At 64.1% G+C, this 53989-nt stretch carries 60 protein-coding genes and 1 tRNA gene (2 of these 61 only partly in view); 34 read left to right on the forward strand and 27 right to left on the reverse strand.

Annotated features, from left to right (window positions below):
* Together NSO95_RS11405 and NSO95_RS11410 are read left to right on the forward strand one after the other, a co-directional pair.
* Positions 1–220 carry the final stretch of a hypothetical protein gene (locus tag NSO95_RS11405; RefSeq protein ID WP_257596386.1) on the forward strand. It extends 338 nt beyond the left edge of the window, so only the last 220 of its 558 coding nucleotides appear in the window; its start codon lies off the left edge, out of view; it ends in the stop codon at positions 218–220.
* Positions 221–356: 136 nt separating this feature from the next.
* On the forward strand, positions 357–1802 hold the full coding sequence (locus NSO95_RS11410; protein ID WP_257596387.1) for a DEAD/DEAH box helicase: 1446 nt from the start codon (positions 357–359) through the stop codon (positions 1800–1802).
* A 442-nt stretch (positions 1803–2244) separates the two neighbouring features.
* Here NSO95_RS11410 and NSO95_RS11415 read toward each other — a convergent pair whose 3' ends face one another.
* The 3 genes from NSO95_RS11415 to NSO95_RS11425 all read right to left on the reverse strand — a co-directional run bounded on the left by NSO95_RS11415 (position 2245) and on the right by NSO95_RS11425 (position 6599).
* On the reverse strand, positions 2245–3315 hold the full coding sequence (locus NSO95_RS11415) for a hypothetical protein (RefSeq protein ID WP_257596388.1): 1071 nt from the start codon (positions 3313–3315) through the stop codon (positions 2245–2247).
* 414 nt (positions 3316–3729) lie between these two features.
* Positions 3730–4293: a hypothetical protein gene (locus NSO95_RS11420; RefSeq protein WP_257596389.1), complete on the reverse strand. Its 564-nt coding sequence runs from the start codon at positions 4291–4293 to the stop codon at positions 3730–3732.
* The gene (locus tag NSO95_RS11425) at positions 4293–6599 is read right to left on the reverse strand and encodes an ATP-dependent helicase (protein ID WP_257596390.1); all 2307 of its coding nucleotides are present in this window, start codon (positions 6597–6599) and stop codon (positions 4293–4295) included. Before NSO95_RS11425 ends, NSO95_RS11420 begins: the two co-directional genes overlap by 1 nt.
* Positions 6600–6838: 239 nt before the next feature.
* Between NSO95_RS11425 and NSO95_RS11430 the strand changes: the two genes are divergently transcribed.
* Entirely contained in the window at positions 6839–7273 is a 435-nt protein-coding gene (locus tag NSO95_RS11430) for a hypothetical protein (RefSeq protein WP_257596391.1), read from the forward strand.
* Positions 7274–7344: 71 nt separating this feature from the next.
* Positions 7345–7647, forward strand: coding sequence for a hypothetical protein (locus NSO95_RS11435; RefSeq protein ID WP_257596392.1), 303 nt, complete (start codon positions 7345–7347; stop codon positions 7645–7647).
* On the opposite strand, the gene rsmD is transcribed toward NSO95_RS11435, so the two are convergent.
* The 3 genes from rsmD to NSO95_RS11450 all read right to left on the reverse strand — a co-directional run bounded on the left by rsmD (position 7644) and on the right by NSO95_RS11450 (position 10219).
* A complete protein-coding gene (rsmD, locus tag NSO95_RS11440; protein WP_257596393.1) occupies positions 7644–8189 on the reverse strand; it encodes a 16S rRNA (guanine(966)-N(2))-methyltransferase RsmD in 546 nt (181 codons plus the stop codon). The two genes, NSO95_RS11435 and rsmD, sit on opposite strands and share 4 nt — an antisense overlap.
* Positions 8186–8956 carry a pseudouridine synthase gene (locus tag NSO95_RS11445; protein ID WP_257596394.1) on the reverse strand — a complete coding sequence of 257 codons (771 nt, stop codon included), beginning with the start codon at positions 8954–8956 and terminating at the stop codon, positions 8186–8188. The genes rsmD and NSO95_RS11445 overlap by 4 nt, the downstream gene beginning before the upstream one ends.
* A gap of 102 nt (positions 8957–9058) precedes the next feature.
* Complete coding sequence (locus NSO95_RS11450; protein WP_257596395.1) at positions 9059–10219, reverse strand: aromatic ring-hydroxylating oxygenase subunit alpha; 1161 nt, start codon at positions 10217–10219, stop codon at positions 9059–9061.
* A 72-nt stretch (positions 10220–10291) separates the two neighbouring features.
* Here NSO95_RS11450 and NSO95_RS11455 point away from each other — a divergent pair, with 72 nt between their 5' ends.
* The gene (locus NSO95_RS11455) at positions 10292–12061 is read left to right on the forward strand and encodes an AmpG family muropeptide MFS transporter (RefSeq protein WP_257596396.1); all 1770 of its coding nucleotides are present in this window, start codon (positions 10292–10294) and stop codon (positions 12059–12061) included.
* A 117-nt stretch (positions 12062–12178) separates the two neighbouring features.
* Here NSO95_RS11455 and NSO95_RS11460 read toward each other — a convergent pair whose 3' ends face one another.
* The 6 genes from NSO95_RS11460 to trpB all read right to left on the reverse strand — a co-directional run bounded on the left by NSO95_RS11460 (position 12179) and on the right by trpB (position 17495).
* Positions 12179–13462 carry a bifunctional folylpolyglutamate synthase/dihydrofolate synthase gene (locus NSO95_RS11460; RefSeq protein ID WP_257596399.1) on the reverse strand — a complete coding sequence of 428 codons (1284 nt, stop codon included), beginning with the start codon at positions 13460–13462 and terminating at the stop codon, positions 12179–12181.
* 137 nt (positions 13463–13599) lie between these two features.
* Entirely contained in the window at positions 13600–14451 is an 852-nt protein-coding gene (gene accD, locus NSO95_RS11465) for an acetyl-CoA carboxylase, carboxyltransferase subunit beta (RefSeq protein WP_257596400.1), read from the reverse strand.
* Positions 14452–14629: 178 nt separating this feature from the next.
* Entirely contained in the window at positions 14630–15412 is a 783-nt protein-coding gene (gene trpA / locus NSO95_RS11470; RefSeq protein WP_257596401.1) for a tryptophan synthase subunit alpha, read from the reverse strand.
* Complete coding sequence (locus tag NSO95_RS11475) at positions 15405–15644, reverse strand: hypothetical protein (RefSeq protein WP_257596402.1); 240 nt, start codon at positions 15642–15644, stop codon at positions 15405–15407. The genes trpA and NSO95_RS11475 overlap by 8 nt, the downstream gene beginning before the upstream one ends.
* A 157-nt stretch (positions 15645–15801) precedes the next feature.
* Complete coding sequence (locus NSO95_RS11480; protein WP_257596403.1) at positions 15802–16266, reverse strand: hypothetical protein; 465 nt, start codon at positions 16264–16266, stop codon at positions 15802–15804.
* Between the two features lie 17 nt (positions 16267–16283).
* The gene (trpB, locus tag NSO95_RS11485) at positions 16284–17495 is read right to left on the reverse strand and encodes a tryptophan synthase subunit beta (protein ID WP_257596404.1); all 1212 of its coding nucleotides are present in this window, start codon (positions 17493–17495) and stop codon (positions 16284–16286) included.
* A 331-nt stretch (positions 17496–17826) separates the two neighbouring features.
* Between trpB and NSO95_RS11490 the strand changes: the two genes are divergently transcribed.
* Positions 17827–18291: a hypothetical protein gene (locus tag NSO95_RS11490; RefSeq protein WP_257596405.1), complete on the forward strand. Its 465-nt coding sequence runs from the start codon at positions 17827–17829 to the stop codon at positions 18289–18291.
* A gap of 247 nt (positions 18292–18538) precedes the next feature.
* On the opposite strand, the gene NSO95_RS11495 is transcribed toward NSO95_RS11490, so the two are convergent.
* Positions 18539–19171: a phosphoribosylanthranilate isomerase gene (locus tag NSO95_RS11495; RefSeq protein WP_257596406.1), complete on the reverse strand. Its 633-nt coding sequence runs from the start codon at positions 19169–19171 to the stop codon at positions 18539–18541.
* A gap of 112 nt (positions 19172–19283) precedes the next feature.
* Here NSO95_RS11495 and NSO95_RS11500 point away from each other — a divergent pair, with 112 nt between their 5' ends.
* Positions 19284–19718 carry a hypothetical protein gene (locus NSO95_RS11500; RefSeq protein ID WP_257596407.1) on the forward strand — a complete coding sequence of 145 codons (435 nt, stop codon included), beginning with the start codon at positions 19284–19286 and terminating at the stop codon, positions 19716–19718.
* Here the strand turns inward: NSO95_RS11500 and NSO95_RS11505 are convergent, their stop codons facing one another.
* The 6 genes from NSO95_RS11505 to purB are packed head-to-tail and all read right to left on the reverse strand — an operon-like array spanning position 19719 to position 23695.
* Complete coding sequence (locus NSO95_RS11505) at positions 19719–20597, reverse strand: SIMPL domain-containing protein (protein ID WP_257596408.1); 879 nt, start codon at positions 20595–20597, stop codon at positions 19719–19721. It abuts the gene before it with no gap.
* 4 nt (positions 20598–20601) lie between these two features.
* A complete protein-coding gene (locus tag NSO95_RS11510) occupies positions 20602–20976 on the reverse strand; it encodes a bleomycin resistance protein (RefSeq protein WP_257596409.1) in 375 nt (124 codons plus the stop codon).
* Complete coding sequence (locus tag NSO95_RS11515) at positions 20973–21317, reverse strand: VOC family protein (RefSeq protein WP_257596410.1); 345 nt, start codon at positions 21315–21317, stop codon at positions 20973–20975. Before NSO95_RS11515 ends, NSO95_RS11510 begins: the two co-directional genes overlap by 4 nt.
* Position 21318: 1 nt before the next feature.
* Positions 21319–21993, reverse strand: coding sequence for an orotidine-5'-phosphate decarboxylase (gene pyrF, locus NSO95_RS11520; protein WP_257596411.1), 675 nt, complete (start codon positions 21991–21993; stop codon positions 21319–21321).
* Positions 21990–22325, reverse strand: coding sequence for a LapA family protein (locus NSO95_RS11525; protein WP_257596413.1), 336 nt, complete (start codon positions 22323–22325; stop codon positions 21990–21992). The genes pyrF and NSO95_RS11525 overlap by 4 nt, the downstream gene beginning before the upstream one ends.
* A gap of 50 nt (positions 22326–22375) precedes the next feature.
* On the reverse strand, positions 22376–23695 hold the full coding sequence (gene purB / locus NSO95_RS11530; protein WP_257596414.1) for an adenylosuccinate lyase: 1320 nt from the start codon (positions 23693–23695) through the stop codon (positions 22376–22378).
* 180 nt (positions 23696–23875) lie between these two features.
* On the opposite strand from purB, the gene NSO95_RS11535 reads away from it, so the two are divergent.
* A complete protein-coding gene (locus NSO95_RS11535; protein WP_257596415.1) occupies positions 23876–24688 on the forward strand; it encodes a hypothetical protein in 813 nt (270 codons plus the stop codon).
* 123 nt (positions 24689–24811) lie between these two features.
* Positions 24812–27604, forward strand: coding sequence for a DUF3857 domain-containing protein (locus NSO95_RS11540; protein WP_257596416.1), 2793 nt, complete (start codon positions 24812–24814; stop codon positions 27602–27604).
* Positions 27605–27663: 59 nt separating this feature from the next.
* On the opposite strand, the gene radC is transcribed toward NSO95_RS11540, so the two are convergent.
* The gene (gene radC, locus NSO95_RS11545) at positions 27664–28362 is read right to left on the reverse strand and encodes a RadC family protein (protein WP_257596418.1); all 699 of its coding nucleotides are present in this window, start codon (positions 28360–28362) and stop codon (positions 27664–27666) included.
* A gap of 81 nt (positions 28363–28443) precedes the next feature.
* Here radC and NSO95_RS11550 point away from each other — a divergent pair, with 81 nt between their 5' ends.
* The 8 genes from NSO95_RS11550 (at position 28444) to NSO95_RS11585 (ending at position 35090) form a co-directional block, all read left to right on the forward strand.
* Positions 28444–31689, forward strand: coding sequence for an intermembrane phospholipid transport protein YdbH family protein (locus NSO95_RS11550; protein WP_257596419.1), 3246 nt, complete (start codon positions 28444–28446; stop codon positions 31687–31689).
* Positions 31690–31694: 5 nt separating this feature from the next.
* Positions 31695–31955, forward strand: a complete 261-nt coding sequence (locus tag NSO95_RS11555) for a YnbE family lipoprotein (RefSeq protein ID WP_257596420.1) — start codon at positions 31695–31697, stop codon at positions 31953–31955.
* Positions 31956–31980: 25 nt separating this feature from the next.
* Positions 31981–32361 carry a YdbL family probable chaperone protein gene (locus NSO95_RS11560; protein WP_257596421.1) on the forward strand — a complete coding sequence of 127 codons (381 nt, stop codon included), beginning with the start codon at positions 31981–31983 and terminating at the stop codon, positions 32359–32361.
* Positions 32362–32536: 175 nt separating this feature from the next.
* Positions 32537–32872, forward strand: coding sequence for an AtpZ/AtpI family protein (locus NSO95_RS11565; RefSeq protein ID WP_257596422.1), 336 nt, complete (start codon positions 32537–32539; stop codon positions 32870–32872).
* Positions 32873–32923: 51 nt separating this feature from the next.
* Positions 32924–33712, forward strand: coding sequence for a F0F1 ATP synthase subunit A (locus NSO95_RS11570; protein WP_257596423.1), 789 nt, complete (start codon positions 32924–32926; stop codon positions 33710–33712).
* A gap of 43 nt (positions 33713–33755) precedes the next feature.
* Positions 33756–33989 (forward strand): F0F1 ATP synthase subunit C, encoded by a 234-nt coding sequence (locus tag NSO95_RS11575; protein ID WP_257596424.1) that lies wholly within the window; start codon positions 33756–33758, stop codon positions 33987–33989.
* A gap of 92 nt (positions 33990–34081) precedes the next feature.
* On the forward strand, positions 34082–34573 hold the full coding sequence (locus NSO95_RS11580; protein ID WP_257596425.1) for a F0F1 ATP synthase subunit B family protein: 492 nt from the start codon (positions 34082–34084) through the stop codon (positions 34571–34573).
* Positions 34566–35090, forward strand: coding sequence for a F0F1 ATP synthase subunit B family protein (locus tag NSO95_RS11585; RefSeq protein WP_257596426.1), 525 nt, complete (start codon positions 34566–34568; stop codon positions 35088–35090). The genes NSO95_RS11580 and NSO95_RS11585 overlap by 8 nt, the downstream gene beginning before the upstream one ends.
* Before the next feature lie 108 nt (positions 35091–35198).
* On the opposite strand, the gene NSO95_RS11590 is transcribed toward NSO95_RS11585, so the two are convergent.
* From NSO95_RS11590 to aroA, 7 genes are all read right to left on the reverse strand, one after another.
* Positions 35199–36173: an NADPH:quinone oxidoreductase family protein gene (locus NSO95_RS11590; RefSeq protein WP_257596427.1), complete on the reverse strand. Its 975-nt coding sequence runs from the start codon at positions 36171–36173 to the stop codon at positions 35199–35201.
* Positions 36174–36179: 6 nt separating this feature from the next.
* Positions 36180–36680 carry a YfbO family protein gene (locus NSO95_RS11595; protein WP_257596428.1) on the reverse strand — a complete coding sequence of 167 codons (501 nt, stop codon included), beginning with the start codon at positions 36678–36680 and terminating at the stop codon, positions 36180–36182.
* Complete coding sequence (gene gloB / locus NSO95_RS11600) at positions 36681–37436, reverse strand: hydroxyacylglutathione hydrolase (protein ID WP_257596429.1); 756 nt, start codon at positions 37434–37436, stop codon at positions 36681–36683.
* Positions 37437–37533: 97 nt separating this feature from the next.
* Positions 37534–39240 (reverse strand): 30S ribosomal protein S1, encoded by a 1707-nt coding sequence (rpsA, locus tag NSO95_RS11605; RefSeq protein WP_257596430.1) that lies wholly within the window; start codon positions 39238–39240, stop codon positions 37534–37536.
* A 205-nt stretch (positions 39241–39445) separates the two neighbouring features.
* Positions 39446–40066 (reverse strand): (d)CMP kinase, encoded by a 621-nt coding sequence (locus NSO95_RS11610; protein WP_257596431.1) that lies wholly within the window; start codon positions 40064–40066, stop codon positions 39446–39448.
* Positions 40063–40317 (reverse strand): CBU_0592 family membrane protein, encoded by a 255-nt coding sequence (locus tag NSO95_RS11615; RefSeq protein WP_257596432.1) that lies wholly within the window; start codon positions 40315–40317, stop codon positions 40063–40065. Before NSO95_RS11615 ends, NSO95_RS11610 begins: the two co-directional genes overlap by 4 nt.
* 130 nt (positions 40318–40447) lie before the next feature.
* Entirely contained in the window at positions 40448–41749 is a 1302-nt protein-coding gene (gene aroA / locus NSO95_RS11620) for a 3-phosphoshikimate 1-carboxyvinyltransferase (protein WP_257596433.1), read from the reverse strand.
* A 197-nt stretch (positions 41750–41946) separates the two neighbouring features.
* Between aroA and NSO95_RS11625 the strand changes: the two genes are divergently transcribed.
* The 17 genes from NSO95_RS11625 to NSO95_RS11705 all read left to right on the forward strand — a co-directional run.
* Positions 41947–42270: a TIGR02300 family protein gene (locus NSO95_RS11625; RefSeq protein WP_257596434.1), complete on the forward strand. Its 324-nt coding sequence runs from the start codon at positions 41947–41949 to the stop codon at positions 42268–42270.
* Positions 42271–42357: 87 nt separating this feature from the next.
* Positions 42358–42433: transfer RNA gene (locus tag NSO95_RS11630), tRNA-Ala, on the forward strand.
* Positions 42434–42502: 69 nt separating this feature from the next.
* Positions 42503–42682 carry a hypothetical protein gene (locus tag NSO95_RS11635; RefSeq protein WP_257596435.1) on the forward strand — a complete coding sequence of 60 codons (180 nt, stop codon included), beginning with the start codon at positions 42503–42505 and terminating at the stop codon, positions 42680–42682.
* Positions 42683–42694: 12 nt separating this feature from the next.
* Positions 42695–44131: a signal recognition particle protein gene (gene ffh / locus NSO95_RS11640; protein WP_257596436.1), complete on the forward strand. Its 1437-nt coding sequence runs from the start codon at positions 42695–42697 to the stop codon at positions 44129–44131.
* 38 nt (positions 44132–44169) lie between these two features.
* On the forward strand, positions 44170–44703 hold the full coding sequence (gene rpsP, locus NSO95_RS11645) for a 30S ribosomal protein S16 (protein WP_257596437.1): 534 nt from the start codon (positions 44170–44172) through the stop codon (positions 44701–44703).
* A gap of 54 nt (positions 44704–44757) precedes the next feature.
* Positions 44758–45297 (forward strand): ribosome maturation factor RimM, encoded by a 540-nt coding sequence (gene rimM, locus NSO95_RS11650; protein WP_257596438.1) that lies wholly within the window; start codon positions 44758–44760, stop codon positions 45295–45297.
* A gap of 35 nt (positions 45298–45332) precedes the next feature.
* Positions 45333–45662 carry a hypothetical protein gene (locus NSO95_RS11655; protein ID WP_257596439.1) on the forward strand — a complete coding sequence of 110 codons (330 nt, stop codon included), beginning with the start codon at positions 45333–45335 and terminating at the stop codon, positions 45660–45662.
* A gap of 10 nt (positions 45663–45672) precedes the next feature.
* Entirely contained in the window at positions 45673–46230 is a 558-nt protein-coding gene (locus NSO95_RS11660) for a glycine-rich domain-containing protein (RefSeq protein WP_257596440.1), read from the forward strand.
* On the forward strand, positions 46227–47060 hold the full coding sequence (locus tag NSO95_RS11665) for a TIGR04222 domain-containing membrane protein (RefSeq protein WP_257596441.1): 834 nt from the start codon (positions 46227–46229) through the stop codon (positions 47058–47060). The genes NSO95_RS11660 and NSO95_RS11665 overlap by 4 nt, the downstream gene beginning before the upstream one ends.
* A gap of 22 nt (positions 47061–47082) precedes the next feature.
* A complete protein-coding gene (locus NSO95_RS11670) occupies positions 47083–48033 on the forward strand; it encodes a carbon-nitrogen hydrolase family protein (RefSeq protein WP_257596442.1) in 951 nt (316 codons plus the stop codon).
* The gene (locus NSO95_RS11675) at positions 48024–48524 is read left to right on the forward strand and encodes a hypothetical protein (RefSeq protein WP_257596443.1); all 501 of its coding nucleotides are present in this window, start codon (positions 48024–48026) and stop codon (positions 48522–48524) included. Before NSO95_RS11670 ends, NSO95_RS11675 begins: the two co-directional genes overlap by 10 nt.
* A gap of 436 nt (positions 48525–48960) precedes the next feature.
* Positions 48961–49218, forward strand: a complete 258-nt coding sequence (locus NSO95_RS11680) for an AbrB/MazE/SpoVT family DNA-binding domain-containing protein (protein ID WP_257596444.1) — start codon at positions 48961–48963, stop codon at positions 49216–49218.
* Positions 49215–49595 carry a type II toxin-antitoxin system VapC family toxin gene (locus NSO95_RS11685; RefSeq protein WP_257596445.1) on the forward strand — a complete coding sequence of 127 codons (381 nt, stop codon included), beginning with the start codon at positions 49215–49217 and terminating at the stop codon, positions 49593–49595. Before NSO95_RS11680 ends, NSO95_RS11685 begins: the two co-directional genes overlap by 4 nt.
* Positions 49592–50404, forward strand: a complete 813-nt coding sequence (gene trmD / locus NSO95_RS11690; RefSeq protein ID WP_257596446.1) for a tRNA (guanosine(37)-N1)-methyltransferase TrmD — start codon at positions 49592–49594, stop codon at positions 50402–50404. Before NSO95_RS11685 ends, trmD begins: the two co-directional genes overlap by 4 nt.
* A gap of 40 nt (positions 50405–50444) precedes the next feature.
* Positions 50445–50813 (forward strand): 50S ribosomal protein L19, encoded by a 369-nt coding sequence (gene rplS, locus NSO95_RS11695; protein ID WP_301332625.1) that lies wholly within the window; start codon positions 50445–50447, stop codon positions 50811–50813.
* Between the two features lie 340 nt (positions 50814–51153).
* Positions 51154–53493, forward strand: coding sequence for a S9 family peptidase (locus NSO95_RS11700; RefSeq protein WP_436278036.1), 2340 nt, complete (start codon positions 51154–51156; stop codon positions 53491–53493).
* 130 nt (positions 53494–53623) lie between these two features.
* Positions 53624–53989 carry the 5' portion of an aspartate-semialdehyde dehydrogenase gene (locus NSO95_RS11705; protein ID WP_257596448.1) on the forward strand. The gene runs 660 nt beyond the window's last position, so the window shows 366 of its 1026 coding nt (coding positions 1–366); the start codon lies at positions 53624–53626; its stop codon lies beyond the right edge, outside the window.

Here is a 53989-nt window from a genome sequence, read left to right on the forward strand (position 1 = left end):
GCCGACCAAGGACAACCGGTTGATGCTGTTCATGCGCGACCAGCGGATTATCGCGGCGAATCTCGAGAAGGCCTGCTCCGCGCGAGACTATTACTCGGGCTTCTATGTCGAGCCGAGCAAGGATGGAAACATCTGCATCGAGCGCGACAAGCTGCAGTCGCGCACCGGCGCGAAGTGCGAGCTGCGCCGCATCCGCCAGCTGATCGCGGTCGATACCTGAGCAATCCGCGCCGCACCCACGGCGTTTTCTTGACTTTTCCCGTTTTCCCGCGCAAAGGCGCGGCGTTGGCGGCGCGGTATTGCTGCGTCGCACAATCGGCCCTCGTGGCCCCCTATCCGGACAAATCTGTATTTCTATGACCTTCGCCGATCTCGGCCTTTCCCCTGAATTGCTCAAAGCCGTGGAGGACGCGGGCTACACCGTGCCCACCGCAATTCAGGCAGAAGCAATTCCACCGGTGCTGATGATGAAGGACATCATCGGCATCGCCCAGACCGGCACCGGTAAAACCGCGAGCTTCGTGCTGCCCATGATCGACATCATGGCCGCCGGCCGCCGCCGCGCGCTGATGCCGCGTTCGCTGATCCTCGAACCGACCCGCGAGCTTGCCGCGCAGGTGGCGGAAAACTTCGAGAAATACGGCAAAAACCACGATCTCAAGATGGCGCTGCTGATCGGCGGGGTGCAGATGGGCGATCAGCTCAAGGCCCTGTCCGACGGCGTGGATGTGCTGATCGCCACCCCCGGCCGACTGATGGACCTGTTCGAGCGCGGCAAGATCCTTCTCAACGGCTGCGAACTGCTGGTGATCGACGAGGCGGACCGGATGCTCGACATGGGCTTCATCCCCGATATCGAGTTCATCTGTTCGAAGCTGCCCGAGACCCGCCAGACGATGCTGTTTTCGGCCACCATGCCGCCGCCGATCGAAAAGCTGGCGAAGAAATTTCTCAACAATCCCAAGCGGATCGAAGTCAGCCGCGCGGCCAGCACCAATGCCGATATCACCGCGTTCAAGGTGCTGGTCGAAACCCGCCAGAAGCGCGAGACACTGCGCTGGCTGCTGCGCAACGACCTGGTCGAAACCGCGATCATCTTCGCCAATCGCAAGACCACGGTGCGCGAGATCAACAAGAGCCTGCAGAGCCACGGTTTTCGTTCGAGCGAGATCCACGGCGACATGGACCAGTCGAGCCGGATCAAGGAACTCGACCGGTTCAAGGCGGGTGAGGTCACGATCCTCGTCGCCTCCGACGTTGCCGCGCGCGGGCTCGACATCAAGGGCGTCAGCCACGTGTTCAACTTCGATACCCCGTGGCACCCCGATGACTATGTCCACCGCATCGGTCGCACCGGCCGCGCCGGGGCCAAGGGGCGCGCGTTCACTTTCGTCGCGAAGGAAGATGCCGAAGCTATCGCCAATGTCGAAAAGCTGACCGGCGCGGCGATCGATGTGTTCGGCAAGAAGGACGTCCGGGTCGAACTCAAGCCTGCGCCCGAGGCTGAAGCGGAGGTGGAAGAAAAGCCGAAGCGTTCGCGTGCCAGGCGCGACGACGATGTTCGCGAGGAGCGTCCGACGAAAACGCAGCCAGATGACGATATCCGCGAGGCGCGTCCCGCAAGGCCGCGCCGCGACGATACCGCGCGCGAAGATCGTGCAGCAAAGCCCCGGCGTGAAGCGGCAGCAAAGCCCGAGCGTCAGGAGCGCCCGCGCGGCCGGCGGGACGAGGACGATGCACCGGTCCCCGCAGGCGAATGGAACGGCCCGAAGCCGGACTTCCTCGGTGTGGGTTTCAGCTGACGCGATTTGCGCTGCATCTGTAGGTGAAAGGCGACAGGTGTCGCCTTGTTGGATTTTCCAAACACCTGATTTCGCATATTTATTGGCGATTCTTCAAGGCGACACTTTGCGCGGTGGCCCCCGCCCGTGCTGCGAAAGGCGACACGAAGGCGACACCAAAGCCCTACAGCGCGCGCTGCGGGGCGCGGGCCATTCCGGGTTGGTGTGTCTCCGTCAGCAAGGTGACGGCGCAGCAGGTCTCACGAGGTCAAAGAGCGATGCGGATGGTAGCGGGGGAGGGGCGTGTAGGAAAATCGTTTCTTCGTCTACCCTGCATGCCGGTTGGCTCATCTTCCGATTCCCCGAAGGCCCTATCGTCAGCGGCCGTCGCCTTGGTGGGGCCAACCGCGGTTCGCGCCCGCGCGGGGATATTGAGCGGCGGACCGGTCTGCTCTTCCTGCAATCAGCTTGCCCCGTTTGCTCGCGTGGTCGGCGAGGGCGAGCAATCGAGCCCGCCGGCAACCGCCTTGGTCAGCGGGAGGGAGCGAAACTTCTCCGCCACTTCGGCAGCAGGGCGCCGCGTGCCGTCCAGCACGAATTCGAGATTGGCACACACTTCGGACGACACATCCGCCCCGTTCGCGTGAAAACCATAGCCGCGCAGCGCCAGATCGAGATACTGCGACGCCAGATTGTCGTCGCCCTTGAATGCAAGCAGACGGGCCAAGCGCAACTGGATGACGCGGAAATAGGAGGTTTCGTCCTGCCGCCGAATCCAGTCGAGCGATGCCCGGCGATGGCCCCATGCGCCCTCCAGGTCACCGGCGACTTCCGCAGCGCCGCCGCAGGTGTCTTCTAGGTCGGCGCGGAGAAACGCATAGTTGGATTCGTACCGACCGGTGCGGAGCGCCAGACCGGTCACGAACGCGGGCTCAAGATTGTCCGAGACGAACACGGTCGGCCGGCCGACTGCTGCGAACCCGCGCGGTGTTGCCGCTTGCGGGTTCGCCTCGAACCAAGCAATCTGGCGATTGCAAAGCGCGATCGCTTCAGGAACATGCCCGGCATCTTTCAGGGCGACCATGGCGACATTGGTCCAGTTCGCGATCAACATGGTCTGACTGAATTCGCCTTCGAACAGCTCTCCGACGAAATTGTCCTGCACCTCGCGCCAATCGGGGCGACCGGCTTTCCGCAACGCGGTGATGTAGGTGGTCATTACGGTGCCGTAATAGTCGACCGGCAGGTTCGCCGTGCCGACCGCCTGCAAATCGCCGCGCCCATAGGCCTCGTCGAGGAGGGCAATCCCGGCAGCGGTATCGCCCTTGCGCATCAGGATCACGGCGCGATCGTAAGCGACCATACCCTTGACGCCGGGCCGGTCGTCCGGGAGCGTATCGACAAGCTGCTGCAAATCCGTGTTGAAGCGAAGCGCGAGTTCATAGTCACCGGCAGCAAACGCTGCGTTCTGGTTTTCGACCTGCGCATTGAACGCTGTCACATCGGTTTTGCCGTCATCGAGCAGCGGGGCCATCGCAGATGAAGGTGGCGAAAGCCCGATTGCGAGCAGCGCTGACAACGCTAGCGAAAGACGAACAAGCATGCTGGATTCCCCGACAGGTTTGACGTCGGCTGAGACGTCCGGCGGCCTTAATGGCGAATGAACCTTTGCGACCAGACACTTGATTTTCAGTAACTATTGAGCCGGGTGGAGGCCGCCGCACACAATCGCGCAAGGGGAGGGGAGCCTCCCGCCGGTCAGTTGCGCGAATGCCTGACCGCCGCTGCCGCGCTATTCCCGCCAACCGTCGCCCCGGCCCCCGAGCCGGGGTCCCGCTTCTCTTTGCGGTAATGCGCAACCGCCGCCGTTGGTACGGAAGAGAGCGGGACCCCGGATCAAGCCCGGGGTGACGAGCGTTTTCGGTAAGTATTCGAGGCAGGGAACCCGCTAGCCTATGATCTTGAGTTCGCTTGAATCATGCTGCTCAATCACAGCGTGCGTTGTGGGTGCCTCGTCGACCCCGTGCTCTTGGGTCCAAGCAACCAAAACTGTCACTTTCCCATTGTCAAGGTTCACCCATTGATCGATCCAAACGCCGCGCTGAGCTTGCGAATGGCGTGGCCCTATTGTTTCGACAATTCGTCCAACTTCGATGGCTCGGCTTCGTGGAGCAGGGCGCTTCAGCCAGCGGTAGGGAAACAGATAGTTTTCCAGCTCAGTCTCTGACCTCGCAATATGCTCAAGGATCTCGAACGATGCGGGGGCTTGAGTTCCTCTCTCGTTCTCGTCGACAAGGTACAGCGATGACGACGCCTTCAGCCAGGACGCGCCTTCCATACCCTCGGTTGCTGCGAGGAGATTTTCGAGCAATGCTCTCATTGTCGGGGAACCTGCGACGCTCTCGTCGACGTCGGCGCTGAACTTGGCATGCATCAAGAAGGAGACGAGATGCGAGAACTCGGTCAAGTCGAGCTTCAGCGTTAGACTGTGCTTGTCGCTCTCGATTTCCATCACCCCGCCACTGTAACAAAGCTGTCGATCACCCGCTTCAACCCCGCCTGCTCGAAGTCGATCTCCAGCTTGTTGCCTTCCTGGTCGGTCACCACGCCGTAGCCGAACTTGTCGTGGAAGACGCGCGCGCCCACGGCGATGTCGGCGCGGGGTTTGGCGGCGAAGCTGGCGGCGCTGCGGCGGGGTTCCTGGACGCGGGCGGGTTTCGTTTCATAGCCCGAGCTGAGCGCGCGTTGCCAGCCGGGGCCTCTTGCACCCGAACGGTCGGGCCGGTCGCGGGCGACATGGGCGAAGGGGTCCTCGTTCTCGCTCCAGTTGGCCTGCCACAGGCTGCGCCCGCCGGCCAGCGTGGTTTCCGCGTCAACATGCTCTGCGGGAAGTTCCTCGATGAAGCGGCTGGGGATGCTGCTGGTCCACTGGCCGTAAATGCGGCGGTTGGCGGCGTGGAGGATGGTGCAGTGGCGCCTGGCGCGGGTGATCGCGACGTAAGCCAGCCGCCGTTCTTCCTCGAGGCTGGCGAGCCCGCCTTCGTCGAGCGCACGCTGGCTGGGGAACACGCCTTCCTCCCATCCGGGCAGGAAGACATTGTCGAACTCCAGCCCCTTGGCCGCGTGCATGGTCATGATGGTGATCTTCTCGTCGTCGGGCGAGGCATCGTTGTCCATCACCAGCGCGACATGTTCGAGGAAGTCGCCCAGCGTCTCATATTCCTCCATCGCGCGGGCGAGTTCGCTGAGGTTTTCGATCCGCCCCTTGGCTTCGGCGGTCTTCTCCGCCTCCAGCATGGCGTTGTAGCCGGTGTCGTCGAGCACGCTGCGCAGCAGTTCGGCGGGGCTGAGCGCGTCTGCCATCTCGCGCCACTTGAGGAAATCGCGCAGCAGCGCGGCGATGGTGTTCGCCGCGCGCGCGGGCAGTTCATCGCTGTCCGCCAGTTGCAGCGAGGCGGCGGCGAGCGGCAGGCCGACGCGGCGCGCGTGGTGGTGCATCTTTTCCAGCGTCTTCGCGCCGAGCCCGCGCTTGGGCTGGTTGTAAATCCGTTCGAAGGCGAGATCGTCCTGCGGTTGCGCGATCACCCGCAGATAGGCGAGCGCATCGCGGATTTCGGCGCGCTCGTAGAAGCGGAAGCCGCCGACGATGCGGTAATTGATCCCGATCTGGATGAAGCGGTCCTCGAACTCGCGCGTCTGGTATTGTGCACGCACGAGGATCGCGACCTGGTTGAGGTCGGCGCCCTGGCCCTCCAGCCGCTCGATCGCCTCGCCCACGCGGCGCGCTTCCTCGGGCCCATCCCACACGCCGATGATCTTGACCTTCTCGCCGCCGTTTGCCTCGGTCCACAGCGTCTTGTCGTGGCGGGTGGTGTTCTCGCGGATCAGCCCGCTGGCCGCGCCGAGGATATGCGGGGTGGAGCGGTAGTTCTGTTCCAGCTTGATCACCGCCGCGCCGGGAAAATCCTTCTCGAACCGCAGGATATTGGCGACTTCTGCCCCGCGCCAGGAATAGATCGACTGGTCATCGTCCCCCACGACGCAGATATTCTTGCGGTCCTGCGCCAGCAGCCGCAGCCACAGATACTGGACCGCGTTGGTGTCCTGATACTCGTCGACCAGGATATATTTGAAGCGGCGCTGGTACTGCTCCAGAATCTCGCGGTTCTGGCGGAAGATGTTGAGCATGTGCAGCATCAGGTCGCCAAAGTCGCAGGCGTTGAGGCTCTTCAGCCGCTCCTGATACAGCGTGTAGAACTGCTGCCCGCGCCCGTTGCCATAGGCCTCGCTGTCGACCGCGCTGAGGTCGGCCGGATTGAGGCCGCGGTTCTTCCATCCGTCGATCAGCCCGGCAAGTTGCCGTGCGGGCCAGCGCTTTTCGTCGAGATCGTTCTGGGTGATCAGCTGCTTGAGCAGCCGCAGCTGGTCGTCGGTGTCGATGATCGTGTAGTTCGATTCCAGCCCGACCAGCTCGGCATGGCGGCGGAGCATCTTGGCGCAGACCGAATGGAAGGTGCCGAGCCACGGCATCCCTTCGACCGCATCGCCGATATGCTGTCCGACCCGGTGGCGCATCTCGCGCGCGGCCTTGTTGGTGAAGGTGACGCAGAGGATCTCGCTCGGCCAGGCGAGCCGCATGGCAACCAGATGAGCCAGCCGTGCGGTGAGTGCGGCGGTCTTGCCGGTGCCTGCGCCTGCCAGCATCAGCACCGGACCTTCGGTGGTCAGCACCGCCTGCTGCTGCGGTGGATTGAGCCGCGCGGCATAGGCGGGCACGCGCTCGGGCGCGGATTCGGTGCGGGCGGGGGTATCGGTCATGGTGTGTGCGAACAGGTAGGGAACGCCGCGCGGTCACGCAACAGGCATCGCTCGCGCCGCGACTCGTCGCGTTTTGCGCACGGGTTTCGCCGAGGTGGCGCAGCGAAGCGCCGGTTGCCATCGGCCTGCGGACCCGAGTCAGGCTGGAGCTGGTTAGTCACACAAGCCCTGCGGGTGGCAATTGGCAGCAGGGCACGGGTCGCGTTCGTCGCGCATGGTCTAACCAGAAGGAAGATACCATGCGTAATTATTCGATGCTCGTTTCGGCTGCGATGGCAGCCTCGTTCACCGTTCCCGCCACAGCACAGGATGCGCCTGCGCAGGATATGATGGAAGAACCGGTGCCGCAGCCGCCTGCGCAGGTCACGCCCGAGCAGCAGGCCATGCTCGACGGCTGGCCGGTAGAGCAGCGCGCGCAGTACGATGCGTGGCCGCCGGTTACCCAGAGCTATTACTGGTCGCTTTCGCCGAACCGGCAGAACCTGTTCTGGCGCATCACCGATACCGACAAGGTCCGCGTGTCGCAGATGACGCCCGATGAGCAGGCGGCGGCATGGGAATCGGTCGAACGCGCGGTGGCCGCGCAGCAGGCCGCTCCGCCACCGCCTGCCGAGCCCGCGCCTCAGCCTGAAGAGGTGCCGACCGGCGAACCCGAAACCCCGATGCAGCGCTGACGCACCGCCGGAACGGATTGACGGGGTTGCGGATTGCACGGATACCGAAGGTCATAACTGGGAGATCGACCATGACCCGTTTACTCGCTGCAACCGCAACCCTCGCCGCGCTCACAAGCTTCGTTGTGCCGGCCGCTGCACAGACGGCCACGACCTCGCAAGGTTTCACCGTGGTTGAAACCAATGCCAGGGGCCAGGCGACCAAGGTCAGCAAGGATGGCAGGACCTACGCCGTGTGCATGAGCGATGCGCAGGACAGCTGCATCAACCCGCGCGAAGCCGGGCTCAAGTTCGGTAACAACCCGCTCAGCTACTGGCCGGGCAAGCCCGCGAGCGAAATCGATGGGCCGATTCCCGCCACGCCTCCGCGCTAGGCGGCGAGTCGCATCAGGGTGAGCTTGGCCTTGCCCACCTTGCGCTCGGTTTCGATCATCAGGCCGTCGACGGCGACGGACTCGTCGTGTGCCGTTTCCAACGAGATCCACGCCGCCTCACCGATCCAGCCGAGGCGCAGCAGCTTGTCCAGCGCGACCTGTCCGGCCCCGGTGCCGTAGGGCGGATCGAGCAGCAGAAGGTCGAGCGGCCCGCGCGCCGGACCGAGTGCGAGCACCGACCCGGTGCGAACATCGCTTCGCGCGCGAGCTTGCAGCGTCTCGACATTTGCGCGGATCGCCTTGAGCGCGGCGTCGTCCTGCTCGACGAACAGGCAATGCGCCGCACCGCGCGAGAGGGCCTCGAGACCCAACGCGCCCGATCCTGCGAACAGGTCCGCGACGCGCAAACCCTCGAAAGATCCGAGCCGGCTGACGAGCATGGAGAACAGCGTTTCGCGCGTACGGTCGGCAGTGGGGCGGGTCGCATCGCCCTTCGGCGTCACGAGCCTGCGCCCGCGCCATTCGCCGGCAATGATTCTCATTTCTTTTTCAGGCCCGAGCGGAAGCGCTCGAGGTCCTGCTTGCGGATCTCGACCGCCTGGCCGCGTGGCAGGTCGGCCAGATCGAACGGGCCGTAGCTCGTCCGCATCAGCCGGTTCACCTCTAGCCCGAAATGTTCGAGCACGCGGCGCACTTCGCGGTTCTTGCCCTCGGTGATGGTCATTTCGATCCACTGGTTGCGACCGGTTCGGCGCTCCATATTGGCATCGATCCGGCCGTATCGCATCCCGTCGATCTCGATCCCTTCGATCAGGCTCTCGAGCTGGTCCTGCGTGATCTCGCCGAAGGCGCGGGCGCGGTAGGTGCGCGGGATGCCGCTCGATGGCAGTTCCATCTGGCGCTTCAGCTCGCCGTCATTGGTCAGCAGCAGCAGGCCTTCGGTGTTGTAGTCGAGCCGCCCGATCGGCATCACCCGCCCGGCATCCTTGGGCAGGGTATTGCGCAAAGCGGTGTAGATTGTCGCTCGGCCCGCCGGGTCCTTCTCGGCAGTGATCAGCCCGCTCGGCTTGTGGAATGCGAACAGCCGGGTCCGGTCCGCCTTGGCGACCGGCGTGCCGTCGACCGTCACCCCGCGCAGGTGCGGCAGGATGGTGGCGGGGGTTTCGAGCACCTTGCCATCGATCGCGACCCGCCCGTCGGCGATCATCCGCTCGACCTCACGCCGGCTGGCAACGCCTGCGCGCGCGAGCAGCTTGGCGATGCGTTCGCCTTCGGGGCGGTCGCCTGCGAGAGGATCGTATTTGGGCATGGGTGCGCCCCTACACACATCGTCATCCCAGTGAAAGCTGGGATCGCTTCCAGGCAGCTAACCGCCAGAGGCCAACGATCCCAGCTTTCGCTGGGATGACGGCTAATTGACCGCCCGCATCGCTTCCTCGACCGTTTCGTGAAACCGGTGGATCCCGCCCTCCAGCGTGCCCAGCGTAATCTCCGGCACGGCGCCGGTCGAGAGCCCCTGCTGGCCGAGCTCCGCCGCGCGGAAATCTTCGCTCGCGAACACACCGCCGTCGAGCAGCGCCCAGCTACGCTCCCAGTGATCACGCGCCTTGTCTGTGGCCGGGGCTTCGGGGATGAGCATGAAGTCTTCCACCAGCGTGCGACATTCGCTCTGCGGCATCAGCACCATGATGTTGAGATAGTCCGGGCTGGGGATGACGATCGTCGCGGGCAGCAGCTGGTAGGCGAAGGTAACCACCCGGCGCAGCGCCGCCATATCGGTCAGGTCGACGCTCTCCATCTCTTCCAGCCGCCCGACTGCGCTGCGCTGGTGCGGGCCGACCATGTCGCCCGAGGTCGCCCCGTCCTTGAAGAACGGCCCGATGGTTTTCGCGTGGAGCCGCGTCACGTGATAGCTTTCGAGGAAGGCATCCATGATCAGCTTCCAGTTGCCCGCCACCTCGTGCGTCTTGCGGCGGAACAGCACGTGATCGGCGGTGCCGAAGGCTGCGAAATCTTCGCCCAGCGTCAGCGCATCGGAGAAATCCGCTCCTTCCACCGGCGAAAACCAGATCATCCCGCCCGCCTCGCAGCTCGGCAGTTCGATCAGAGGCATGTTTGCCTTGTCGAGGCCGGGGAAAGTCTCGGGGCGGGGCAGGGCGAGCAGCCGCCCGTCCACCGAATAGGTCCATGCGTGATAGGGGCAGACAAGCCGCTTCGCCTTGCACACCTCGTTACCCTCGACCAGGCGTGTCCCGCGATGACGGCAGACGTTGAGGAAGATATGCGCCTTGCCCTCGCCGTCGCGGGTGATCAGCAGCGGGCGGCCGGTCCCGTCATGCGGCACCGCCATGCCGGGCTCGGGCAACAGGGCGGACGGCGCGATCACCTGCGGTAGCCGGTCGAACAGCGCGGCCTTCTCGCGCTGCCAGTGCGCCGGATCGGTGTAGACAGAGGCAGGCACTTTGCGAATTCCCTCCGCCGCGCGCGCTTCGCCGCGTGCGAGCGCCTCGGCCAGCGCGAGCTGACCGGCGGTCGGCGCTAATCTGGGGACATGCGTATCGACGGTGTTCATCGAGCCGTTCCTATTTCCTCTTCCCGCGCTTATTGTCGCAGAAATCGGGGCGAACGGGAAGGACGCTAGGGAATGGCCGAAGCTGCGGCAGCGAAGAAGAAATCGGCCTGGCGCACGCTCGGCCTCGCCCTGAGCAACCGCAAGAGCGGCTTCATGCTGCTGTTCGGCTTTGCGCAGGGGTTGCCGCCTGCGCTGTTCCTCGGCACGCTCTACGCTTGGCTGAGCGAGGCCGAGGTGGATCTGGAAACCATGGGTGTGTTCAGCCTCGTCGGGCTGGCCTATTCGTTCCAGTTCCTGTGGTCTCCGCTGCTCGACAAGGTCGACATTCCGGGGCTGAGCAAGCTCGGCAAGCGCAAGCAGTGGATCGCGCCGATGCAGCTGATCATCGGCATCGCGCTGGTGGTGATGGCCGGGCTCGACCCGAAGAACGCTCTCGGCTGGTTCAGCCTGCTCGCCGCCATCGGGGCCTTCGCCAGCGCGACGCAGGATATCGGCATCAACGCCTGGCGGATCGACGTGGCAGACGATGTGGCGACGATCGATATCCTCTCCACCATCACCCAGATGGGTTTCCGGCTCGCCTCGCTCGTCGGCGGGGCTTTTGGCCTTATCATGGCGGCAAGATACGGCTGGCCGTTCATGTATGTGCTGTTCGGCGGGTTCATGCTGGCGATCGGCATCGCGGCGCTGTTCGCCCCCGATGCCCGCGTGTCCGAGGATCGCGTCGCCAATGCCGCCGCCAATCATGACGAAGTGGCCGAACTCTACAATCAGGGCGAGGTGGCCGAATGGGTGCGCAATCGCGCGCTGCTCGCCGTCGGCGTGCTATGGGCCCTGGCCATCGGCACGGTGGTGGTGTTCATGGTCTGGTCGATGACGGCGGCCCCCGAAAACCGCCCCGACGTGACCGCCTTCACCACCACATTCGGCCCGCTGATCGTGCTCGCGACCATCGTGCTGCCCGCCTTCATCGCCGCATGGGTGGTAAAGCAGCAGCGTGAAGGGGTGAACGTGATCGCTGCAGCGCCGGGTGTCGGGGCGGGGCATGCGGTGAAATTCACCGACCATCTCTACCGCGCGCTGGTGCTGCCGCTGGTCGAGTTCGTCTCGCGCATGGGCTGGTCGCTGGTGCTCATCCTCGCGCTGGTGCTGACATATCGCATCACCGATTCGGTATGGGGCGTGTTCGCTTATCCGTTCTATCTCGGCGAGCTGGGCTACACCGGGGAAGAAGTGGCCTTCGCCTCCAAGATCCTCGGGATTTTCGCCATCCTCATCGGTCTGGCGCTCGGCGGCTGGCTGATCACCCTGTTCGGGCGGATGTTCATGCTGACGCTCGGCGCGGTCATCGCGGCGGCGACCAACCTGCTCTATGCCAACCTCGCGGTGGGCGGGGCGGCGATGCAGGCGGGCAGCGACGCGATCGGTTTTACCTGGCTGGTGAACACGACGGCCAACTGGCTGGAGCCGCTGTTCTTCGTCGCCGCGCCGCCGTCCGAAGGGTTGGCACGGCTGTCGTTCACCATCTTCTGGGAAAACCTCGCGATCGGCATCGCCGGGGCGGCCTATATCGCCTGGCTCTCCAGTATCGTGGCGAAGAAATACGCCGCGGTGCAGTTTGCGCTGCTCGCCTCGCTGACTCTGCTGATCGGGACGCTGGGGCGCGGCGCATTGGGCCAGATGATCGAGACGCGCGGGTACTATTACGTCTTCATCTTCACCGCGCTGATCGGTGTGGTGGCGGTGGTGCTGTGCGTGATGGAATGGGTCCGTGAAGCCCGCGCCGGTCGAGACAGCGGCGTGGTCGCGCCCGATCCGGCGATTGCTGCGCCGGCGGAGTAGGTTGTTCGTCCTCCCGTCATTGCGAGGAGCCGCAGGCGACGCGGCAATCCAGCTTCCGACGCCTGGATGATGGAGCAGCGAAGGATTGCCGCCCGGCTGCGCCGCTGGCAATGACGGTTAGTCCGCCACCTCGCCGTTGAGGCGCAGCACCTCGCCTGCGAGGTAGAGCGATCCGGCGATCAGCACCGGTAGGCCGTCATCGGGCAAGGCGGCGAGGGCAGTGGGGACATCCTGGGCCGCGATGGCACCGACGCCGAATGCCGCAGCCGAGTGGCAATCGTGCGTCGGCACCGGGACGGCCGTCACGCTGGCGAGACTCGCCTGCATGGGTTCCAGCAGCGCCTTCGGGTCTTTGCCTTTGATCATGCCGATAACCAGGTGGGCCCGCTGCCCCGCGAAATGGCGCGCCAATGCCTCGCCTGCTGAGCGGTTGTGCCCGCCGTCGAGCCAAACTTCGCGTGTGCCGGTGAGCGCACCCTCGCTGAGGCGCTGGAGCCGTGCAGGCCAATTCGCCTTCGCCAGCCCCTCGCGGATCGCTGCCTCGCCGGGATCGAATCCCGCCACTTGCAGCATCGCGATGGCCAGTGCGGCATTGCCCATCTGGTGCGCGCCAGGCAGCGCGGGTGCAGGCAAACCGCGATGGTTTCCCCTTTCGGAGATGAAATCGAACCCGCCTGAACGTTCCTCGACATGCCAGGCGTCGAACCACTTGGCCTCGGCCTTGTAGGCGCATTCGGAGATCACTGCCTCGATCGCGGGTCGGTATTCGAGCGTCGCGAAGGGCACACCGCGCTTGAGGATACCCGCCTTCTCGAAGGCGATGCGCTCAAACGGATCGCTCGGCACGCCGTCTTCCGGCGCCAGCAAAAATCGCTCGTGGTCGATCCCCAGCGCGGCGATGCCGCAGGCGGCGAGCACTTCCGGCCCGAGCACATTGGTCGCGTCGAACCGCCCGCCGAGGCCGACTTCGACCACGCAGGCATCGGCGGGCGTGCGGCTGAAGGCGAGGAAGGCGGCGGCGATGGTCACTTCGAAGAAGCTGGGGTTGAGCCCGTCGGCTGCGTCGAGCACCTCCTCCAGCAATTCCGCCAGCGGGCCATCCTCGATCAGCTTTCCGGCCAGCCTGATGCGCTCGTTGTAGCGCACCAGATGCGGGCTGGTGGTCATGTGGACCCGCTTGCCGCCCGCCTCGAGCATCGCGCGCAGGAAGGCGCAGGTCGAACCCTTGCCGTTGGTCCCCGCGACATGGAACACAGGAGGCAGGCGGTTGTGTGGATCGCCCAGCCGCGCGAGCAAGGCCCGGATCGTCTCCAGCCCGAGCCGACCCTGCGGCAGGCTCAGCGCGGCGAGCCGGTCAAGCTGCGCCTGCACGCGCGGGTCGGTTGAGGTGGCGAAATCCATCGTTCAAGTCCTCCCCGACATGTCGGGGAGGGGGACCATCCGCAGGATGGTGGAGGGGTTTGCTTGCCGAAGAGAATAACCCCTCCACCAGCTTCGCTGGTTCCCCTCCCCAAGAGACTTGGGGAGGATTTTGAGGATCACGCGGCCGCCTTCGCGGGGGCCAGGTAACCCAGCAGCCCCGCCAGCGTCTCGCGCAGAGCGTGCCGGTGCACCACCATATCGACCATGCCGTGTTTGTGCAGATATTCGGCGCGCTGGAAGCCTTCGGGCAGTTTCTCGCGGATCGTGTCCTGGATCACCCGCTGGCCGGCAAAGCCGATCAGCGCGCCCGGCTCGGCGATGTGGATATCGCCCAGCATGGCATAGCTCGCGGTGACGCCGCCGGTAGTCGGGTCGGTCAGCAGCACGATATAGGGCAGCCCCGCTTCGCGCAGGCGGCGGGTCATCACGGTCGCCTTGGGCATCTGCATCAGGCTGAGAATGCCTTCCTGCATCCGCGCACCGCCCGCAGCGGTCACCACGATATAGGCGCAATGGCGCTTCAGCGCTCGCTCGGCCCCCTGGCAGAAGGCGGTTCCCACCGCCATGCCCATCGAACCGCCCATGAAGCCGAAATCCTGCACGCCCACGACCGCCGGATGCCCTTCGATTTCGCCCGATCCGACGGTGAAGGCGTCGGCGTAGGGGTTCTTTGCGCGCGCTTCCTTCAGCCGGTCGGTGTATTTCTTGGTGTCCTTGAACTTGAGCGGATCTTCCTCGACCTTGGGCTGGGCAAGCACCTCGTAGCCCATGTCGAGCAACTGCCGCAGCCGCTCGTCAGCGCCGATCCGTTCGTGATGGTCGCAGCGCGGGCAGACTTGCTGGTTGTCCTCGAACTCCTTGGCGAAGACCATTTCCTGGCACGACTTGCACTTGACCCACAGATTGTCGGGCGTCTCGCGCTTGTTGCCGAAGGGGAGCGAATTGCGGACTCGGGTTAGCCAGTTCATGGCTGGGCCTATAGGCCGGTTTCCTGAACGTTGCGAGTTTTTGGTTCACACGAAGACACGAAGAGGTCGTTTTGCGCCGCAGGCTTTGCGCCCTATCCGGCCTCCCGCGGAACGGAGGGTATGTTGGCGAAGGTCTTCGCCGAAGCCGCAACATCTTCGTGTCTTCGTGTGAACCAATCTACCGCGCCGCGCGAACCGCCGCAGCGAGCGAAGCCGTGAAGTCGCGCAGCTTCGCCGGAGCCTCCGCGCCGTACTCCCCCACCAGCTCGACCAGCGCACTGCCGACGACCACGCCGTCCGCCACCCTGGCAATCGCCTCGGCCTGCTCGGGCGTGCGGACGCCGAAGCCGACCGCAACGGGCAGGTCGGTCGCCGCCTTCAATCGCGCCACCGCATCCTCGATGCTCGCCTGCGCCGCCTGCTGCTTGCCGGTGATCCCGGCGACCGAAACGTAATAGAGGAACCCTTGCGATCCCTCGAGCACTTGCGGCAGCCGCGCGGCGTCGGTGGTCGGGGTGGCGAGGCGGATCGGCGCGATCCCGGCGGCGCGCAATTGCGGGCCGAGCGCGTCGTCTTCCTCGGGCGGAATATCGACGCAGATCACCCCGTCGACCCCGGCTCTGGCGCAGGCATCCGCGAACCACTCCGGCCCGCGCCGCACCATCGGATTGGCATAGCCCATCAGCACCAAGGGTACCTCGGGATGGCGCTGGCGGAAGGCGGCGGCGATGGCGAAGACATCGGCCGTGGTCGTCCCCTTGCCGAGAGAACGCAAATTCGCTTCCTGGATCGCAGGCCCATCGGCCATCGGATCGGTAAACGGCATCCCCAGCTCGATCACATCCGCGCCGCCCGCAACCAGCGCGTCGAGATTGGCCGCAGTGTCGCCATCGCCTGCGGTAATGAAGCAGACGAGCGCGGGATGGGGTTTGCTGAAGGCGGAGGAGAGGCGGTTAGTCATCCGAATCCAAGGGCATTTTGTCGACCGTCCAGCTGTAAACGATAAAGAGGTAGAACCCGTAGACAATTACTGGAAAGAAGGGCTTCAGATGCCGTCTCCGCCCATCGTCCGGAATCTCCCAATAGTCAGGCCCGGCGTCGACATAGAACCAGATCATCGCAGCGAAACCTGCGATGGCCGCGAAGATCGCGAGGCCTTTGCGAATTCGCCAGCTAACATGTCCGTCAGTCAAGCGGCTGGTTCCGGGAATGCAATTACAGCCACGTCACCCCGGACCTGATCCGGGGTCCCGCTGCCTTCAGCGCCGCGTCCAAGAGAAGCGGGATCCCGGGTCAAGCCCGGGATGACGCGAGCGGGGTGGGGTTGGGCGAAGGCGGAGGAGAGGCGTGTCATCTGAGGAAGTTGCGAACTCTTTTTAGAACCAGGGTGATTGGCGAAAACGCGATTACCGCAGCCATTGCCGCATTTACGAGATCAACGCTGCGCTCCCGACGGGTCTCACTGAGGTCGACACTTCCGCACTCACCATAGGTGAATTTTGTGCAAGGACCAAAGTCCCGCAGATTCGGTTCGATGGACCACTCCGTGAAAATTCTGAGCAATAACCAAGAAAGAGTCAGCCCCATCAGTAATGCAAAGGATATATGAAGAGAGCGCCTTGCGAGCGATTGGCTAAAAAACTCAGAAAATGAACTCGCTCCGAAATCGAATGTAATTCCCGACCAAGCTAACGACGCTATCGAGAGCGAAATTGCAATATTTCCTGGCAGCACTGGCGCACTCAGGCCAACCACCCATCCGAGGAGCCAACTGCAGGCAAGAACCGAAATGGCAAACAGGAAACTGCCAAACATCCTCTCAAGTGAGATTCTCACATCTCCACCCCGAGCTTCTCCGCCACGGTGAAGATGTCCTTGTCCCCCCGCCCGCACAGATTGGCGAGGATGATCGTGTCGTCTGGCATTTCCTTTGCCACTTTGGTCACCGCAGCGATGGCGTGGCTCGGCTCCAGCGCAGGAATGATGCCCTCGGTGCGGCACAGCAGCTGGAAGGCGTCGAGCGCCTCGTCGTCCGTCACGGCGGTGTATTCCACCCGGCCCATGTCTTTCAGCCAGGCGTGTTCCGGCCCGATGCCGGGATAATCGAGGCCCGCGCTGATCGAGTGGCCTTCGGTGATCTGGCCGTCCTCGTCCTGCAGCAGATAGGTCTTGTTGCCGTGGAGCACGCCGGGGAAGCCGCCGAGCAGGCTGGCCGCGTGCTGGTCCCCGTCGAGGCCGTAGCCTGCCGCCTCGACCCCGAGCATCTTCACGTCCGGATCGTCGAGGAAGGGGTGGAACAGGCCGAGCGCGTTGGAGCCGCCGCCGATTGCCGCCACCAGCAGGTCGGGCAGGCGGCCGGTGCGGCTTAACATCTGCGCGCGGGCCTCCTTGCCGATCACGCTCTGGAAATCGCGCACCAGCTCAGGGTAGGGATGCGGGCCGGCGGCGGTGCCGATGATGTAGAAGGTGTCGTGGACGTTCGCGACCCAGTCGCGCAGCCCTTCGTTCATCGCGTCCTTGAGCGTCGCCGCGCCGCTCGTCACCGGCACCACTTCGGCACCCAACAGCTTCATGCGGAACACATTGGGTGCCTGCCGCGCCACGTCGGTCGCGCCCATATAGATCACGCAGGGCAGGCCGAAGCGCGCGCAGACGGTGGCGGTGGCGACGCCGTGCTGGCCCGCGCCGGTCTCGGCGATGATGCGGGTCTTGCCCATCCGCATCGCGAGCAGGATCTGCCCGATGCAATTGTTGATCTTATGCGCGCCGGTGTGGTTGAGCTCGTCGCGCTTGAACCACACCTGCGCCCCGCCGAGTGCCTCGGTCAGCCGTTCGGCGAAGTACAGCGGGCTGGGGCGGCCGACGTAATGTTCCAGCAGATCATCGAACTGTGCCTGGAATGCCGGGTCCGCCTGCGCCACGCGATATTCGCGCTCGAGATCGAGCACCAGCGGCATCAGCGTCTCGGCGACATAGCGCCCGCCATAGTCGCCGAAATGCCCACGTTCGTCAGGCATGTTGCGAAAGGAATTGGGTGAGTTCATCGCTCGCGCGATTGGCAGAGGCCCGCGATGTTGTCCAGCGGGCTGGAAACGCGCTTCGTCGCCATGTGGCGATATTGCGCGCGCCGGATCGCTCGTTCGTCGACCTGACGTTTATCGCGGCACTGAATCGAACCATCAGCCGCGTGCTCCGGCAAGAACCGCGGGGCGCATCCAGTCTTTCTGCCACATTAACATGATGTTGCAGAAATGCGACATATTCGGAAAGTTGGACTATTTACAAATCTGTCAGTTGAAGTTCAGGATTTCTGGACGATGTAACGCATCGCGCCGCACATTCCCCTGTGTGGCCGACTTTTTGAAAGGATTACATATGCGCAAGATTGCAATCGCAGTTGCAGCTGCCGCCACCGCATTCGCGGCGCCGGCATTCGCTCAGGAAGCAGCCGGCGAAGGCCGCGTCGAAGTCCGTGGCGGTATCGCCTGGGCCAATGGCATCGAAGAAGCCACCGCAGGCGTTGCCGCCGGTTACGACTTCGACCTCGGCGAAGCCGCTTTCATCGGTGCCGAAGCTTCGGCGGACAAGCTGCTGACCGATGGCGCTGACGTCGTCTGGGGCGTCGGCGGCCGCGTCGGTGCCAAGGTCGGCACCCAGGGCAAGCTGTTCGCAGCCGGCGGCTACGCCTTCGGCGAAGGCGAAGATGTGCCTTACCTCGGCGGCGGATACGAGCACAAGCTCGGCGACGGCGGCGTGTATCTCAAGGCCGAATACCGCCACTTCTTCAGCGACTTCGTCGACGTGAACACCGCTGCGGTGGGCGTCGGCTTCAAGTTCTGATCGAAGCACGAACTCTCAGGAGGAGGGCGGTCCCGCGGGGCCGCCCTTTTTCTATGCGGCGCGGGCAGCCGCGCAAAAGGCGGAGATTCCATCCGCTTGCACTTTCCCTGTGTTTGTCATTCCCGCGAAGGCGGGAATCCATGGACGCAGGTCCGCCCTCGATCCCCGCCTTCGCGGGGATGACAAACAATGGAGGATATAGGAGGACCGATAAGGACCGTGTTTGCAGCGAACACGATCAACTTTCCTACGCGCTGTGGGCGGCCGCACAGAAGGCGGCGATTTTTGCCGCGTCCTTGACCCCCGGTGCGCGTTCGACGCCGGAGGACGTATCCACCAGCTTCGCGCCCGTGGCGGCGATTGCTGCGCCGACATTGTCCGCCGTCAAACCGCCCGCAAGGCCCCACGGAATCGTGTGGTCGAACTCTGCCAGCAAGCGCCAGTCGAACGCTTCGCCATTGCCGCCGGGAAGGGCTGCTGCCGGGGCATCGAACAGCAGACGATCCACCGCACCTTCGTAGCGGCGCGACTTCTCCAGCGTGGCGGCGTCCTTGACCCCCAGTGCTTTCCACACCTCGACCGGCATCTTGTCCCGCAGCAAAGCGGCCCATTCGGGCGTCTCGGAGCCGTGCAGCTGGACCACATCGGGCATTACCGCTTCGAGCATGCGCGACATGGCCTCGACTTCGGCATTGACCGACAGCAGTGCGACCTTGACCCGTCCGCGCGCCAGCGCGCGCAACCGGCCGGCGGTCGCCAGATCGACATGACGCGGGCTGGGCGGGAAATGCACCAGCCCGATATGTGTCGCCCCGGCAGCAATCGCCGCTTCGACGCTTTCCTCGGTCGAAAGTCCGCAAATCTTGATCTCTGCCTGCATGGTCGCGCGCTTAATCAATCGCTGACGGCACACAAAGCGAATTGTCGAATCGATGCAATCCGGTTTGTGCGGGATCGACTAGAAGGGGAGCTGGGGAAAAGGGGGAAAGACGATGATCGTTTCCATTCGCAATTTCGTGCTTGTGTTGCTCGCAGCGATGGTTGCCGCGTGCAATCCGATGGAACAGCTCGACAATGCCGATGCCGAAGTGGCCGAATTTCATCAGCAGATGGACAACCGCCAGTTCGATGCGATCTGGGAGGCCGGGAGCAAGGAATTCAAGGCCTCCGGGCCCAAGGCCGATGCGGTCGCGTTCCTCGGGCAGATCCGCGACCGGATGGGCGAACTCAAGTCGACCAGCCGCGAAGGGTTCAACCTCAACACCGACAACGGCGTGACCATGGTCAAGGTGACCCACAAGAGCGAATTCGCCAACGGTCCGGCGACAGAGACCTTCGACTTCGTGCGGGTGAACGAGGAGCTCCAGCTGTTCAACTACAACATCAACTGGGGCACCGATCAGGACGCGGCCGAACTCGCCGAGTAACTATCTCGGCGCGAGTTCGAACATCACTCCCACGCTGGCCCCGATCGTCAGGTCGCCTTTGAGCACCGGGCTGGGGGTGTAGACGTCGTAGGTTTCTGCCATGGCGAAGCCGTAGCTTTCGTCGTAGCCGGAGGACAGGCTCGAGGTCCGCCCCTCGTCGATCATTATGATGCGCTTGACCGTCATCCCTGCAGCGGCGGCGTAGAGCTCAGCGCGGCTGCGCGCGTCGGCAATGGCCTTGGTGCGCGCTTCGTTTTCGGCTTCGGTCGAGTCTTCCAGCCGGAAGCTCGGCCCGGCGACGTTGTTGGCACCCGCCGCGACCAGTGCGTCGATGGTGCCCCCGAAATCGTCGAGCTTGCGCTGGCGGATCGAGACCGCGTTGTTCGCCTGGTAACCGGTGATGCGCGGGGTTTTGGGTTTGCTCGGTGATCCTACAGCGGCCGCCGCATCGACCGCCGCCGCTACCGCTTCGGCTGCAGGATCGGCACCCTCTGCCGCTGCCGCAGTCGCATCCTTCCATCCTTGCGAGTAGGAATCGTAGGTTTCCACCTCGAACACCGGGCTGATCGAAATCTCGCTGGTGCGGATATCGCTCTCGGCAATCCCCTGCCGGCGCGCGGCGGCGACCAGCTTCTGCATCGTCGCGGCGTTTTCGCGCAGGGCCTGCTCCGCTGTCGGCGCGACAGTCGTAACCCCTGCCGTGAAGCTCGCGACATCGGGTTCGCGCGTCACGCTCGCCTTTCCGGTGATGGTCAGCACGGTGTTGCCTTCGTCGACCGGGTCGAGCGCGAGGATACCGAGGCCCTGGATGCCTTGCGCGGCAACCGGCGTGGAAAACGCGAGGGCGAGGCCGCAGGCGGCGAGGGCGATCATACGCATAGGCTCATTCTCCTTCATTCGGGTTCTGGATCAGCCGGATCAGGCTGCAATCGGGATCGATCAGATAGGCGATGGTCAGCCCGCTCGCCTCGCGCCGGGGTTCGCTCAGGCGCGGCCAGCCGGTTCGCGTATCGGGGATGCCAGCCGCGCGTGCGAGGGCATGGAACGCTGTCATATCGTCCAGTCGGAGGCAGGAGCCGAACGAGCTCGTCGCGGGATCGAGGTCGGGGTAGGGGAAGAATTCCAGCTCGAGCGTGCCGGCGTTCAGGATCATCCAGCCGCTATCGCGGAAGGTGGTTTCGAAGCCGAGCGCGCCATAGAACGCCTCGGTGATGTCGAAATCGCGCGACGGGAGATTGGGCGTCGCGCGGTCGGTCATCCTTCGAGCACATGCCACAGCACGCCCGCAGGATCGGAAAGAAAACCGACGCGAATGCCCCATGGTTGCATTGCAGGCGGTTTGAGCATGATCGAGGGGTACGTGGCGGACAGTCCATCGGTCCGCTTCCACCAATCATCGAGATCATCGACACGCAGCTGCGCCATCCAGTTGCTGGCCCAGTCTTCCACGTAGTGCGGCTGGATCAGGATTGTCGCGCCTTCATGATCCATGATCGCCACAGTATGGTCCTGGTGGACGACCGCGAAGCCCAGAGCGCGATAGAAGGCAACCGAAGTCACCATGTCCCTTGTCGGCACGAAAGGGCAGACCTTGCTCACGCTACAACGTGGCTTCGATATCGCGGGCGGCCTGGACCGGGTCGTCGGCGCGGCTGATCGGGCGGCCGATCACCAGCACGCTCGCCCCGTCGTCGCGCGCTTGCCGCGGGGTGACAACACGCTTCTGGTCTCCGGTGGCGCTGCCTGCGGGACGCAGGCCGGGGACGACGAAGAAGCCCTTCTTCCACTGCCTGTGCACCGCGCCGACTTCCTGGCCGGAACATACGATTCCGTCGAGGCCCGAAGCTTCCGCCAGTTCGGCCAGCCGCATCACCTGATCGTGCGCGCTGCCCGATACGCCGGTGCGCAGCAAATCGCGCTCGTCGAGGCTGGTGAGCATGGTCACCGCAACCACCTTGGTGCCCTCCGCCGCCGCCGCCTTGGCATCTTCCATCATCGCTCGCCCGCCGCTGGCGTGAACGGTGACGATCGCGGGTTCGAGCACATGGATCGCCTGCATCGCCCCGGCAACGGTGTTGGGTATGTCATGCAGTTTCAAATCGAGGAAGATCGGCAGGCCGACCTGCGCGATCTCGTGCACCCCGTGGCTGCCGTGTGCGCAAAAGAACTCGAGCCCGAGCTTGAGCCCGCCGACATGCGACTTGACCTTGGTGGCGAGGGCTTTCGCGGTATCGAGCGTGGGCAGGTCGAGCGCGAGATAGACAGGATTGCTCACTGCGGGGTCAGGTCCGATTTCGCCGGGTCGCCGGGGGCGGCCGGCGCAGACCCTCCCGGAGATTCACCGGTCCGCTGGGCCGAAACGCTGTTGGCCTTGAAGGCATTCTCGAGCGACTTGATCCGCCGCTCGAGCCGCCACTTGGTGCCGCGATGCAGCAGCCACATCGGGACGATCCCGATCAAAAAGGAAAGTATAACCAGCGCGGGAACCTTGGTTTCCAGCACCAGATTGTCCCAGATATGAACCTCCACCGGCTTCCAGTTCAGGAATGAGAAGCCCAACAGCGCCACCGCAAGCAGCACCCACAGGATCGTTCGGACAATCTGCATCGTGTCAGTCTCCGTTCGCGTACGATGCTAGTGGGGAAGTGGTGGCAGGTCTAGGCAGCTTCACCGAATACCCGCGCGAAGATCGTGTCGACATGCTTGAAATGGTATTCGAGATCGAACCTGTCTTCCAGCTCGTCGACCGGAAGCGCAGCCGTCACTTCGGGATCCGCCTTGAGCAGGTCGAGCAGCATCAGCGCACCGTCCGATTCCCACACCTTCATCGCGTTGCGCTGGACGAGGCGGTAGGCATCTTCGCGGCTGACCCCGGCTTGGGTCAGGGCCAGCAATACACGCTGCGAATGGATCAGGCCGCCCATGCGGTCCATGTTTTTCCGCATCCGCTCGGGATAGACCAGCAGCTTGTCGACCACGCCGGTCAGCCGCGCGAGCGCGAAATCGAGCGTGATGCAGGCATCCGGCCCGATGAACCGCTCGACCGAGCTGTGCGAGATATCCCGCTCGTGCCACAGCGCGACATTCTCCAGCGCGGGCAGGGCATAGGCGCGGATCATCCGGGCCTGCCCGGTGAGGTTCTCGGTCAGGATCGGGTTGCGCTTGTGCGGCATCGCCGAAGAGCCCTTCTGCCCGGGCGAGAAGTACTCCTCCGCCTCCAGCACTTCGGTCCGCTGCAAGTGGCGGATCTCGACCGCCAGCCGCTCGATACTGCCCGCGATCACTGCCAGAGTGGCGAAGAACATCGCGTGCCGGTCACGCGGGATCACCTGGGTGCTGACCGGCTCCACCGCCAGACCCATCTTCTCGGCGACATATTCTTCGACTGCCGGGTCGATGTTGGCGAAAGTGCCGACTGCGCCAGAGATGGCGCAGGTCGCGATCTCCTCGCGCGCGGCAGCCAGGCGCTTCTTGCAGCGGTCGAACTCGGCGTAGGCCTGTGCCAGCTTCAGCCCGAAGGTCACCGGTTCGGCATGGATGCCGTGGCTGCGGCCGATGGTGGGGGTATATTTGTGCTCTTCCGCCCGCCTGCGGATCGCCGCCAGCAACTGGTCGAGGTCTTCGAGCAGGATATCGGACGAGCGCGCCAGCTGTACCGCAAGCGTGGTGTCGAGCACATCGCTGCTGGTCATGCCCTGATGCATGAAGCGCGCCTGTTCGCCGACGTTGTCCGCCACCCAGGTGAGGAAGGCGATCACATCGTGCTTGGCGACCGCTTCGATCGCATCGATAGCGGGAACGTCGATCACGGGATCGGTCGCCCACCAGTCCCACAATGCCCTGGCGGCGCTTTCCGGAACCACCCCCAGCGCGCCCAGCTTCTCGGTGGCATGCGCTTCGACCTCGAACCAGATGCGATAGCGCGCCTCGGGCTCCCAGATGGCCGTCATTGCGGGGCGGGCGTAGCGGGGGACCATGTTCGACTCCGTGGGGTGGTTTGCGCGCCGCGCTAGGTCCCGTTGCAGCGGAATGCAAGGCGCGTAAAAAAGCCATCCGGTTGCGCATTCTTACAATCAAGGTTCGAACGGGCGGGCGATACTCGCCTGTTGCGCTGGCAAGGCAAGTCGACACGGCCAGCGTCGATCTGGGGGGATGCGATGGGAAAACTTTACGCGTGGGTCAACCCGCTGTCGTTTACCAGCGAACTCGACCATACGTGGGTGACAACCTACGACACCCGAAAATTTCCCTACACCAGCCTCGCCGAAGTGATCGAGGCGGGTGAAAAGTGCTGGCTTTGCTGGGGCATTTTTCATCCCACCGGTTCGACCAGCCAGCAACCGGACGGCTATCTTTTCGAGACCGAAGCCGATATCGATCTTTCGTCCTGTCTGGTCACGCCCAATGCCGCGTCGCAGGACGATGACGGAGCGAAGGGCACCATCTTTCTCTACGGCATCGACGGCGTCTGCCACCAGCTCGCAAATCAGGTCCTCTATGGCGCGGTCAAGGGCGGTCATGCCCCGATCGTGGAGGATGCCGAAGGTTATTGGCTGAGCTCTTTTCTCTATGGCGATTATGGGCGGACCAAAGATGCTTGGATGCGGAAGATCGCAGGGTGTACAGTTGCGGCCATGACTACCGACCGGCCCCAGCACGGCGATGCACCCGATCACTTGCTGCAACATGCGCGCGACATTCTGGGTGACGATCCCTCGGTGATCGAGGCGATCGCGCGCAAACGAGGCGAGCAGCGCGAAATCGCACTCACCATACTGGCCGGTGACGATGTCTCGGTCGACGAGATCAACCGTTCGAACCGCATCAAACTGGCCGAGCTCGAAGCCGAGATCGGGACGGAGCGCTTCGTAGCGGTGTTTGGATATGCAGCGGAGGATGCGCCCGATCTGGTCGATCCCGCGATGTTCGCCGCCAGCCGCGGGGCCAGACTGGCCGGTTCCGAAGGATAAGGACCCAAATCCTTGACCTGATTGAATTATCCGGTTCGGCTTATATGGATTGCATCGCTTCGCTTACGTTGTAGGTTGACCGATGAGCGCGGCGGGGGTGCCGCTGCCAGACAGGGGTCCCGGATGCTTCGTTTCGCTGGTGCGTCAGCCATAGCCATGTTCGCCATTTCCGCACCGGCGTTTGCCGGCGAAGCGGTGCTTTATGAACCGGTACCCGACTGGGTCGAGCCGGTCGAACTGGACGCTGCCACCATCGCCGACGGCCCAAGCGAGCAATTGTTCGACTGGCAGCACCGGCTCGAAGGCGGGGTGGTGCGGACATACAACGACCGCATCGTGCGGATCGACAATCCGGAAGCGCTGACCACCGAAGGCACCGTCAAGTTCGACTGGTCGCCCGACAAGGGCGATCTCCATATCCACCGCTTCGAAATCATCCGCGACGGCGCGGTGATCGACCTCGTCAAGCAAGGCGTCAAGTTCGATGTCATCCGGCGCGAGGAGAACCTCGAGCGCCGTCTGCTCGACGGGCGGTTGACCGCAACGGTTGCCGTGCCCGGCCTCAAGGAAGGCGACATGCTGCGCGTGGCGCACAGCACGACATTGTCCGATCAGGCGCTGGGCGAGGAAATGCAGGTGGTGCAATATTTGCCACCCGCGCCGTGGCGGGTCGGGGTCGGGCGCGCGATCGTGAGCTGGCCGGTGGGCGAGACGATCAGCTGGAAGGCCGGGCCCTTCGTCGACATGCCCCAGCCGCAAGTGCGCGATGGATACCAATATCTCGAAATCGGCGTCCCTATCGCCAAGCGCGAGGACATGCCGGCCGATGCACCTACGCGTTTTCGCGCTGCGCCCTTGCTGAGGGTCGGCAGCTTCGAAAGCTGGCAAGATCTGTCCGCCGTCATGGAGCCGCATTTTACCTCGGCGGCGAATCTTACGCCCGGTGGCGAGGTCGAAGCGCTGGCCAACGAAATCATGGCGCAGTCGAACGACCCGCGCACCCGGGCGGCGCTGGCCACCCAGCTGGTGCAGGACGAGGTGAGCTACCTGCTCGACGGGCTGGACGGGGGCAATTATCTGCCCCAGGCGGCGGAAGACACCTGGGCCAAGCGGTATGGCGACTGCAAGGCCAAGTCGGTGCTGCTGCTCTCGCTGCTCCAACACATGGGGATCGATGCCAACGTTGTCCTTGTGTCGACCCGCGGCGGCGATGCCATGCCCGAGCTGCTGCCCCTGCCGGCCAATTTCGATCACATGATCGTGCGCGCGACGATTGGCGGCACCGCCTATTGGCTCGACGGGACGAGCACTGCGACCCGGGTGGGCAATATGGGCGAGGTTCCGCCGTTCTACTACGCCTTGCCGCTGCTCGCGGGCGGATCGGACCTGGTGCCGATGACCGACCGCCCTCTCGATCACTACGATATTGCGATGACCATGACGCTCGATCAGACGGCGGGCGTCGATTTGCCCATGCTGTTCGAAATGCGTTTCGACTTTGGCGGACCAGCCAGCGCACAGTTCGAGAGGATCGTGGACGAAAACGATCCGGAGACCATCAAGCAAATCAGGAGCAGCTTCGGGCAGGACCAGTTCACCGGCGGGCAAGTGACCGACATCTCCATCACCTACGACGATGAGAAAGCGCTCGGCACGATCACGCTCAAGGGCGTGGCCGATGCCGATTTCGCCTTCGAGGACGGCAAGGTAACGTCAGACATCGGCATGGCGACCGGCGATGCGACCTTTGCCCCCAACCGTGCTCGTCCCGCCTGGCGCGACATACCGGTGGCGACCCGCGGGCCGGGCCGCAACCGCTACGAGGTCGAGATAATCCTGCCCGACGGGGGAGAGGGTTACCAGCTTGTCGGCTCGCCTGAACTCGACGCAAGCTATGCAAACACCCGCATCACCCGCAGCGCTTCTGTAGAGGGTGGACGGGTCAAAGTGGTGGAGGAGGTCACCGCAGGCCTTGGTGAAGTGGCGGTGGTGGACATCCCTGCGGCGCGTCGCAATGCCTTGCAACTCTCGAAGGCAAAGCTGTCGGTAGCTGCGCCGGGGACGGTAAGATGGCGCTGGGAACTCGACGACACCGAATTGCGCCAGCGGACTGCGAAGGCGCGCGCCGCTTACAGCGAAGTTGTCGAGGAAGCGGAGCCGGACGATTTCGTCCCGCTGATGTCGCGCGCGGCATTCCTCTATTCGATCTATGATTACGCGGGCGCTGTCGAAGACTACAGCAGGATCATTGAAAAGGAGCCGACCGCCGATCTGCACCTGATCCGCGCGGACTCGCTGGTTTCACTCGGCAGGCTCGATCAGGCGGTGGAAGATATTCAGGCCGCCTACGATCTCGATCCGGCGAATAGCACGGCCTATTATCAGGCTCAGCTTCTCGCCCGCCTGGGCCGCAGCGGCGAAGCGATCGAGCTGCTCGATGCCCTGCCGGTGGGGGACGACGACCTCGACGATTTCGCCGATAGCCGCGCAACCGTCCTCGGCATTGCCGGGCAGGTCGAATCCGGACTCCTGCTGCTGGAAGAGCGGCTGGTCGAGAAGGACGACAGCTCGACCCTGCTCAACGCCGATTGCTGGTATCGCGGCCTGCACAAAGTGGCGCTCGACAGCGCGGTCGACCAATGTACGCGTGCGGTCGAGCGCGCGCAGAACCCCGCAGGTGTACTCGATAGCCGCGCGCTGGTGCACTACCGCATGGGCAACAAGGATGCGGCGCTGGCCGATCTCGATGCCGCGCTCAAGCTGCAGCCCGGACTGTCGAACTCGCTTTACCTCAAGGGCATCATCCTGCTGGAACAGGGCAAGCGAGAGGGGCGGCAGGCGCTCGATGCGGCTTTGCGCCAGACCCCCGAGCTCAAGGATTACTACGCACTGTTTGGAATCAGTCCGGCGAGTTGACGAGTTACAGCGGTCCACAGCAATACATTCACAAGGAGCCGGAACAGCTTGGATTCGCTCTACACCAGGCCTTTCGCCCGCAGCGAGACATAGCCCTGCCGCCCTACGATCACGTGGTCGTGCACGGTGATGCCAAGCAAGCGGCCCGCTTCGGCGATCCGGTTGGTGATCTGGATGTCGGCTCGGCTCGGTTCGGGATTGCCGCTTGGATGGTTGTGGACCAGAATCAGGGCGGTGGCGCCGATATCGAGTCCGCGCCGGATCACCTCGCGCGGGTGGATTGCCGCCTCGTCGATCGACCCGTCTCCCACGTGATGGTCCTGGATCAGCCGGTTCTGGGTGTTGAGATAGAGCACCCGCACGCGCTCGACATTGAGATGCGCCATATCGATGGTGAGGTAGTCGATCAGCGCCTGCCAGCTGCCGAGCACCGGCTTGTCCTGCACTTCGGTGCGCGCCATCCGGCGAGCGGCGAGCGCGACGCTCTTGAGCGCGGCGGCGCTGGTTTCGCCCATGCCCTTGACCGCTTGCAGCGCGCTGGGCTCGGCGTTGAGAACGCCCGCCAGCGTCCCGAAGCGGTCGAGCAGGGCCTTGGCGACCGGCTTGGTGTCGCCTTGCCGGATTGCCGCGAACAGGAGGTATTCGAGGACCTCGTAATCGGCCAGCGCTTCGGCCCCGCCCGAGAGCAGCCGCTGGCGCAGGCGCGCGCGGTGGCCCGAACCATCATGCCTGGGTTTGGACTGACCGGTTTGCGACACGCGGAACCTTGCTCCCCTTCAGGCGCTGCCTGCTGGTGAATGCATTGCCTTTGATAGAGGTTCGGCGCAAGTAGCTGGCAAATGGTCGACAATCCCCCCGACAGCACTGGAGAGGCGGCATCGGTCGCTCCGCGTCGGCGGCTGCGCGGGTGGCGGAGAATCGGCCTTATCGGGCTGCTCCTGCTCGCTGCGATCCTGATCGGACTGTGGCTCGCGCGCGAGCAACTGGTCGGGGGTGTTATCGACCGTGAGCTCGCCTCGCTCGACCTGCCTGCAACCTATAGCATCGAAAGCATCGCGCCCGAACGCCAGGTTCTGACGAACGTGGTGGTCGGCGACCCGGCCGCACCGGACCTCACGGTCGAGCGGGTGGTGGTCGAGCTGAGCTACGGCTTCGGCCTGCCGTCGATTGGCCGGGTGACGCTCGACAAGCCGCGACTCTACGGCACCTACGGCGATAACGGCCTGAGCTTCGGCAGCCTCGACAAGCTGCTGTTCAGCGAGGACGAGACAAGTTCGGGTCTTCCGGCACTCGACGTGACGGTGAACGACGGGCGCGCGTTGATCGGGACACCCTATGGCCCGATCGGTGCGAAGCTGCAGGGGGGCGGCGACTTGTCCGGCGGATTTGCCGCAATGCTTGCGGTCAATGCGCCCGAACTCAACATCGACGGGTGCCGACTTTCCTCCGCGACAGCCTATGGCGAGCTGACTACCGCCAGCGATAGTCTCGGTTTTGCCGGTCCGATCAGGTTGCGCGAGGTCGATTGCCCGGAACTGGCACTGGCATGGCAGGCTGCAAACCTGCAAATCGACGCCAAGGTCCCGACCGATTTCGCGTCCGCTGATCTCCGCGGCGTGCTTGCCTCCGGACGATTCTCGCTTGGGGGGAGTTCTGTGGCCGAGCTTTCCGGTCCGCTCCGGCTTGGATGGCGCGACGGAGCGCTGGATGCCACGCTCGATCTCGAAGCGCGCAATCTGGCGGCGGAGGGGCTCGCCATGCGCGCGGCCGCGCTGGAAACCTCGATCCGTGTGCGCGACGATTATGGACGCATCGAAGCGGAGGGCGAGGTTTCGGGCGAACGGGCCAACCTCCAGCAGTGGATCGATCCGGCGCTTGCTTCGCTGAAGCAGCCTGCTGCCGGCACACTTCTCGAACCGTTGCTGGCGAAATTGCGCAGCGCTTCTGCCAGCCAACTGCGCGCGACGAGCTTCGCAGCGCATTTCACCGCGCGCTTGTCGGACAAATCGACGAGTGTGGTGATACCGGCTTTCGAACTGCGCAGCGCAAGCGGGACGACACTGGTTACCGCTTCGCAGCTCCAGTACGCGAGCGGTTTGAGCGGCGTGCCGCGCCTTGCGGGGAATTTCCGGACCGGCGGGGCGGGTATGCCCGCCCTTGCCGGGCGGATGGAACGCGAGGCTTCGGGTGCGACTGTGTTCCGCCTGCGGATGGACCCCTATATCGACGGGGCCAACCGGCTCGCAGTGCCGGAGATGAAGATTACCCAGGCTGCGAATGGCGCGCTGGCCTTTGCAGGGGTGGTCGAGGCGGGCGGCAAGCTGCCCGGCGGTTCGGTGCGCAATCTCGTCCTGCCGCTTGACGGGCGCTGGGATGCGCGAAGCGGGCTTGCGCTGTGGAACGGGTGCACGACGGTCGGCTTCGACCGCCTCCAATATGCCAATCTCGTGCTGTCCGACCGGGATTTGCGCGTCTGCCCAGCGAGCGGGAAACCGATCCTTTCGCAAACCGGTGACGGATTGCGCATCGCTGCCGGGGTGGCCGCGCTCGATCTGAGCGGGACTTTGGCCGACACCCCGATCCGTCTGAAAAGCGGCCCGGTCGGATTTGCCTATCCGGGCACGGCGGTCGCACAGAATGTCGACGTTACTCTGGGGCCCGGCGACAGCGCGAGCCGGTTCACCCTGTCCGGACTCGAAGCGCGGTTCGATGCAGATGGCGGCGTGTCAGGGAGCTTCTCCGACACCCGCGTCGCACTTGCTGCCGTGCCGCTCGACCTGGTCGAAACCGGCGGTAACTGGCGCTATGCTGACAGCCGCCTGACAGTTACTGACGGAGCGTTCCGCTTGATCGACCGGGCCGCTCCGGCGCGTTTCAATCCGCTGATTGCGCGGGATGCGACGCTCTCGCTCGCGGACAATGCGATCCTCGCCAATGCCGATTTGCGCCATCCGGGAAGCGATCGGATCGTGACCGATGTTGCCATCCGTCACGACCTTTCGAGCGGGTCCGGCAACGCCCGCCTGGCGATCGACGGACTGCGGTTCGACAAGGCGCTCCAGCCTGACGCGCTGACCGACCTAGCGCTTGGCGTGGTCGCCAATGTCGAAGGAGTCGTCACTGGTTCCGGGAAGATCGACTGGAATGCACAATCGGTCACCAGTTCGGGCGAGTTCTCGTCCGAAGGACTCGATCTTGCTGCAGTGTTCGGCCCGGTGCGCGGCGCGCGCGGGACGATCCGCTTCACCGACCTGCTCGCCCTGACGACTGCGCCAGACCAGCAGCTTGAGGTGGCGTCGATCAACCCAGGGATCGAGGTTCGTGACGGCACCATCGGCTTCTCCTTGCGCGACGGGCAACTCCTTGGGGTTACCGGCGGATCATGGCCGTTCATGGGAGGGACGCTGTATCTCCATCCGGTCGACCTCAATCTCGGCGCGGCCGAGCGGCGGCGTTACGTGCTGGAGGTCAAGGGCCTCGACGCGGCGATCTTCGTGCAAACCCTTGAGCTGGGCAACATCGCCGCCATGGGCACCTTCGATGGCGAGCTGCCGATCGTGTTCGACGAGCTGGGCAACGGCTATATCGAGCGCGGTATTCTCAATTCGCGCCCACCGGGCGGCAACCTGTCCTATGTCGGCGAACTGACCTATCAGGACCTTTCCCCGATGGCCAATTACGCCTTCGAGATGCTGCGCAGCCTTGACTTCCGCACCATGGAGATCGTCATCGAGGGGCCGTTGACCGGCGAGATCGTTTCCAAGATCCGCATCGACGGGGTCAGGCAGGGCGAAGCCGCGAGCCGCAATATCATCACCCGCCAGCTGGAAGACGTGCCGATCCAGTTCAACGTCAACATCAACGCGCCGTTCTACAAGCTGATCGGCTCGCTCAAGGCGATGTACGACCCCGCCTCGATCCGCGATCCGCGCGATCTCGGGCTGATCAACAGCGACGGAACGATGCGCCAGCAGTCGGTAACCGCCGAGAGTGTCGAGGCGCTGGACGACCCATCGCCTGATCCGGGCGCTCCGCCATCCTTGCCCATAGAAGAACCGGCCATTCAGCGCCGCGAAAGCGAGTAAATGCCATGACCATCCTCAAATTGACCCGCGTGCGCCGTGCTGCGAAAAGGCTCCTGCAATCAGGGAGCGGAACAGACGGTATGACGCACAAGGGACGATGGGCGGTTGCGGCAGTGGTTCCGTTCGCGCTTACCGGGTGCATCAATGTCAATGCCCCGACCGAGCCGATCGTTATCGAGTTGAACATCAACATCCGCCAGGAAGTGATTTACCGGCTTGCGGACGACGCAGGCAACACGATCGAAGAGAATGCCGACATCTTCTGATGCACGGCGACACAGGGAAACGACCATGAAGAAGCCAGTATCGCTCGCTATCGCGCTCGCTCTCTCGGCGACTGCGCTTGCCGGGACCGCCTATGCGCAGCGCGATCCGGCCTATGAGGCCGCGCGCTCTGCGGGGCAGGTCGGCGAGAAGATGGACGGATATCTCGGGATCGTCGGGGCCTCGACCCCGGCGCTCGAAGCGCTGGTGCGCGACATCAACATCAAGCGCCGCGCGGTCTATGCCGAGAAGGCGCAAGCCGCGAGTGCCACGCTTGAGGAATACGCGCTGACGGCAGGCTGCATCGCGATCTCCAAGACCGTCCCGGGCGAAAAGTACCAGGCCCCCGACGGCAGCTGGCAAACCCGCACCAGCGCGCCCCCCATGCGCGATACCCGCTGCCCGTGACCGCCGGCGTCCGGCGCTGACGCGGCCCGCATCGCGTCAAGCAAGATTGCGTGCAATAAAAGCAACTCAAATCCAGCCCCCGCCGGTTGACTCGCCCATACCCCCCGCCTAAGGGGGCGGCGCCCTCGGCGGGCACCTTTTAGCCCGTGCCGGATTTCCATTGTTGGAGGAAGGCATGAGCGACGAGAAGCCCGCACGGGAACCCATTGCCGAAGATGCGCGGATCGACGCGCTCGAAGCGCGGCTCAAAGCCGCACGCGAGCGTGAAGAGCAGCGCAGCCGGCCGCAGGGCACCGGGGCCGATGCGAATTATCGCAGCGGCAACCGGGTGCTGGCGGACCTCCTCGGCGGGCTTCTCGGCGGCACGGTAATCGGATGGGCGGTCGATGCCCTGTTCGGCACCGCGCCATGGGGTCTGTTGGTGGGGCTGTTCCTTGGGATAGTCGTTGCCTTCAGGAACGTGTTCCGGATGGCGAACACGCCGCCTGACGACGGTCCCGACCAGGACTGACGGGGCAGCGGGTTCGCCCATACGCAGTGCCTTTGGATTAAGGGATTTAACGTGGCCGCCGAAGAAGGCAAAGTCGACCCGATGCACCAGTTCACTGTGGAGCCGCTGTTCGGCACGCAGGGCTGGGAAATTGCCGGTTACAATCTCGCATTCACCAACAGCGCAATGTGGATGCTGGTAACGGTGATCGCGCTCACCGTGTTCATGGTCGGCGGGATGAAGCGAGAGCTGGTCCCCGGCCGCTGGCAGATGGCGGTCGAAAGCTTCACCGGCTTCATCGACAACATGCTGGAAGCAAACGTCGGCAAGGAAGGGCGCAAATATGTGCCCTACATCTTCAGCCTGTTCATGTTCATTCTGTTCGGCAACTTGCTTGGGCTGCTACCGCTGGGCGTGCTGGGTATCCACCCGTTCACCTTCACCAGCCACTTCACCATCACCGGTGTACTGGCGATCATCAGCTTCTCGATCGTGCTGATCGTCGGCTTCTGGAAGCACGGGCTGCATTTCTTCAGCCTGTTCGTGCCGCACGGCACCCCGCTGCCGATGGTGCCAATCATCGCACCGATCGAATTCATCAGCTTCATGGTTCGCCCGTTCAGTCTCGCGCTGCGGCTGTTCGTCGCGATGATGGCGGGGCACGTATTGCTCAAGGTGTTGTCGAGCTTCGTGATCGGCGGGATCAATGCCGGTGCCGGCTTCGCCGCGCTGGTGAGTGTACCCAGCTTCGCCTTGATGATCGGTATCTCCGCGCTGGAGATCCTGGTGGCGGGGATCCAGGCCTATGTTTTCGCACTGCTCACGTCGCTGTACATCAACGACGCCGAGCATCTGCACTGAGTTTCGTAATCAACCATCTGAATTTTCCCAAGGAGTTATTACAATGGACGTAGAAGCAGCAAAGCTCGTCGGTGCGGGTCTCGCAGCCATCGGTGCCGGCATGGCTGCCATCGGTGTGGGTAACGTATTCGGTTCGTTCCTTGAGAGCGCATTGCGCAACCCCGGGGCTGCCGACAGCCAACAGGGCCGTCTGTTCATTGGCTTCGCCGCTGCCGAACTTCTCGGCCTGCTGGCATTCGTCGTTGCCATGATCCTGATTTTCGTAGCGCCGGTTTAAACGACCCCAAGATCAGCGATATGGTGAGGGCCGGTTTCAGCGACCGGCCCAACGCTTCTTAAAACGATGATCGAGCCCAGGGACTCCAATCGATGCCCCAGATAGCCCAACTCGCGGAAACCTATGCCAGCCAGATCTTCTGGCTGCTGATCTTCTTCGGGTTCACTTTCTTCGTCGTCGGTCGGGGCATGGTGCCCAAGGTGCTGGCGACCGTGGGCCAGCGCGACCAGCAGATCGCTGACGACCTTGCCGCTGCGCAGGCCGCACGCGACAAGGCCGACGCCGAGGAAGCAGCCTGGCGGGTGCGTGAGAACGAGAACCGCGCTGCGGCGCAGGCGCTCGTTGCCGAAGCCAAGGCCGAAGCTGCCAGGAAGTCGGAAAAGACCATCGCTGCGACGCAGAAGCGCCTCGACACCAGGCTGGCCGACGCCGAGCAGCGGATTGCCGCTGCCCGTGCCGAAGCGATGACCGAGGTCGAGGGCGTCGCTGCGGAAGCGGCGCAGGACATCGTCGCCCGTGTCGCGGGGGTCAAGGTGACCAAGCCAGCCGCCGCCAAGGCCGTGAAGGAGGCACTCGATGCTTGATCTGCTCCTTGCCGCCGAGGAGGGCGCGCACGCCGAACCGACCGCTTTCTTTCTCGAGCCCTACCAGTGGGTTTCGGTGGCGATGGTGGTGCTGATCGCAGTCTTCATCTGGAAGAAGGTGCCCGGCATGATCACCGGCGGGCTCGACAGCAAGATCGCCGCCATCCGTGCCCAGCTTGACGAAGCCAAGGCGCTGCGTGCCGAAGCCGAGGCCCTGCGCAACGAGTACCAGGCCAAGATCGCCGGTGCCGAGCAAGATGCGCAGGCGATGATGGACAATGCCCGGCGCGAAGCCGACGCCATCCTCGTGAAGGCCGAGGCCGACAGCAGCGCGATGGTCGAACGCCGCAAGAAGATGGCGGAAGACAAGATCGCCGCTGCCGAGCGTGAAGCGATCGCGGACGTCCGCGCGACCGCAGTGATGGCCGCGACCAAGGCCAGCCGCAAGCTGATCGCCGAGAAGCACGACGCCGGGGCCGACAAGGCGCTGGCGGACGAGGTGATCGCCGGTCTTTAATCGAGCCAGATCGGGAATAGGGAAGGGCGGTCCTGCGGGGCCGCCTTTTTCGTGTCAGGACTGGAGACACCCAGCCCGAACGGGAATTGGAGTAGTGTTGGCTAGAAGCTAAGGCTCCAGCACCACTTTCCCGACCAGCTTGCCCGCCGCCATGGCATCGAACGCCTCGCGCCAGCGGGTGAGTGGTAGGGTGCGATCGACATGGGGCTGGATCGCGCGGCTGCTGGCGAGCTGGGCGATCTCCGTCATGATCCGCTGGCCGCGCTCGGGGAAGCGGCGGCTGTATTCGCCCGCCCGGACCCCCACGACCGAGAACCCTTTGATGAGCGGGATATTGACGGCGATCTCCGGAATGCGCCCGGCGACGAAGCCCACCACCAGCAGCTTGCCGCCGAAGGCGACGCAGCGGGTGCTTTCGTCGAAAACATCGCCGCCGACTGGGTCGAATACCAGATCGCAGAGCCGTCCGTCCGTGAGGGCGATGATGTCCTCGCGGAAGCGCCCGGTGTTGACGATGGCGTGATCCACGCCCCTTGCGGCCTTGAGCGCCGCCAGCTTGGCCTCACTGTGGGTAGCGGCGATTACCGTGCCGCCCAGCGCCTTGGCGAGGTCACAGGTGGCAAGCCCGACCCCGCCGCTCGCACCATGCACAAGCACTGTCTGTCCTGGCTCGAATCCGCCCAGTTCGGCAAGCGCCACATAGGCGGTCAAATAGGCCGCACCCATCGACGCGGCTGCAGCGGGACTTATGCCTTCGGGAACCAGCCGCAGCGAGCGGGCGGGGACTGCGGCATATTCGGCAAAGCCGCCGGTCTTGGCCCCGCCCATGACGAGGTCGCCAGCCGCAAATCCGCTGTCAGCATCGGCCTCAACCACTTCGCCAGCCAGCTCCATGCCGCTGGTAAAGGGCGACTCGGGTTTGAACTGGTACTTGCCCTGCGTCATCAGCAGGTCGGGAAAGTTAAGCGAAGCAGCGCGGACGCGCACCAGCACTTCGCCGGGCCCGCGTTTGGGCATCGGCAGATCGACCAGCTCGACGCCCGAAAGGTCGTCGGACAGCTTCTGGACTCTGAGTGCTTTCATTATGGATTAGTCGTACCATACAGCGACAGGATGATGACCGGGATCAACATTGATCGTCTCATACTTCTGCCCATCAATCCAACCGATCCAGCAGTCGTTGGGCATCAATTCGTCCGGGAACCACGACCGCACTGTTGTCTCATCGGCAGTCGTCATGATCCATATGGTATCTGAAAACGGCCACTCTTCCCCGGGAGAGTCGACGCAGGTTACCTGGACTCTGACGTCGGACACTTCCGGTCGATCGAGTATCTCCTGGAAGAGCGCATAAAACTGGCTGGGCGGGGGACTGCCGTCCAGATTACAGCCAATTGATCCAATGTCATCATTCCCCTCAAAGAACTCCTCAAGGCTCAACAAGGGTGTCGGGACCGCACGTGCTTCAGGGTTGCCATTAGCGAATACCCTCGCGGTAATCGCCTTGAGGCGATCTCCATCGCTCTCGGAGGGAATGGGCAGGATTGGTGCGGCATGGCTTCCGCCAAAAAGCCGCTTAAGCCAGTCCATCTAGAAATTGTCCTTCCCAGCTCTCAGCGCAGCAAAGGTCTCGGCAGGAGTCGAGCCGCCCCATTTCGCCGCCAGCACCGGATCATCGGCGCGCAGGAAGGGGTTGGTGGCCAGTTCGCGCGCCAGCTGCGTCGGTACGGTCGCCTCGCCTCTAGAACGCTTGGCATCGATCTCGGCGGCATAGGCCTGCAATGCGGCGTTGTCCGGATCGGCATGGCGCGCGAACCGCGCATTCGATTGGGTGTATTCGTGCGCACAGTAGAGCGTGGTCTCGGGCGGCAGCGCCTTGATCCGTTCGAGGCTGGCCCAGAACTGCTCCGGCGTGCCTTCGAACATCCGGCCGCAGCCGAGCGCGAACACGCTGTCTCCGACAAAGGCCATACCCGCGTCAGGCAAGTGATAGGCGATGTGTCCGTTGGTGTGACCGGAAACGTCGATCACTTGCGCTTCGTGCTTGCCGATCCTCACCGCGTCGCCATGCGCGACCACCCGGTCGGGCTGGTTGAGCTTGGCGACTTCGGCGGGTGCGATCACCTCGCATCCCGTCGCAGCCTTGATCTCGGCGTTCCCGCCTGCGTGGTCGGGGTGCCAGTGGGTGTTCCAGATATGGGTGATCCGCCAGCCCTTCGCCGCGGCCTGGCGCAGATACTCCTCCGCATCGGGCGTATCGATGCAGGCGGTCTCGCCGCTGGCGCTGTCGTGCAGAAGGTATCCGTAGTTGTCGGACAGGCAGGGGAACTGGTGGATTTGCAGCATCGGGCCGGCTTAAGCTCCTCCGAGCAAAAGAAAAGGCCCGCCGCTCCGGATGGAGGGCGGGCCTTTATCCCTTTTGCAGGCCTGAAGGCCGAGGAGATTATTCCTCGTTTTTCTTCAGTGCCGCACCGAGGATGTCGCCGAGCGATGCACCCGAGTCGGACGAACCGAACTGCTGTACGGCTTCCTTCTCTTCGGCGATCTGACGCGCCTTGATGGAGAAGTTCGGCTTCTTCGAACGGTCGAAGCCGATGACCATAGCGTCGATCTTGGCACCGACCTGGAAGCGGTCGGGGCGCTGTTCGTCGCGGTCGCGGCCGAGGTCGCTGCGCTTGATGAAGCCGGTTGCGCCGTCGTCACCGACCTGCACTTCGAGCCCGCCGTCGCGCACTTCGAGCACGGTCACGGTGACAACGTCGTTGCGCTTGATGCCGCTGCCGCCGGCACCTTCAGCCGAAGGCGCGCCCTTTTCGAGCTGCTTCATGCCGAGGCTGATGCGCTCCTTCTCGACATCGACGTCGAGCACGACAGCCGAAACCATCTCGCCCTTGCGGTGCAGCGCGAGCGCGTCTTCGCCCGAGATGCCCCAGGCGATGTCCGACATGTGGACCATGCCATCGACGTCGCCGTCGAGACCGATGAACAGGCCGAATTCGGTCGCGTTCTTGACTTCTCCTTCCACGGTCGAGCCGACCGGGTGCTTGTCGGCGAAATCTTCCCACGGATTGCCCTGCGCCTGCTTGAGGCCGAGCGAGATGCGGCGCTTGTCGCTGTCGACTTCGAGCACCATCACGTCGACTTCCTGCGAGGTCGAGACGATCTTGCCGGGGTGGACGTTCTTCTTGGTCCAGCTCATTTCCGAAACGTGGACCAGGCCTTCGATGCCCGCTTCCAGCTCCACGAAGGCGCCGTATTCGGTGATGTTGGTGACGGTGCCCGACAGCTTCGCGCCGACCGGGTACTTCGCGGCCACGCCATCCCACGGATCGCTCTCCAGCTGCTTCATGCCGAGGCTGATGCGCTGGGTATCCTGGTTGATGCGGATGATCTGCACGGTCACGGTCTGGCCGATTTCGATCACTTCGCTCGGGTGGTTGACCCGCTTGTAGCTCATGTCGGTGACGTGCAGCAGGCCGTCGATCCCGCCGAGGTCGACGAAGGCGCCGTAATCGGTGATGTTCTTGACCACGCCATCGGTGATCTGGCCTTCAGCGAGGCCATCGATCAGTTCGCTGCGCTGTTCGGCGCGGGTTTCCTCGAGGATCGAGCGCCGCGAGACGACGATATTGCCGCGGCGACGGTCCATCTTGAGGATCTGGAACGGCTGCTCGATGTCCATCAGCGGGGTGATGTCGCGCACCGGGCGGATATCGACCTGGCTGCCGGGCAGGAAGGCCACGGCACCGTCGAGGTCGACGGTGAAGCCGCCCTTGACGCGGCCGAAGATGCGGCCGTTGACGCGGGCGTTCTCGCCGAATTCGCTTTCCAGCTTGTCCCACGCGGCTTCGCGGCGGGCGCGGTCGCGGCTGAGCATTGCTTCGCCGTCGGCGTTCTCGACGCGGTCGACGAAGACTTCGACTTCGCTGCCGACTTCGAGCCCGTGCTCGCCGTCGACGCGGCTGAATTCCTTGAGGTCGACGCGGCCTTCGCTCTTGAGGCCGACGTCGATAACGGCCTTGCCGTTTTCGATTGCTGTGACGGTGCCCTTGACGACGCGGCCTTCGAAGCCGCCGTCTTCCGCACCACCGAGTTGTTCGTTGAGCATCGCCTCGAAATCGGCGCGCGTGGGATTGGCTGAAGTTGCCATTGGTTTGATTTCCTGTTCGTTTTGCTACCGGCCGCGGGTTTTACCCGGGTCTTTCTCCGTCTCCCGCACCATTGCGGGGCGAACGGGGCAAGAGGCCGAATGCCGCTGGAGGCCGCATGCCGTCCAACGGGTCCTTCAATCGGAGGGATTGCGAGAACGGCGCGCGCCTAGGCGAAGGCGCACATTAAAGCAAGTCAATTGCGCCCTAGCGAAGCGCCTGCTCGACCGCCTCTATCGCCGCAGCGATGGCTGCTTCCTTGCCCAGTCCGCTGGTGTCGAGAATGAACGCGTCTGCCGCCGCGCGCAGCGGGGCGTCCTTGCGCTCGATATCGCGCTTGTCGCGCGCGGCGATGTCGGCCTCGATCTCGCGCAGCTCCAGGTCCAGTTCGCGGTCGCGCATCTCGAGCCAACGGCGCATCGCCCGGGCCTGGACGCTGGCGGTGACGAATAGCTTCACCTCGGCATCTGGCGCGATCACCGTCCCGATATCGCGCCCGTCGAGCACCGCGCCGCCCGGCTGCCGGGCAAAGGCGCGCTGGCGCTCGTACAGCGCCTGCCGCACTGCGGGATGCACCGAGACGCGGCTTGCCAGCCCGCCGGTTTCCTCGCTGCGCAAGGCGGGATCGGCGAGCAGGCTATCGGGGAAATCGCACGCTGCCAGCGCATCGGCGGCATCGTCAGGGTCTCCGTCATTCAGCGCCACCTGCCGCCCGACCGCGCGATAGAGCAGCCCGGTATCGAGATGCGGCAACCCGAAATGCGCGGCGAGCGCCTTCGAGATCGTGCCCTTGCCCGACGCGGTAGGGCCATCGACGGCGATGATCATTCGGCGTGCCTCCGTGTCTTCAGCGCCTTCCATAAGCCCCATAGGGCAATCGCCGCCCAGAAGCCTTCTAGGACCAGGCTCGGCCAATTGGTGTGGACCAGCAGCGAGACGGTCAGCAGCGTCGCCCCGGCGAGGTTGGTGCCGTGCAAGATGTAGGGATTGGGATCGCTGCGCCAGGTCAGATAGGCATAGGCGCCGACGATGCAGGCCATCCCGACGAAGCCGATGAGCGTGTAGATGTCGAGGGGCATCAGGCTCTTCTCTCCTGGTCGGACTCGTCACCCTGAACTTGTTTCAGGGTCCATCGCGCCGCCAGAACCGCCCGTTCGGGCCGGGGCATGGATGCTGAAACAAGTTCAGCATGACGGTGATGGGGCGACATCACGCGGACGCTCCGTGCAGCAGCGACAGGAAATCGGGAAAGCTCGTCGCGATCGGCGCGGTGCTGTCGACCGCTACGCCATCACGGCTGACCAGCCCGGCAATCGCCATGCTCATGGCGATCCGGTGGTCAAGATGGGTCAAAACCTCGTGTCCGTCTTGCGTGCCCCGCAGCAATTCACCGCCGGTGCCGTGGATGGTCAGTCCATCCTCGGTCTCCTCCACCCGCGCTCCGGCAAGGGCAAGCGCCTCGGCCATGGCGCTGATGCGATCGCTTTCCTTGACCCGCAGTTCCTCGAGGCCGCTGGTGCGCGTGGTGCCCTTCGCGAGCGCGGCGGCGACGAACAGGACGGGAAACTCGTCGATCATGCTCGGAGCGACAGCGGGATCGACATCGATACCGGAGAGCGGCGCGTGGCGTACGCGCAGGTCGGCGACCGGCTCGCCGCCCACCTCCCGCGCGTCCAGTTCCTCGATACTCGCGCCCATCAGGCGCAGCACCTCGATCAGCCCGGCGCGCGTCGGGTTTAGGCCGACGTTCTCGATCACCAGATCGCTGCCCTCGACCAGCGTCGCGGCGACGATGAAGAAGGCGGCAGAGGAGGGGTCGCCCGGGACTTCGATGGTCTGCGGCCGCAATTCGGCATCGCCGCGCACCTTGATGATGCGTTCTCCGTCTACCTCATCGACCGTAAGCTCCGCGCCGAAGCCGCGCAGCATGCGTTCGGAATGGTCGCGGGTGGGCACCGGCTCGATCACCGTGGTCACCCCCGGCGTGTTGAGCCCGGCGAGCAGGATGGCGCTCTTCACCTGCGCGCTGGCGACCGGGAGGCGGTAGGTCATCGGCACCGCAGGCAGCGCGCCATGCATGGTTAGCGGCAGCGTGCCGCCGTCCGATGCATCGAACCCCGCGCCCATCAGGCTGAGCGGTTCGATCACCCGGCCCATCGGGCGTTTGGACAGGCTGGCATCACCGGTGAAGGTCGCGCTGATCCCGTGGCTGGCGATCAGCCCCATCAGTAGCCGCGTGCTGGTGCCGCTGTTTCCCATGTCGAGCGGTGCGGCTGGCTGAAGCAAACCGCCCACGCCCACGCCATGGATCGACCACGTGCCGCCCGCTTCGCGCGTGATGGTCGCGCCCATCTGGCGCATCGCCTCCGCCGTTGCGAGCACGTCCTCGCCTTCGAGCAGGCCGCTGACACGGGTTTCGCCCACCGCCAGCGCGCCAAGCATCAGCGAGCGGTGGCTGATCGACTTGTCGCCGGGCACACGGATGCGACCCCTGAGCGGACCGGAAGGCATGAAGCGATGGGCTTGCGGCGGGTGAGGCAAGGAAATACTTTCAGGCAGAGCTGCGAAAATCGACGCGGCTTTTGACAGTGGGGGTCGGCTATGGCAAGGCGCGCGCCGCTCTTGATTCCCGAGCAATCGGATCCCATCAAGCTAGAGAATTTTTCGCCCGGCCAAGGATTAGGTCGGGCCGTATCTGAGGAACAGTAATGGTCAAGCCAGAATGGGGCACCAAGCGTACGTGCCCGAAATGCGGCACGCGCTTCTACGATCTGGGCAAGGAAGACCCGGTCGCCTGCATCGAATGCGGCGAGGAATGGACGCCCGAACCGGTGCTCAAGACGAAGCAGCCGATTCCGTTCGAGGAAGACAAGAAGAAGGAAGCCGAGGCCGATACCGATCTCGGTGACGACGATCTCGACGATGTCGATGTCGACGAGGAAGAAAACCGCCCCGACGCGGATGTCGACCTGGGCGACGATGACGACCTTGGCGTCGAAACCGGCGGCGACAACGACGGGGAAGATACCTGATTTAATTCTTGCCTTGTGCGGAACGGCTTTATAAAGGGCCGTTCCCGCAAGCAGGGGTGCCTCCCAGGGCGCCCTGCCAGAGTGATTGGGGCCTTAGCTCAGCTGGGAGAGCGCTACAATGGCATTGTAGAGGTCAGCGGTTCGATCCCGCTAGGCTCCACCACTTGACTGTCTTTTGGCCCATGGCGGGCTGCAAATGGCGGTTCCGTGCGCTTCCGGTGCTCACGATCTGATGATCGCTGCGCGCCGGTTCTCCGGCTCCACCATTTTCGCTTCCGCCCTGATCCAAAATCCAGCCAAGTGGGATTTTGAGAAGCCGGTCCATTGGATCGCGCGCTGGCCGACGAGTTTTCGTCCGCCGGCGTTTTTGGCATTTTGCGCCGGGCGGCCCATATCGGGCCAAACGGTTTAGGAGACGCGCGTTATGTTCGACAGCCTGTCAGATCGCCTCGGCGGCGTCTTCGACAAGCTGCGCGGTCGCGGCGCGCTGTCCGACCAAGATGTGCGCGATGCGATGCGCGAGGTGCGCGTTGCGCTGCTCGAGGCGGATGTCGCGCTGCCGGTGGTCCGCCGCTTCATCGATGCCGTAACCGACAAGGCGATCGGTTCGGATGTCCTGAAGTCGGTCACCCCCGGCCAGCAGGTGATCAAGATCGTCTCCGACGAGCTGGTCGAAATGCTCGGCGGGGAGGCGACCGAAGGGCTCATGCTCGAGGCCAAGCCGCCGGTCGTGATCATGATGGTCGGCCTGCAGGGCTCGGGCAAGACGACCACCACCGCCAAGCTCGGCAAGCTGCTCAAGGAAAAGCACGGCAAGAAGGCGCTGATGGCGTCGCTCGACGTCAACCGTCCGGCGGCGCAGGAACAGCTTGCAGTGCTGGGCACTCAGGTCGAGGTCGCGACGCTGCCGATCGTGCAGGGCCAGCAGCCGGTCGACATCGCCCGCCGCGCGATGGAAAGCGCGCGGTTGCAGGCGGTCGACGTGCTGCTGCTCGACACCGCAGGCCGCCTGCATGTCGACGAAGCGCTGATGGCCGAGATGAAGGCGGTCGCCGGGGTTTCCGCACCGACCGAGGTGCTGCTGGTGGTCGACAGCCTGACCGGGCAGGACGCGGTCAACGTCGCCAAGAGCTTCACCGAGGAAGTGCCGCTGACCGGCGTGGTGCTGACCCGGATGGACGGCGATGCGCGCGGGGGTGCAGCGCTCTCGATGCGCTACGTCACCGGCAAGCCGATCAAGTTTGCCGGCACGGGCGAAAAGCTCGACGCGATCGAGCCCTTCCATCCCAAGCGCGTGGCCGACCGCATCCTCGGCATGGGCGACGTCGTCAGCCTGGTCGAAAAGGCCGCAGCGACGATCAAGGAGGAAGAGGCCGAGGCGATGGCCCGGCGCATGGCCAAGGGGCAGTTCGACCTCAACGACCTGCGCACCCAGCTTCGCCAGATGCAGAACATGGGCGGCCTAGGCATGCTCGCAGGGATGATGCCGGGCATGAAAAAGGCCAAGGCGGCGATGCAGGCGAGCGGGATGGACGACAAGGTGCTCGTTCACATGGACGCCATCATCGGCTCGATGACGCCCAAGGAACGCGCGCGGCCCGAACTGATGAACGCCAAGCGCAAGAAGCGCGTCGCGGCGGGCGCGGGGCGCGACGTGCAGGAAGTGAACAAGGTGCTCAAGATGCACCAGGAAATGGGCCGCGCGATGAAGCAGATCAGGAAGATGGGCGGGCTCAAGGGCCTCGGCGCATTGTTTGGCTCGGGCGGAATGGGTGGCCCCGGCGGGATGGGCGGTCTCGGCGGTCTGGGCGGACCCGGTGGCGGCCTCCCGGGCCTGCCCGGTCTCCCCGGCAAGAAGTAATTCGAAATCAGAAGTTTGTATTGGAAAGGTAATATCACATGGCAGTTGCAATCCGTCTTTCGCGCGGTGGCGCAAAGAAGCGTCCCTACTACCGCATCGTCGTTGCCGACTCGCGCGCCTCGCGTGACGGCAAGTATCTCGAGCAGATCGGCACCTACAATCCGATGCTGCCGAAGGATTCGGGCGAGCGCGTGAAGCTTAACGAAGATCGCGCACGCCACTGGCTGAGCGTCGGCGCGCAGCCGACCGACCGCGTGCACCGCTTCCTCGATGCCGCCGGCATCCTCGAGCGCGCGGCACGCAACAACCCGAAGAAGGGCGAACCGGGCGACGCCGCCAAGGAACGCGCCGAGGAAAAGGCTGCCAAGGTTGCTGAAGCCGAAGAAGCTGCGAAGGCCGCCGAGGAAGAAGCCAAGGCCGCAGCCGAAGCTCCGGCTGAAGAAGCTGCTGCGGAAGAGGCTCCCGCTGAGGAAGCCGCTGCTGAAGAGGCTCCGATCGAAGAAGCCGCAGCAGAAGAAGCTCCGGCTGCGGAAGCCGCTGCCGAAGACGCCGACGCAGAAAAGGCCGAGTAATGGCACCTCTCCCCTCCCGCTTGCGGGAGGGGCCGGGGGTGGGTGCGTAATGCGATGACCCACCCGGCCAGGCCCACCCCTGACCCCTCCCGCAAGCGGGAGGGGGACAAGACGGACAAGCCCGTCACCCTCGCAGCCGTCATCGGCGCGCACGGGGTGGCGGGCGAAGTCCGTCTGAAGCTGTTCGGCGAGGGGATCGACGCCCTCAAGGGCCACAAGAGCTTCAATGGTGGTGCGCTCACTCTTGTCAAAATCCGCGATGATCACAAGGGCGGCGCGGTCGCGCGCTTCGCCGAAGTGACTGATCGCGGCGCGGCGGAAAAATTGCGCGGGACTACGCTGACCATCCCGCGCGATGCCCTGCCGCCTATCGAGGATGATGAATATTACCATGCCGACCTTCTCGGGCTTGCGGTGGTCACCGACACCGGCAATGCGGTGGGCACCGTGGCCGATGTGCTCAACTACGGCGCAAGCGACCTTATCGAGATCGAGAAGAATGACGGAGGCCGATTCCTCGTCCCAATGACGCGGCAAGCGGTGCCCGAGTGGAATGCCGACCGGCTGGTCATCGCGGAGGATTTCGCCCAATAAGTCGCTTCGGAACACCGGTTTCGAGTGAGGTGGGTATGGCTGTCGCGATTTTCTCGATCGTTTTCATTGCAGTGATCCTGGCGTTGCTAACGGCTGGCGTCGTCCTGTGCCTGCATCTCTGGGCGCGACGCAGGCTGGGCAAACAGATGCGGGTGCTGGTCGCGACGATCCTCGGTCCGGGCAGCCTGTTCCTCGTGCCTTTCGTGTTCGAGCTCGTCGACGGCGGGCAGGTGATGGGTGAACTGGGCATCGGGCTCGTCGCGGTCACCGGTTTCTTCAGCCTGATCATCGGCTGGCCGACCGCAGCGATCCTGACCCGGCAACTCGAACGGAGCCTGCTGCCCGATGCGAGAGTGTTCGAGTAGGGCGGGCGGGATGTCTGCCATTGCAACGGACCTGTGGCAGCGCCTTGCCGCCTACGAGATCGGCCCGCGGGCGGCATCGCTGTCCTTCGCCGACCGCCTCGCGCGCGAAAACCGGTGGAGCGCCGAGTTCACCCGCCGCGTGATCCGCGAATACAAGCGCTTCTGCTACCTCGCGGTCGCGGCGGGGCATGAAGTCACTCCGTCCGACGCGGTCGACCAGGCGTGGCACCTGCACCTGACCTACAGCCGCGATTACTGGGAGCGGTTCTGCCGCGAAGTGCTCGGTGTGTCGCTGCACCACGGGCCGACGGCTGGCGGACAGGCGGAACGGGCGCGGTACTACGACCAGTATGCCGCGACGCTCAAAGCCTATGAGGACCACTTCGGAGAGTCGCCCCCGGCGGATATCTGGCCCGGCGCTGCGCGCCGCTTCAACACCGACCCGCGCGCGTTCCGGGTCAACCCGGCGGATGTTGTCATCATTCCGCGCAAGATCGGCTATACAATGTTTGCGGTGGCGGGCATCCTGCTGGCTGGCGCACTGGCGTGGGAGGGAGTGTTCGGATGACATTGGGATTATCGGCCCTGTCGGGTAGCACGTTCCTTCTGCTCTATATCGCATTGCTCGCGGCGGCCTTGGGTTTATCGCTGATGCTCGGCGCGTGGATGCGAGCGGAGGGCGACGATGCAGGGACTCCCAGCGAGGAAGAACTCGCGTTCCTATCCGGCGGCAAGCAACGCTTTACCGAAGCAATCATAGCGCGGCTGCTGGCCGGCGGGTCGATCGAGGTCTCGGGCGAGAAGGGTTTTGTCGTCACCCGCAGCGATGCGGGAACGACGTCTGCCGAACGCGCGATCACCCGGCAAGCCGGGATCGTGACATGGCAGGACGCAGCGAAGGCTACAGCGCAGGATGCCGATAGCGTCCTCGAACGGCTGGAGACCAAAGGCTGGTGGATGGGGGACGGCGCGGCGTGGCAAGTGCGGTTGTTCCAGGTGCTACCGTTTGCGCTGCTCTTCGCGCTTGGCCTGTTTCGCCAGCAGGCAGGGGCAGCGCAGGGCGCGCCGACCGGCTACCTGATCGGACTGCTTGCCCTGACTGCGCTGATCGGATTGTTTCGTCTGTTCGCGGTCGATCGGCGGACGAAGGCGGGCAAAGCCGTGCTTGGAGGCGCGATGCAGGGCAACGACCGGCTTCGCCGCGCTCCGCAAGAGCACGAGATGGGCTCTGCTGTCGCGCTTTTCGGCACTGGCGTGCTGGTCGGGACGCCTTTTGTGGCGATGCACACCATGCGGCAGGCCTCGAGTGGCGATGGCGGGGGCAGCAGCGACAGCAGCAGCAGTAGCGATGGCGGAAGCGGCTGCGGCGGGGGCGGCTGCGGCGGTTGCGGCGGTTGACGCGCGAGCCTAAACCGCCTGGATGACCCAATTCCACGTCGCCATTTGCCAGGCCGCACCGATCCCGCTCGCAATCACTGACGGGATCGTGCAGGCGACCGAGCTCGCGCGTGCGGCAATCGCCGACGGGGCGCGGCTGGTGGCGTTCGGGGAGACCTTCCTCGGCGGCTATCCGCTGTGGCTCGACGAAGCCCCCGGCGCGGCGCTGTGGGAGCATCCGGGCAGCAAGGCGCTGCACCGCATCCTGCTGGAACAGGCGGTGGTGCCGAACGATGAGCGGCTGCTGCCCTTGCAGGAATTGTGCGATGCCAGCGGGGCCTGCATTTCCATCGGCGCGCATGAGCGGTTGCGGCGCAGCCTGTACAACAACCAGCTTCTGTTCCGCCCCGGCATGGACCCCTTGCCGCACCGCAAGCTGGTGCCGACGCATGGCGAGCGGCTGGTGTGGATGCGCGGCGACGGCTCGACGCTGGGCGTGCATGAGGCCGAGTGGGGCAGCGTAGGCAATCTGATTTGCTGGGAGCATTGGATGCCGCTCGCCCGCGCGGCGATGCACAATCTCGGCGAGAGCGTGCATGTCGCCTGCTGGCCGACTGTGCGCGAGGAATATGCGCTAGCAAGCCGCCACTACGCGATGGAGGGGCGCTGCTTCGTGCTGGCGGCGGGGTTGGTGCAGCACAAGGATGATCTGCTCGACGGGCTGCAACGCTGCGGCGGAAATTCCGAGGCCGAAGCGCTGATCCGCGAAATCGAGGGCGACGTCCTCAACTGCGGCGGAAGCCTGATCGCTGCGCCCGACGCGCGGGTGCTGGCACATGCGGGCGCGGGCGAGGAAACGCTCCACGCCGAACTGGACCTTGCGGAGATCGCGGAGGGGCTGGCGAACCTCGATACCGACGGGCATTACTCGCGCCCCGATGTGTTCGAGTTGCGGGTCGATACGCGGGCGAGGGAGGGAGTCGAATGGAGCTGAGGCTTAGCAAACCGCGCGAGAAGTGGTTTTTCGTGATCGTCCTTCCGATCGCGATCGCGATTGAATGGGCATTTGCACAAACGCTTGACTGGACTGCCTATCCGCGCAGCGAATGGGTGGCGCTGGTCGACCTCTGCATTTTCATGCCGGTGCTTTACCTGACCCTGTTCAGCAGTGAACTGACCCCACTGGCGCGCTTTCTGCGCAGTCTTGGTATTGCAGGTATCGGCCTTATTGTGTCGGGTTTGATTATCCCCGAAGCAAATCAGTTTCTTGTCGCTGAACTTTCGAGCATCCGCAATTTGGCGCTGATTGGCATCTTGATGTTCGAGGGCTGGATCCTCGCCAAAGTCATCAGCGCAGTCTATCGCAAGAACGCGAACGCAGAAGCTCTCGAGCGTGAGTTTGCCATTCCTGGCTGGATAGCCAGATTGATGGTGCTGGAAGCAAGGTTCTGGAAGGCGGTCTGGAACCTGCTGCGTCGCAAATGACCTTCACCGCCAGCCTCTTGTCGGTTTTTGCTTTGCTGATGTTTTTTCAGGCCACCGTATTGGCCTGATATTTGTGGAATTACCGAAGGGCGATATCTGAGGTAAAACGCAATGAGGTTTTGATCATCGTTCCCGCCATTGCCCCGGTCCTTTTCATGATCTTGTGGGTCGCAAGGGTGATCGACTATGCTGACTCCTACGGCTGGAAGCAGTCGCTCGCGTGGCTGTGGTGGGAGCCGATAATTGCATTGCTGGTCTTTGTGGTCGGTCATGCATTCGTGCGTTGGCAACAGCCTCGTTTGCTCATCGATCAAAGGGTCGCTCGTCCCCAACATCGCCCTCGCACTTAGTCTTGAGATGGGTTTCGGGTCCATCGCGTTTGCGTTGACAGCCAGTCCCGGTATGTATATACACGTTGTATATACATAGGTGATCCATGGGCAAAGAGCATATCGGCAAGAGTTTCAAATCGGGCAATTCGGTGGCGATCCGGATTCCGGCATCGATTGGTGTCGAGGCCGGACGGGAATGGGAGGTCGAGCGCAATCCGGACGGGAGGATAATCCTGAAGGAAGTTGACACTTCGCCCACGAAAATCAGCCTTGACGGAATCTATGGCTCGATGCGTGGCAGGGGTTTGAAGCGTTTGCCGTTCGAGCATGTGGAGCGCGACTGGTCGCGACCCACTGAATGACGCCCAAGACCGACTATCTGCTCGATACCAACATCTGCATCTATATCCTCGAAGGGGCTTCGGATCGGGTCGCATCGCGATTGGAGCAATGTGATATCGGATCGGTCGGGGTGTCATCGATAAGCTACGCGGAGGTCATGCTGGGGGCTGTACAACTGGGCGATGCTGCTGCGGCGAAATCGCTCTTTCGCAAGATTGGACCGCTTCCCTTCTCCAAAGATGCGGCTGAGGTCTATGCGGCCTTGCCCTTCAGACGCGGATCATTCGATCGGCTGATTGCTGCCCATGCGATTGCGCTGGACGCGACATTGGTTACCAACAACGAACGCGATTTTCGCGATATCCCCGGCCTCCTGGTCGAGAACTGGACGCAATGAGCTTCGCCGCCACCATCCTCACGCTCTACCCCGAGATGTTTCCCGGGCCGCTGGGCGTTTCGCTCGCGGGCAAGGCGCTCGAACGCGGGGACTGGTCGTGCGAGACAGTGAACCCGCGGGATTTCGCCACCGACCGCCACCGGACGGTGGACGACACACCGGCGGGCGGCGGGGCGGGGATGGTGCTCAAGGCGGATGTGCTGGCGCGGGCGGTTGATAGTGTGACGGGAAAGCACTTTCCCCATGGGGAAGGGGTTGGGGATGGGGGTTCGACAGCGGCGGAAAGCGCTACGCCCCAAACGTCGCATACCCACCCCTCAATCCCCTCCCTCAAGGGAGGGGAGGCTAGGATACCCATCCTCGCCATGACACCGCGCGGGAAGCCGATCACGCAGGAGCGTATCTGCCAGATCGCCACGGGCCCGGGGGTCACCATCATCTGCGGGCGGTTCGAGGGGTTCGACGAGCGGTTTTTCGAGGCGCGGCCGCAGATCGAACAGGTCAGCCTGGCGGACATCGTGCTCTCGGGCGGAGAGCCTGCCGCGCTCGCCATACTCGACGCTTGCATTCGGCTGCTTCCCGGCGTAATGGGCGCGCCTTCAAGCGGGCATGAGGAATCCTTCGAAGACGGATTGCTCGAATACCCGCAGTATACCCGACCTCAGGAATGGGAAGGGCGCACGATCCCTGAAGTGCTGCGATCGGGGGATCATGCGAAAATCGCTGCGTGGCGCAAGGCGCGCAGCGAGGACGATACACGGTTACGCAGGCCAGACCTATGGGAGCGTTACAGGAACGCTCGGGACTGACCTGCCTCTGGCGCGCAGTGACATAACAGGAACCAAGGTCATGAACCTGATTCAGCAGCTCGAAGCGGAAGCTATCGAGAACCTCGGGAAGAACATTCCCGATTTCCGCGCCGGTGACACCGTGCGCGTCGGCGTGAAGGTGGTCGAAGGCACGCGCGAGCGCGTCCAGAACTACGAAGGCGTCGTGATCGCCCGCTCGAACCGCTCGATCAACAGCAATTTCACCGTGCGCAAGATGAGCTTCGGCGAAGGCGTGGAACGCGTATTCCCGCTCTATTCACCGATCATCGACAGCATCACCGTGGTCCGCCGCGGCGTGGTGCGCCGTGCGAAGCTCTATTACCTGCGCGGCCGCACCGGCAAGCGCGCACGTATCGCCGAGCGCAAGGTTAACGCCCCGAAGGCGTAAGCTTTTCGCGAAACCAGACAGGAGGGCGCGGCGGGCAACTGCCGCGCCCTTTTTCATGCGTTGTGCTGAGAGGTGAGCAGGCGCTTTTGGGTTCACGCAGAGGGCGCAGAGGAAAGGTGAGACGCAGAGGTGCCGGTCCAGGCGGCGAAGCCGCGAGAAACACTCCTCCAGCCGCGCATGGCTCCCTGGCAATTTGCGTGCGGCTTTGCCGCAAGTGCTGCCTCTCTGCGTCTCTCCTTTCCTCTGCGCCCTCTGCGTGAAACCCAACTTCGGACCTTGCAGCCCAGCGCCAGCCGTCTAGGCTCAGCGCATACAAAGTTGTCAGGAAAAACCCCTTGCCATGGTTCGATTTCTTCCCGCCCTCGCGCTCCTTCTCGCCACCCCTGCAATGGCGGACGATAGCAATATGAACGCCACTCCCGAGTCCGGTCCCGACCTCACCTTCGAACGCGTGTTCGCTTCGCCCTCGATTGACGGGCCGAGCCCGCGGCAGGCGAAATTGTCGCCCGATGGCCGCTATCTCACCCTGCTGCGCAACCGCGACGACGACCGCGAGCGGTACGACCTGTGGGCGTTCGATCGCGAGAGCGGCGCATGGCGGTTGCTGGTCGACAGCGAGAAGCTCGGCAGCGGGCGCGAGCTCAGCGAGGACGAAAAGATGCAGCGCGAGCGCGCGCGGATCGGCAGCCTTAAGGGCATCGTATCCTACGAATGGACCGCGGACGGGCAGGGAATCCTCGTCCCGCTCGACGGCGATCTCTACCTCGCGGGGCTGGACGGCACCGCGACCCGGCTGACCGACACCGAGGAAAGCGAACTCAATCCCGCGCTCAGCAGCAAGAGCGGCTATGTGTCCTTCGTGCGCGACCGGCAGCTTTGGGTCGGCCAGGTCGGCGAGGACGCGCAGCCGATCACGCCCAAGGAAGCCGACACCATCCGCTGGGGCGAAGCCGAATTCGTCGCGCAAGAGGAGATGGGGCGGCTCACCGGATACTGGTGGAACCCGGACGATAGCCGCATAGCCGTCCAGCGGACCGACGAGAGCCCGGTCGGCATCGTCACCCGCGCCGCCATCGGCGCGACCGGGACCAAGGTGTATGACCAGCGCTATCCGGTCGCGGGCAGCGCCAATGCGATCGTCGAGCTGTTCGTGATGGACCCCGATGGCGGCAACCGGGTCAAGGTCGATCTGACAAGCAGCCAGGACCCGGAGCTCTACGACGCAGCAGATCCCAACGATTTCTACCTCGCGCGCGTCGACTGGGCGCCCGACGGCAGGCTGTTCGTCCAGCGCCAAAACCGCGAGCAGACCGTGCTCGATCTGATCGAGGTCGATCCGGCGACGGGTGAGAGCAGCGTCCTGTACGTCGAGAGCGCGGCTTCGCCGGACTACTGGATCAACCTGTCCGACAACTACAAATTCCTCAAGGATGGCTCATTCCTGTGGTGGAGCGAGCTCGACGGCTACGGGCATCTCTACCGCAGCTTTCAAGGATTGCGTTATCGAGCCGGCGATACAGCCGACCCTGCGCTGGTCGGCACGTACCTGCCGATCATCCCGACAACCCGTCAGCTGACAACCGGCGCGTGGGTGGTCACCAAGCTGGTCGGGGTGGATCAGCAAGCCGGGCGCGTGTTCTTTACCGCTACCACCGAACAGGACCCGCTGGAGCAGCATGTCTATTCGACCGCGCTCGACGGTTCGGGAAAGCCGACCCGCCTCACCGAGCCCGGCTTCACCCACTCGGCGAGCATGGACAAGGGTGCCAAGACCCTGCTCATCACCCGGTCAAGCCACGACCAGCCGGCGCAAAGCTATCTCGCCGATGCGGATGGCAAACGTCTGGCGTGGGTCGAGCAGAACGCGCTCGGCGCGGACCATCCCTATGCGCCCTATCTCGCCAGCCATCGCCCGGCGCAGTTCGGCACGATCAAGGCCGCCGACGGGATGACCGATCTGCATTACAAAATAGTCACCCCCGCAATGGCGCCGGGAAAGAAGTACCCGGTGTTCTACCACCACTACAGTGGCCCAGGCCCGCAGATCGTGACCCGCGGCTGGGACGGCGCGCTGCAGCAGGCGGTAGTCGACAAGGGCTATATCTGGTTCGAGCTGGACAATCGCGGCAGTGCGAACCGGGGGGTCGCCTTTGAGCAGCCGCTCTACCGTGCGATGGGCAGCGTCGAGGTCGACGACCAGCGCGCCGGGGCGGAATTCCTCAAGACCCTGCCCTATGTCGATGGCGACAAGATCGCGCTCTACGGCTGGTCCTATGGCGGCTACATGACGCTTAAACAGCTGCAGGCCGATCCGGGGCTCTATGCCGCGGGGATATCGGGCGCGCCGGTGACCAAATGGGAACTCTACGATACCCACTATACCGAACGCTATATGGGTGATCCGAACACGGTCCCCGAAGCCTATCAGGCCGCGAGCGCGCTGCCCGATGCGGCGAAGATGACCGACCCGCTGCTGCTGATCCACGGCATGGCGGACGACAACGTCGTGTTCGAGAATTCCTCCGCACTCATCGCGCAGCTGCAGGAAGCGAACGTGCCGTTCGAGATGATGCTCTATCCCGGCTACACCCACCGCGTGTCGGGCGAGAACATCAGTCCGCATCTGTGGAACACGATCTTCCGCTTCCTCGAAAGCCACGGGGTGACCCCGCCGGAGTAGGTCGCCGTCACCCCCGCGCAAGCTGGGATCGTTATCGGCCAAGAACTCATTCGCGAATGAGCCCAGCTTTCGCTGGGATGACGGGAGAAGAGCGGCTAAAGCGCCTGCCGCACAGAGCTGGAGAATTGAAGTGGGTTATCGCGTAGCTATCGTCGGGGCGACCGGGAATGTCGGTCGCGAGATGATGCAGATCCTCGCCGAGCGCGAGTTCCCGTGCGACGAGGTCGCCGCGGTCGCGTCGGCGCGTTCGGTCGGGACCGAGGTTGAATTCGGCGACACCGGCAAGATGCTCAAGTGCAAGAATATCGAGCATTTCGACTTCACCGGCTGGGACATCGCGCTGTTCAGCGCGGGCGGCGGTCCGGCCAAGGAATTTGCCCCCAAGGCGGCTGCTGCCGGCTGCGTGGTGATCGACAACAGCTCGCATTTCCGGATGGACCCCGACGTGCCGCTGATCGTGCCGGAGGTGAACCCCGACGCGATCGACGGCTATGCG

Origin of the sequence: Parerythrobacter lacustris (genome assembly GCF_024626475.1) — a bacterium.
GTDB lineage: Bacteria > Pseudomonadota > Alphaproteobacteria > Sphingomonadales > Sphingomonadaceae > Parerythrobacter_A > Parerythrobacter_A lacustris.

What these genes read in the sequence shown, in the direction of transcription:
- NSO95_RS11410 (WP_257596387.1), top strand. Translation starts at nt 357, where the DNA reads ATGACCTTCGCCGATCTCGGCCTTTCCCCTGAATTGCTCAAAGCCGTG.
- NSO95_RS11415 (WP_257596388.1), bottom strand. Translation starts at nt 3,315, where the DNA reads ATGGCCCCGCTGCTCGATGACGGCAAAACCGATGTGACAGCGTTCAAT.
- NSO95_RS11420 (WP_257596389.1), bottom strand. Translation starts at nt 4,293, where the DNA reads ATGGAAATCGAGAGCGACAAGCACAGTCTAACGCTGAAGCTCGACTTG.
- NSO95_RS11425 (WP_257596390.1), bottom strand. Translation starts at nt 6,599, where the DNA reads ATGACCGATACCCCCGCCCGCACCGAATCCGCGCCCGAGCGCGTGCCC.
- NSO95_RS11430 (WP_257596391.1), top strand. Translation starts at nt 6,839, where the DNA reads ATGCGTAATTATTCGATGCTCGTTTCGGCTGCGATGGCAGCCTCGTTC.
- NSO95_RS11435 (WP_257596392.1), top strand. Translation starts at nt 7,345, where the DNA reads ATGACCCGTTTACTCGCTGCAACCGCAACCCTCGCCGCGCTCACAAGC.
- rsmD (WP_257596393.1), bottom strand. Translation starts at nt 8,189, where the DNA reads ATGAGAATCATTGCCGGCGAATGGCGCGGGCGCAGGCTCGTGACGCCG.
- NSO95_RS11445 (WP_257596394.1), bottom strand. Translation starts at nt 8,956, where the DNA reads ATGCCCAAATACGATCCTCTCGCAGGCGACCGCCCCGAAGGCGAACGC.
- NSO95_RS11450 (WP_257596395.1), bottom strand. Translation starts at nt 10,219, where the DNA reads ATGAACACCGTCGATACGCATGTCCCCAGATTAGCGCCGACCGCCGGT.
- NSO95_RS11455 (WP_257596396.1), top strand. Translation starts at nt 10,292, where the DNA reads ATGGCCGAAGCTGCGGCAGCGAAGAAGAAATCGGCCTGGCGCACGCTC.
- NSO95_RS11460 (WP_257596399.1), bottom strand. Translation starts at nt 13,462, where the DNA reads ATGGATTTCGCCACCTCAACCGACCCGCGCGTGCAGGCGCAGCTTGAC.
- accD (WP_257596400.1), bottom strand. Translation starts at nt 14,451, where the DNA reads ATGAACTGGCTAACCCGAGTCCGCAATTCGCTCCCCTTCGGCAACAAG.
- trpA (WP_257596401.1), bottom strand. Translation starts at nt 15,412, where the DNA reads ATGACTAACCGCCTCTCCTCCGCCTTCAGCAAACCCCATCCCGCGCTC.
- NSO95_RS11480 (WP_257596403.1), bottom strand. Translation starts at nt 16,266, where the DNA reads ATGTTTGGCAGTTTCCTGTTTGCCATTTCGGTTCTTGCCTGCAGTTGG.
- trpB (WP_257596404.1), bottom strand. Translation starts at nt 17,495, where the DNA reads ATGAACTCACCCAATTCCTTTCGCAACATGCCTGACGAACGTGGGCAT.
- NSO95_RS11490 (WP_257596405.1), top strand. Translation starts at nt 17,827, where the DNA reads ATGCGCAAGATTGCAATCGCAGTTGCAGCTGCCGCCACCGCATTCGCG.
- NSO95_RS11495 (WP_257596406.1), bottom strand. Translation starts at nt 19,171, where the DNA reads ATGCAGGCAGAGATCAAGATTTGCGGACTTTCGACCGAGGAAAGCGTC.
- NSO95_RS11500 (WP_257596407.1), top strand. Translation starts at nt 19,284, where the DNA reads ATGATCGTTTCCATTCGCAATTTCGTGCTTGTGTTGCTCGCAGCGATG.
- NSO95_RS11505 (WP_257596408.1), bottom strand. Translation starts at nt 20,597, where the DNA reads ATGCGTATGATCGCCCTCGCCGCCTGCGGCCTCGCCCTCGCGTTTTCC.
- NSO95_RS11510 (WP_257596409.1), bottom strand. Translation starts at nt 20,976, where the DNA reads ATGACCGACCGCGCGACGCCCAATCTCCCGTCGCGCGATTTCGACATC.
- NSO95_RS11525 (WP_257596413.1), bottom strand. Translation starts at nt 22,325, where the DNA reads ATGCAGATTGTCCGAACGATCCTGTGGGTGCTGCTTGCGGTGGCGCTG.
- purB (WP_257596414.1), bottom strand. Translation starts at nt 23,695, where the DNA reads ATGGTCCCCCGCTACGCCCGCCCCGCAATGACGGCCATCTGGGAGCCC.
- NSO95_RS11535 (WP_257596415.1), top strand. Translation starts at nt 23,876, where the DNA reads ATGGGAAAACTTTACGCGTGGGTCAACCCGCTGTCGTTTACCAGCGAA.
- NSO95_RS11540 (WP_257596416.1), top strand. Translation starts at nt 24,812, where the DNA reads ATGCTTCGTTTCGCTGGTGCGTCAGCCATAGCCATGTTCGCCATTTCC.
- NSO95_RS11550 (WP_257596419.1), top strand. Translation starts at nt 28,444, where the DNA reads ATGGTCGACAATCCCCCCGACAGCACTGGAGAGGCGGCATCGGTCGCT.
- NSO95_RS11555 (WP_257596420.1), top strand. Translation starts at nt 31,695, where the DNA reads ATGACCATCCTCAAATTGACCCGCGTGCGCCGTGCTGCGAAAAGGCTC.
- NSO95_RS11560 (WP_257596421.1), top strand. Translation starts at nt 31,981, where the DNA reads ATGAAGAAGCCAGTATCGCTCGCTATCGCGCTCGCTCTCTCGGCGACT.
- NSO95_RS11565 (WP_257596422.1), top strand. Translation starts at nt 32,537, where the DNA reads ATGAGCGACGAGAAGCCCGCACGGGAACCCATTGCCGAAGATGCGCGG.
- NSO95_RS11575 (WP_257596424.1), top strand. Translation starts at nt 33,756, where the DNA reads ATGGACGTAGAAGCAGCAAAGCTCGTCGGTGCGGGTCTCGCAGCCATC.
- NSO95_RS11580 (WP_257596425.1), top strand. Translation starts at nt 34,082, where the DNA reads ATGCCCCAGATAGCCCAACTCGCGGAAACCTATGCCAGCCAGATCTTC.
- NSO95_RS11585 (WP_257596426.1), top strand. Translation starts at nt 34,566, where the DNA reads ATGCTTGATCTGCTCCTTGCCGCCGAGGAGGGCGCGCACGCCGAACCG.
- NSO95_RS11590 (WP_257596427.1), bottom strand. Translation starts at nt 36,173, where the DNA reads ATGAAAGCACTCAGAGTCCAGAAGCTGTCCGACGACCTTTCGGGCGTC.
- NSO95_RS11595 (WP_257596428.1), bottom strand. Translation starts at nt 36,680, where the DNA reads ATGGACTGGCTTAAGCGGCTTTTTGGCGGAAGCCATGCCGCACCAATC.
- gloB (WP_257596429.1), bottom strand. Translation starts at nt 37,436, where the DNA reads ATGCTGCAAATCCACCAGTTCCCCTGCCTGTCCGACAACTACGGATAC.
- rpsA (WP_257596430.1), bottom strand. Translation starts at nt 39,240, where the DNA reads ATGGCAACTTCAGCCAATCCCACGCGCGCCGATTTCGAGGCGATGCTC.
- NSO95_RS11610 (WP_257596431.1), bottom strand. Translation starts at nt 40,066, where the DNA reads ATGATCATCGCCGTCGATGGCCCTACCGCGTCGGGCAAGGGCACGATC.
- NSO95_RS11615 (WP_257596432.1), bottom strand. Translation starts at nt 40,317, where the DNA reads ATGCCCCTCGACATCTACACGCTCATCGGCTTCGTCGGGATGGCCTGC.
- aroA (WP_257596433.1), bottom strand. Translation starts at nt 41,749, where the DNA reads ATGCCTTCCGGTCCGCTCAGGGGTCGCATCCGTGTGCCCGGCGACAAG.
- NSO95_RS11625 (WP_257596434.1), top strand. Translation starts at nt 41,947, where the DNA reads ATGGTCAAGCCAGAATGGGGCACCAAGCGTACGTGCCCGAAATGCGGC.
- NSO95_RS11635 (WP_257596435.1), top strand. Translation starts at nt 42,503, where the DNA reads ATGATCGCTGCGCGCCGGTTCTCCGGCTCCACCATTTTCGCTTCCGCC.
- ffh (WP_257596436.1), top strand. Translation starts at nt 42,695, where the DNA reads ATGTTCGACAGCCTGTCAGATCGCCTCGGCGGCGTCTTCGACAAGCTG.
- rpsP (WP_257596437.1), top strand. Translation starts at nt 44,170, where the DNA reads ATGGCAGTTGCAATCCGTCTTTCGCGCGGTGGCGCAAAGAAGCGTCCC.
- rimM (WP_257596438.1), top strand. Translation starts at nt 44,758, where the DNA reads ATGACCCACCCGGCCAGGCCCACCCCTGACCCCTCCCGCAAGCGGGAG.
- NSO95_RS11655 (WP_257596439.1), top strand. Translation starts at nt 45,333, where the DNA reads ATGGCTGTCGCGATTTTCTCGATCGTTTTCATTGCAGTGATCCTGGCG.
- NSO95_RS11660 (WP_257596440.1), top strand. Translation starts at nt 45,673, where the DNA reads ATGTCTGCCATTGCAACGGACCTGTGGCAGCGCCTTGCCGCCTACGAG.
- NSO95_RS11665 (WP_257596441.1), top strand. Translation starts at nt 46,227, where the DNA reads ATGACATTGGGATTATCGGCCCTGTCGGGTAGCACGTTCCTTCTGCTC.
- NSO95_RS11670 (WP_257596442.1), top strand. Translation starts at nt 47,083, where the DNA reads ATGACCCAATTCCACGTCGCCATTTGCCAGGCCGCACCGATCCCGCTC.
- NSO95_RS11675 (WP_257596443.1), top strand. Translation starts at nt 48,024, where the DNA reads ATGGAGCTGAGGCTTAGCAAACCGCGCGAGAAGTGGTTTTTCGTGATC.
- NSO95_RS11680 (WP_257596444.1), top strand. Translation starts at nt 48,961, where the DNA reads ATGGGCAAAGAGCATATCGGCAAGAGTTTCAAATCGGGCAATTCGGTG.
- NSO95_RS11685 (WP_257596445.1), top strand. Translation starts at nt 49,215, where the DNA reads ATGACGCCCAAGACCGACTATCTGCTCGATACCAACATCTGCATCTAT.
- trmD (WP_257596446.1), top strand. Translation starts at nt 49,592, where the DNA reads ATGAGCTTCGCCGCCACCATCCTCACGCTCTACCCCGAGATGTTTCCC.
- rplS (WP_301332625.1), top strand. Translation starts at nt 50,445, where the DNA reads ATGAACCTGATTCAGCAGCTCGAAGCGGAAGCTATCGAGAACCTCGGG.
- NSO95_RS11700 (WP_436278036.1), top strand. Translation starts at nt 51,154, where the DNA reads ATGGTTCGATTTCTTCCCGCCCTCGCGCTCCTTCTCGCCACCCCTGCA.